The sequence below is a fragment of the Zoogloea sp. genome, assembly GCF_023150065.1.
Classification (GTDB): domain Bacteria; phylum Pseudomonadota; class Gammaproteobacteria; order Burkholderiales; family Rhodocyclaceae; genus Zoogloea.
The window spans coordinates 431050-485509 of the sequence record NZ_JAKLLN010000001.1; the positions used below are offsets into that span (position 1 = coordinate 431050).

55 protein-coding genes (2 of these 55 running past the window's edge) are annotated in these 54460 nt (G+C 68.8%); 31 read left to right on the plus strand and 24 right to left on the minus strand.

The features are described 5' to 3' along the window. The 11 genes from L6Q67_RS02050 to L6Q67_RS02100 form a co-directional block, all read left to right on the plus strand. On the plus strand, positions 1-877 hold the 3' portion of the coding sequence (locus L6Q67_RS02050; protein ID WP_296564453.1) for a 2-hydroxymuconic semialdehyde dehydrogenase. Its footprint begins 584 nt before the window's first position; 877 of the gene's 1461 nt are visible here — the last part of the coding sequence; the start codon falls outside the window, past its left edge; the stop codon is at positions 875-877. Then, positions 877-1737, plus strand: a complete 861-nt coding sequence (locus tag L6Q67_RS02055) for an alpha/beta fold hydrolase (protein WP_296564456.1) — start codon at positions 877-879, stop codon at positions 1735-1737. Before L6Q67_RS02050 ends, L6Q67_RS02055 begins: the two co-directional genes overlap by 1 nt. Positions 1738-1746: 9 nt before the next feature. Continuing rightward, complete coding sequence (dmpE, locus tag L6Q67_RS02060) at positions 1747-2529, plus strand: 2-oxopent-4-enoate hydratase (RefSeq protein ID WP_296564459.1); 783 nt, start codon at positions 1747-1749, stop codon at positions 2527-2529. A 7-nt stretch (positions 2530-2536) separates the two neighbouring features. After that, on the plus strand, positions 2537-3331 hold the full coding sequence (locus L6Q67_RS02065; RefSeq protein WP_296564462.1) for an SDR family NAD(P)-dependent oxidoreductase: 795 nt from the start codon (positions 2537-2539) through the stop codon (positions 3329-3331). A 30-nt stretch (positions 3332-3361) separates the two neighbouring features. Further along, the gene (locus L6Q67_RS02070) at positions 3362-4276 is read left to right on the plus strand and encodes an acetaldehyde dehydrogenase (acetylating) (protein ID WP_296564466.1); all 915 of its coding nucleotides are present in this window, start codon (positions 3362-3364) and stop codon (positions 4274-4276) included. Positions 4277-4286: 10 nt separating this feature from the next. Next, positions 4287-5405: a 4-hydroxy-2-oxovalerate aldolase gene (dmpG, locus tag L6Q67_RS02075; protein ID WP_296564469.1), complete on the plus strand. Its 1119-nt coding sequence runs from the start codon at positions 4287-4289 to the stop codon at positions 5403-5405. A gap of 89 nt (positions 5406-5494) precedes the next feature. Continuing rightward, positions 5495-6526 carry a branched-chain amino acid ABC transporter permease gene (locus L6Q67_RS02080; protein WP_296564472.1) on the plus strand — a complete coding sequence of 344 codons (1032 nt, stop codon included), beginning with the start codon at positions 5495-5497 and terminating at the stop codon, positions 6524-6526. Next, on the plus strand, positions 6523-8355 hold the full coding sequence (locus L6Q67_RS02085; RefSeq protein WP_296564475.1) for a branched-chain amino acid ABC transporter ATP-binding protein/permease: 1833 nt from the start codon (positions 6523-6525) through the stop codon (positions 8353-8355). Before L6Q67_RS02080 ends, L6Q67_RS02085 begins: the two co-directional genes overlap by 4 nt. Before the next feature lies 1 nt (position 8356). Beyond that, positions 8357-9112 carry an ABC transporter ATP-binding protein gene (locus tag L6Q67_RS02090; RefSeq protein WP_296564478.1) on the plus strand — a complete coding sequence of 252 codons (756 nt, stop codon included), beginning with the start codon at positions 8357-8359 and terminating at the stop codon, positions 9110-9112. A gap of 19 nt (positions 9113-9131) precedes the next feature. Then, on the plus strand, positions 9132-9713 hold the full coding sequence (locus L6Q67_RS02095) for a hemerythrin domain-containing protein (RefSeq protein ID WP_296564481.1): 582 nt from the start codon (positions 9132-9134) through the stop codon (positions 9711-9713). A gap of 38 nt (positions 9714-9751) precedes the next feature. Next, entirely contained in the window at positions 9752-10615 is an 864-nt protein-coding gene (locus L6Q67_RS02100) for an alpha/beta fold hydrolase (RefSeq protein ID WP_296564484.1), read from the plus strand. Between the two features lie 68 nt (positions 10616-10683). Here the strand turns inward: L6Q67_RS02100 and L6Q67_RS02105 are convergent, their stop codons facing one another. Both L6Q67_RS02105 and L6Q67_RS02110 read right to left on the minus strand, forming a co-directional pair. Then, positions 10684-11190: a GNAT family N-acetyltransferase gene (locus L6Q67_RS02105; protein ID WP_296564487.1), complete on the minus strand. Its 507-nt coding sequence runs from the start codon at positions 11188-11190 to the stop codon at positions 10684-10686. Next, positions 11153-11488 (minus strand): DUF1778 domain-containing protein, encoded by a 336-nt coding sequence (locus L6Q67_RS02110; protein ID WP_296564490.1) that lies wholly within the window; start codon positions 11486-11488, stop codon positions 11153-11155. Before L6Q67_RS02110 ends, L6Q67_RS02105 begins: the two co-directional genes overlap by 38 nt. A gap of 306 nt (positions 11489-11794) precedes the next feature. Here L6Q67_RS02110 and L6Q67_RS02115 point away from each other — a divergent pair, with 306 nt between their 5' ends. The 4 genes from L6Q67_RS02115 to L6Q67_RS02130 all read left to right on the plus strand — a co-directional run bounded on the left by L6Q67_RS02115 (position 11795) and on the right by L6Q67_RS02130 (position 15089). After that, positions 11795-12691: a DMT family transporter gene (locus tag L6Q67_RS02115; protein ID WP_296564493.1), complete on the plus strand. Its 897-nt coding sequence runs from the start codon at positions 11795-11797 to the stop codon at positions 12689-12691. A gap of 77 nt (positions 12692-12768) precedes the next feature. Further along, positions 12769-13542 carry a methylmalonyl-CoA decarboxylase gene (scpB, locus tag L6Q67_RS02120; RefSeq protein WP_296564496.1) on the plus strand — a complete coding sequence of 258 codons (774 nt, stop codon included), beginning with the start codon at positions 12769-12771 and terminating at the stop codon, positions 13540-13542. A gap of 30 nt (positions 13543-13572) precedes the next feature. Then, positions 13573-14220, plus strand: a complete 648-nt coding sequence (locus L6Q67_RS02125) for an MOSC domain-containing protein (protein ID WP_296564499.1) — start codon at positions 13573-13575, stop codon at positions 14218-14220. Beyond that, positions 14217-15089 (plus strand): AraC family transcriptional regulator, encoded by an 873-nt coding sequence (locus tag L6Q67_RS02130; RefSeq protein ID WP_296564501.1) that lies wholly within the window; start codon positions 14217-14219, stop codon positions 15087-15089. Before L6Q67_RS02125 ends, L6Q67_RS02130 begins: the two co-directional genes overlap by 4 nt. On the opposite strand, the gene L6Q67_RS02135 is transcribed toward L6Q67_RS02130, so the two are convergent. From L6Q67_RS02135 to L6Q67_RS02165, 7 genes are all read right to left on the minus strand, one after another. Continuing rightward, on the minus strand, positions 15021-15614 hold the full coding sequence (locus L6Q67_RS02135) for a LysE family translocator (protein ID WP_296564503.1): 594 nt from the start codon (positions 15612-15614) through the stop codon (positions 15021-15023). The two genes, L6Q67_RS02130 and L6Q67_RS02135, sit on opposite strands and share 69 nt — an antisense overlap. Positions 15615-15717: 103 nt before the next feature. Further along, positions 15718-16329, minus strand: coding sequence for a class I SAM-dependent methyltransferase (locus L6Q67_RS02140; RefSeq protein ID WP_296564506.1), 612 nt, complete (start codon positions 16327-16329; stop codon positions 15718-15720). A 323-nt stretch (positions 16330-16652) separates the two neighbouring features. Beyond that, entirely contained in the window at positions 16653-17753 is a 1101-nt protein-coding gene (locus tag L6Q67_RS02145; protein WP_296564509.1) for a hypothetical protein, read from the minus strand. Positions 17754-17761: 8 nt separating this feature from the next. Beyond that, a complete protein-coding gene (locus tag L6Q67_RS02150; protein ID WP_296564512.1) occupies positions 17762-19162 on the minus strand; it encodes an MmgE/PrpD family protein in 1401 nt (466 codons plus the stop codon). 19 nt (positions 19163-19181) lie between these two features. Then, complete coding sequence (locus tag L6Q67_RS02155; protein ID WP_296564516.1) at positions 19182-20297, minus strand: DegT/DnrJ/EryC1/StrS aminotransferase family protein; 1116 nt, start codon at positions 20295-20297, stop codon at positions 19182-19184. Beyond that, on the minus strand, positions 20294-22300 hold the full coding sequence (locus L6Q67_RS02160; protein WP_296564519.1) for a tetratricopeptide repeat protein: 2007 nt from the start codon (positions 22298-22300) through the stop codon (positions 20294-20296). Before L6Q67_RS02160 ends, L6Q67_RS02155 begins: the two co-directional genes overlap by 4 nt. Before the next feature lie 86 nt (positions 22301-22386). Continuing rightward, positions 22387-24084, minus strand: a complete 1698-nt coding sequence (locus L6Q67_RS02165; protein ID WP_296564522.1) for an ATP-binding protein — start codon at positions 24082-24084, stop codon at positions 22387-22389. A 218-nt stretch (positions 24085-24302) separates the two neighbouring features. Between L6Q67_RS02165 and L6Q67_RS02170 the strand changes: the two genes are divergently transcribed. Both L6Q67_RS02170 and L6Q67_RS02175 read left to right on the plus strand, forming a co-directional pair. Beyond that, a complete protein-coding gene (locus tag L6Q67_RS02170; RefSeq protein ID WP_296564525.1) occupies positions 24303-25211 on the plus strand; it encodes a LysR family transcriptional regulator in 909 nt (302 codons plus the stop codon). Between the two features lie 120 nt (positions 25212-25331). Further along, positions 25332-28064 carry an ABC transporter substrate-binding protein gene (locus L6Q67_RS02175; RefSeq protein WP_296565193.1) on the plus strand — a complete coding sequence of 911 codons (2733 nt, stop codon included), beginning with the start codon at positions 25332-25334 and terminating at the stop codon, positions 28062-28064. Positions 28065-28073: 9 nt separating this feature from the next. Here the strand turns inward: L6Q67_RS02175 and L6Q67_RS02180 are convergent, their stop codons facing one another. The 7 genes from L6Q67_RS02180 to L6Q67_RS02210 all read right to left on the minus strand — a co-directional run bounded on the left by L6Q67_RS02180 (position 28074) and on the right by L6Q67_RS02210 (position 32441). Then, entirely contained in the window at positions 28074-28463 is a 390-nt protein-coding gene (locus L6Q67_RS02180; protein WP_296564528.1) for an Hsp20/alpha crystallin family protein, read from the minus strand. A 12-nt stretch (positions 28464-28475) separates the two neighbouring features. Continuing rightward, a complete protein-coding gene (locus tag L6Q67_RS02185) occupies positions 28476-28919 on the minus strand; it encodes an Hsp20/alpha crystallin family protein (protein WP_296564531.1) in 444 nt (147 codons plus the stop codon). Between the two features lie 125 nt (positions 28920-29044). After that, positions 29045-30112, minus strand: a complete 1068-nt coding sequence (locus L6Q67_RS02190; protein ID WP_296564534.1) for an alkene reductase — start codon at positions 30110-30112, stop codon at positions 29045-29047. Between the two features lie 69 nt (positions 30113-30181). Further along, positions 30182-31003 (minus strand): pirin family protein, encoded by an 822-nt coding sequence (locus L6Q67_RS02195; RefSeq protein ID WP_296564536.1) that lies wholly within the window; start codon positions 31001-31003, stop codon positions 30182-30184. A gap of 74 nt (positions 31004-31077) precedes the next feature. Then, positions 31078-31485, minus strand: a complete 408-nt coding sequence (locus L6Q67_RS02200; RefSeq protein WP_296564547.1) for an OsmC family protein — start codon at positions 31483-31485, stop codon at positions 31078-31080. Between the two features lie 80 nt (positions 31486-31565). After that, positions 31566-32204, minus strand: a complete 639-nt coding sequence (locus L6Q67_RS02205; protein WP_296564567.1) for a TRIC cation channel family protein — start codon at positions 32202-32204, stop codon at positions 31566-31568. A gap of 21 nt (positions 32205-32225) precedes the next feature. Continuing rightward, positions 32226-32441, minus strand: coding sequence for a VF530 family protein (locus L6Q67_RS02210; RefSeq protein ID WP_296408937.1), 216 nt, complete (start codon positions 32439-32441; stop codon positions 32226-32228). A 102-nt stretch (positions 32442-32543) separates the two neighbouring features. Here L6Q67_RS02210 and L6Q67_RS02215 point away from each other — a divergent pair, with 102 nt between their 5' ends. From L6Q67_RS02215 to L6Q67_RS02260, 10 genes are all read left to right on the plus strand, one after another. After that, positions 32544-32924 (plus strand): DUF2946 family protein, encoded by a 381-nt coding sequence (locus L6Q67_RS02215; protein WP_296564569.1) that lies wholly within the window; start codon positions 32544-32546, stop codon positions 32922-32924. A gap of 100 nt (positions 32925-33024) precedes the next feature. Continuing rightward, positions 33025-34221, plus strand: a complete 1197-nt coding sequence (locus L6Q67_RS02220) for a TolC family protein (RefSeq protein WP_296564571.1) — start codon at positions 33025-33027, stop codon at positions 34219-34221. Next, positions 34218-34733: a hypothetical protein gene (locus L6Q67_RS02225; protein ID WP_296564575.1), complete on the plus strand. Its 516-nt coding sequence runs from the start codon at positions 34218-34220 to the stop codon at positions 34731-34733. Before L6Q67_RS02220 ends, L6Q67_RS02225 begins: the two co-directional genes overlap by 4 nt. Continuing rightward, positions 34730-35824, plus strand: a complete 1095-nt coding sequence (locus tag L6Q67_RS02230) for an HlyD family efflux transporter periplasmic adaptor subunit (RefSeq protein ID WP_296564578.1) — start codon at positions 34730-34732, stop codon at positions 35822-35824. The genes L6Q67_RS02225 and L6Q67_RS02230 overlap by 4 nt, the downstream gene beginning before the upstream one ends. Then, on the plus strand, positions 35821-38967 hold the full coding sequence (locus L6Q67_RS02235; RefSeq protein ID WP_296564583.1) for an efflux RND transporter permease subunit: 3147 nt from the start codon (positions 35821-35823) through the stop codon (positions 38965-38967). The genes L6Q67_RS02230 and L6Q67_RS02235 overlap by 4 nt, the downstream gene beginning before the upstream one ends. Continuing rightward, complete coding sequence (locus tag L6Q67_RS02240; protein WP_296564585.1) at positions 38964-39377, plus strand: hypothetical protein; 414 nt, start codon at positions 38964-38966, stop codon at positions 39375-39377. Before L6Q67_RS02235 ends, L6Q67_RS02240 begins: the two co-directional genes overlap by 4 nt. 86 nt (positions 39378-39463) lie before the next feature. Continuing rightward, entirely contained in the window at positions 39464-39904 is a 441-nt protein-coding gene (locus L6Q67_RS02245) for a GNAT family N-acetyltransferase (RefSeq protein WP_296564590.1), read from the plus strand. Between the two features lie 3 nt (positions 39905-39907). After that, a complete protein-coding gene (locus tag L6Q67_RS02250) occupies positions 39908-40327 on the plus strand; it encodes an MAPEG family protein (protein ID WP_296564592.1) in 420 nt (139 codons plus the stop codon). A 75-nt stretch (positions 40328-40402) separates the two neighbouring features. Continuing rightward, positions 40403-41104: an AzlC family ABC transporter permease gene (locus L6Q67_RS02255; protein WP_296564595.1), complete on the plus strand. Its 702-nt coding sequence runs from the start codon at positions 40403-40405 to the stop codon at positions 41102-41104. Then, complete coding sequence (locus tag L6Q67_RS02260; RefSeq protein ID WP_296564598.1) at positions 41101-41436, plus strand: AzlD domain-containing protein; 336 nt, start codon at positions 41101-41103, stop codon at positions 41434-41436. Before L6Q67_RS02255 ends, L6Q67_RS02260 begins: the two co-directional genes overlap by 4 nt. Before the next feature lie 139 nt (positions 41437-41575). Here the strand turns inward: L6Q67_RS02260 and lgt are convergent, their stop codons facing one another. From lgt to uvrA, 6 genes are all read right to left on the minus strand, one after another. Then, entirely contained in the window at positions 41576-42358 is a 783-nt protein-coding gene (gene lgt / locus L6Q67_RS02265; RefSeq protein ID WP_296564601.1) for a prolipoprotein diacylglyceryl transferase, read from the minus strand. Between the two features lie 8 nt (positions 42359-42366). Then, positions 42367-43053, minus strand: a complete 687-nt coding sequence (locus tag L6Q67_RS02270) for a YceH family protein (protein ID WP_296564604.1) — start codon at positions 43051-43053, stop codon at positions 42367-42369. Between the two features lie 79 nt (positions 43054-43132). After that, the gene (locus tag L6Q67_RS02275; RefSeq protein WP_296564607.1) at positions 43133-44041 is read right to left on the minus strand and encodes a DUF1186 domain-containing protein; all 909 of its coding nucleotides are present in this window, start codon (positions 44039-44041) and stop codon (positions 43133-43135) included. Positions 44042-44104: 63 nt separating this feature from the next. Then, entirely contained in the window at positions 44105-45865 is a 1761-nt protein-coding gene (locus tag L6Q67_RS02280; protein ID WP_296564610.1) for an EAL domain-containing protein, read from the minus strand. Between the two features lie 145 nt (positions 45866-46010). After that, positions 46011-46613 (minus strand): response regulator, encoded by a 603-nt coding sequence (locus L6Q67_RS02285; RefSeq protein ID WP_296564613.1) that lies wholly within the window; start codon positions 46611-46613, stop codon positions 46011-46013. Between the two features lie 460 nt (positions 46614-47073). Beyond that, complete coding sequence (gene uvrA, locus L6Q67_RS02290; RefSeq protein ID WP_296564615.1) at positions 47074-49941, minus strand: excinuclease ABC subunit UvrA; 2868 nt, start codon at positions 49939-49941, stop codon at positions 47074-47076. 66 nt (positions 49942-50007) lie between these two features. Between uvrA and L6Q67_RS02295 the strand changes: the two genes are divergently transcribed. From L6Q67_RS02295 to L6Q67_RS02310, 4 genes are all read left to right on the plus strand, one after another. After that, a complete protein-coding gene (locus L6Q67_RS02295) occupies positions 50008-51204 on the plus strand; it encodes an MFS transporter (protein ID WP_296564618.1) in 1197 nt (398 codons plus the stop codon). A gap of 31 nt (positions 51205-51235) precedes the next feature. After that, on the plus strand, positions 51236-51790 hold the full coding sequence (gene ssb / locus L6Q67_RS02300; RefSeq protein WP_296564620.1) for a single-stranded DNA-binding protein: 555 nt from the start codon (positions 51236-51238) through the stop codon (positions 51788-51790). A gap of 108 nt (positions 51791-51898) precedes the next feature. Next, positions 51899-52522 carry a response regulator gene (locus tag L6Q67_RS02305; RefSeq protein WP_296564622.1) on the plus strand — a complete coding sequence of 208 codons (624 nt, stop codon included), beginning with the start codon at positions 51899-51901 and terminating at the stop codon, positions 52520-52522. Between the two features lie 502 nt (positions 52523-53024). After that, positions 53025-53522 (plus strand): hypothetical protein, encoded by a 498-nt coding sequence (locus L6Q67_RS02310; RefSeq protein ID WP_296564624.1) that lies wholly within the window; start codon positions 53025-53027, stop codon positions 53520-53522. Between the two features lie 14 nt (positions 53523-53536). On the opposite strand, the gene L6Q67_RS02315 is transcribed toward L6Q67_RS02310, so the two are convergent. After that, entirely contained in the window at positions 53537-54028 is a 492-nt protein-coding gene (locus L6Q67_RS02315; RefSeq protein WP_296564625.1) for a hydrogenase maturation protease, read from the minus strand. A 4-nt stretch (positions 54029-54032) separates the two neighbouring features. Next, positions 54033-54460: the 3' portion of a Ni/Fe hydrogenase subunit alpha gene (locus L6Q67_RS02320; RefSeq protein WP_296564628.1), read on the minus strand. The gene runs 1039 nt beyond the window's last position; the window shows 428 of its 1467 coding nt (coding positions 1040-1467); the start codon falls outside the window, past its right edge — the gene reads right to left on this strand; it ends in the stop codon at positions 54033-54035.

Below are 54460 nucleotides of genomic sequence, written 5' to 3' on the forward strand. Positions count from 1 at the left end.
CGCCGTGGGCATCCCCAAGGGCGTGTACAACGTGGTGCACGGCTTCGGGCCGGATTCCGCCGGCGAGTTCCTGACCCGCCACCCGGGCGTCAACGCCATCACCTTCACCGGCGAGACCCGCACCGGCGCCGCCATCATGAAGGCCGCCGCCGATGGCGCCCGGCCGGTGTCCCTGGAGATGGGGGGCAAGAACCCGGCCATCGTCTTTGCTGACGCCGATCTGGACGCCGCCATCGAGGGCACCCTGCGTTCCTGCTTTGCCAACTGTGGCCAGGTGTGCCTGGGCACCGAGCGGGTGTATGTGGAACGGCCCCTGTTCGACGCCTTCGTGGCGCGCCTCAAGCAGGGCGCCGAGAACCTGGTCATCGGCACGCCCGACAAGGCCGACACCGGCCTGGGTCCGCTGATCTCCAAGGAGCACCAGGAGAAGGTGCTGGGCTACTACCGCAAGGCGGTGGAGGAGGGCGCCACCGTGGTGACCGGCGGCGGCGTGCCCGACATGCCCGCCGGCCTCAAGGACGGCGCCTGGGTGCAGCCCACCATCTGGACCGGTCTCGGTGACGACGCGGCGATTGCCCGGGAGGAGATCTTTGGCCCCTGCACCCTGGTGATGCCCTTCGACAGCGAGGAAGAGGTGGTGGCCCGTGCCAACAACACCACCTACGGCCTCGCCGCGTCGGTATGGACCAAGGACGTGACCCGCGCCCACCGCGTCGCCGGCCGCCTGGAAGTGGGCCTGGTGTGGGTGAACTCCTGGTTCCTGCGGGATCTGCGCACCCCCTTCGGTGGCGCCAAGCAGTCAGGTATCGGCCGCGAGGGTGGCGTGCATTCCCTCGAGTTCTACACCGAGCTCAAGAACATCTGCGTGAAGCTGTAATGGACGCCAGCGTCTCCACCCCGGAAATCGGCCGCAGCGTGCTGGCGGCCGGCCGGCACACCAATGTCCATGATCTGGGCAGCGGTGCGCCGGTGCTGCTGATCCACGGCTCCGGGCCGGGCGTCACCGCCTGGGCCAACTGGCGCCTGGTGATGCCCGCCCTGGCCGAATCGCGCCGGGTGATCGCACCGGACATGGCCGGCTTCGGCTACACCGAGCGCCTGCCCGGTGACGACTACACGATGGACAACTGGGTGGCCCACGCCATCGGTGTGCTCGACGCCCTGGGCATCGAGCGGACCGACCTTGTGGGCAACTCCTTTGGCGGCGCGATTGCCCTGGCCCTGGCCATCCGCTACCCGGCGCGGGTGCGGCGCCTGGTGCTGATGGGCAGCGTGGGCGTGCCCTTCGCGATCACCCCGGCGCTGGACGCCGTGTGGGGCTATGAGCCCTCGCTGGAGGCCATGCGCGGCCTGCTCGACCTGTTTGCCTTTGACCGCAGCCTGGTCAATGACGAGCTGGCCCGCCTGCGCTACGAAGCCAGCATCCGCCCGGGTTTCCAGGAGTCTTTTGGCGCCATGTTCCCGGCCCCGCGTCAGCGCTGGGTGGACGCCATGGCCAGCGCCGAGGCCGATATCCGGGCGCTACCCAACCAGACCCTGGTGATCCACGGCCGGGAGGACAAGGTGATCCCCCTGCAGACCTCCCTGACCCTGGCGAGCTGGATTCCCCGTTCCCAGCTGCACGTTTTCGGGCAGTGCGGCCACTGGACGCAGATCGAACACGCCAGCCGCTTTGCCCGCCTGGTGGGCGACTTCCTGGCCGAAGCCGCCGCCGACGAACCCCAACCGCTTTCCTGAGAGACCACCATGGACAAGGCCCTGATCACCCAGCTCGGCGACGAGCTCTACGAAGCCCTCGTCAAACGTGAAACCGTGACGCCCCTGAGCGAGCGCCATCCAGAGATCACCATCGAGGACGCCTACCAGATCCAGCAGCAGATGATCGCCCGCCGGCTGGCCGCCGGAGAGCGGGTCGTCGGCAAGAAGATCGGCGTGACCTCGAAGGTGGTCATGAACATGCTCAATGTGCATCAGCCCGACTTCGGCTGGCTGCTCGACGGCATGGTGTACAACGAGGGTGAGGCCGTCCCCGCCAGTACCCTGATCCAGCCCCGGGCCGAAGGCGAGATCGCCTTTCTGATGAAGAAGGACCTGATGGGCCCCGGCCTCACCGCCGCCGACATTCTGGCCGCCACCGAAGGGGTGATGGCCTGCTTCGAGATCGTGGACAGCCGCATCAAGGACTGGAAGATCAAGATCCAGGACACCGTCGCCGACAACGCCTCGTGTGGCGTGCTGGTGCTGGGCGACCGCATCGTCGATCCGCGCAAGGTGGATCTGGCCACCTGCGGCATGGTGCTGGAAAAGAACGGCGAGATCGTCGGTACCGGCTCGGGGGCCGCCGCCCTGGGGCATCCGTGCAATGCCATGGCCTGGCTGGCCAACACCCTCGGGCGCCTGGGCATCGGCCTCAAGGCCGGCGACATCGTTCTGTCCGGTTCCCTTGCGGCCCTGATCCCCGTCACCGCCGGCGACAGCCTGCGGGTGAGCATCGGCGGCATCGGCGGCTGTTCCGTCCGCTTCAGCTGAGGTCGCCATGGATCTCCAGCTCACCGGCAAGCGCGCCCTCGTCACCGGCTCCACCTCGGGCATCGGCTTTGCCATCGCCTGCGCCCTCGCCGCCGAAGGCGCCCAGGTCACCCTCAACGGCCGCAGCCGCTCCGGCGTGTCGGCGGCAGTGGCCCGGCTGATCGAAGCCGTGCCCGGCGCCCGGGTCGATGGCGTGGCTGCCGACCTGTCTTCGGCTGCGGGCTGCGAGGCCCTCACCGCCACCTGCGCCGACGTGGACATCCTCGTGAACAACCTGGGCATCTTCGACCCCCGGCCTTTCGAGGAGATCCAGGATATCGAGTGGTTCAACTTCTTCGAGACCAACGTGATGAGCGGGGTGCGCCTGTCCCGCCATTACCTGCCGGCCATGAAGACGCGGGACTGGGGGCGCATCGTCTTCATCTCCAGCGAGTCGGGTGTGTGTCCGCCGGCCGAGATGGTCCATTACGGCATGAGCAAGTCGGCCCAGCTGTCGGTGGCCCGGGGCATGGCCGAGACCTGCGTCGGCTCCGGCGTGACCGTCAATTCGGTGCTGCCCGGCCCGACCCGCACCGAGGGCGTCGGCACCTTCTTCGGGCGCCTGGCGGAAGAGCAGGGCGTCTCCCTCGAGCAGGCCGAGCAGGACTTTTTTGCCAACGCCCGGCCCACGTCCCTGATCAAGCGCTTCATCGAACCTGCCGAGGTGGCCAGCCTGGTCGCCTACGTGTGCAGCCCCCTCGCTTCTGCCACCCACGGCGCGGCCCTGCGGGTCGAAGGCGGTGTGGTGCGCAGCATGGTTTAACCCTTCGCGACCTTAAAAGGAACAACAGCGATGACCCAAAAAATCAAATGCGCCCTGATCGGCCCCGGCAACATCGGGACCGACCTCTTGGCCAAACTGCAGCGCAGCCCGGTGCTCGAGCCGGTGTGGATGGTCGGCATCGACCCCGAGTCCGACGGCCTCAAGCGCGCCCGCGAGATGGGCATCAAGACCACCGCCGAGGGCGTGGACGGCCTCCTGCCCCATGTGCTCGCCGACGGCGTGCAGATCGCCTTCGACGCCACCAGCGCCTACGTGCATGCCGAGAACAGCCGCAAGCTCAACGAGCTGGGCGTGCTGATGATCGACCTCACCCCGGCCGCCATCGGCCCCTACTGCGTGCCGCCGGTCAACCTGCTCGAGCACGTCGGTAAAGGGGAAATGAACGTGAACATGGTCACCTGCGGTGGCCAGGCCACCATCCCGATGGTCGCTGCGGTCTCCCGCGTCCAGAAGGTGGTGTATGGCGAGATCGTCGCCACCGTGTCGTCCAAGTCGGCCGGCCCCGGCACCCGCAAGAACATCGACGAATTCACCCGCACCACCGCGGGCGCTGTCGAGCGCGTGGGCGGCGCCGAAAAGGGCAAGGCCATCATCATCATCAACCCGGCCGAACCCCCGCTGATGATGCGCGACACCGTGCACTGCCTGGTCGAAGGCGAGCCCAAGCAGGACGAGATTCGCGAATCCATCGCCGCGATGATCAAGGAAGTCCAGAAGTACGTGCCGGGCTACCGGCTGGTCAATGGCCCGGTGTTCGACGGCAACCGCGTGTCCGTCTTCCTGGAAGTCGAAGGCCTGGGCGACTACCTGCCCAAGTACGCCGGCAACCTGGACATCATGACCGCCGCCGCCGCCCGCACCGCCGAGATGTTTGCCGAAGAGATGATCGCCGGCCGTCTGACCCTGAAACCCGTTGCCGCGTAAGGAGCCGGACATGGATCTCAAAGGCAAGAAGATCACCCACGCGGATGGCGCCCGGCCGTCCGAAGCCAGCCGCGATCCCCTCGGGGGATCGACCGCCACGCGTGGCGGTCGAGGGGCTGTCACATTGCACGACATGACCCTGCGCGACGGGATGCACCCCAAGCGCCACCTCATGTCCCTCGAGCAGATGAAGTCGATCGCCACCGGCCTCGACGAAGCGGGCATCCCGCTGATCGAAGTCACCCACGGCGACGGCCTGGGCGGCAGCTCGGTGAACTACGGTTTCCCGGCCCACACCGACGAGGAATACCTCTCCACCGTGATCCCGCTGATGAAGCAGGCCAAGGTCTCGGCGCTGCTCTTGCCGGGCATCGGCACCGTCGATCACCTGAAGATGGCCCGCGAGCTGGGCGTGAACACCATCCGCGTGGCCACCCACTGCACCGAGGCCGATGTGTCCGAACAGCACATCACCATGGCCCGCAAGCTCGAGATGGACACCGTCGGTTTCCTGATGATGAGCCACATGAACAGCCCCGAAGGGCTGGTCAAGCAGGCCAAGCTGATGGAAGGCTACGGCGCCAACTGCATCTACGTGACCGACTCCGCCGGCCACCTGCTGCCCGACGGCGTGAAGGCGCGCCTCTCCGCCGTGCGTGATGCGCTGAAGCCCGAAACCGAGCTGGGCTTCCACGGCCACCACAACCTGGCGATGGGCGTCGCCAACTCCATCGCCGCGATCGAAGTGGGCGCCACCCGCATCGACGCCGCCGCCGCAGGCCTGGGTGCCGGGGCCGGCAACACCCCGATGGAAGTCTTCATCGCCGTGGCCGACCTGATGGGCATCCACACCGGCGTGGACGTGGCCAGGATCACCGACGTGGCCGAAGACCTGGTGGTGCCGATCATGGACTTCCCGATCCGTATCGACCGGGACGCGCTGACCCTGGGCTACGCCGGGGTGTATGGCTCCTTCCTGCTGTTTGCCAAGCGCGCCAGCGCCAAGTACGGCGTGCCGGCCCGGGACATCCTGGTGGAGCTGGGCCGCCGCGGCATGGTGGGCGGCCAGGAGGACATGATCGAGGATACGGCCATCACCATGGCGCGGGCACGGGGCCTCATGGCCTGATCCCCGGCGGGGCCGCGCTCCGCCTTTCTAACGCAGAACTGACCGACGGCCCGTCCCTTTGCGGAGGGGCCGTCGCAGGAGTCCGCATCATGGATGCCGAAATCTTTGCCTTGCTCGGGCAGGACGGGGTCACCAACGGGGCGATCTACGCCCTCCTGGCCCTCGCCCTGGTCCTGGTGTTTGCGGTCACCCGCATCATCTTCATTCCCCAGGGGGAGTTCCTTGCCTGGGGTGCCCTGACCATGGCCGCCCTGGAGGCCGGCCATTACCCTGGTACCGTGTGGCTGCTGCTGGGGGCCGGGGCGCTGACCTTCGCTGCCGACCTGTTGGGGGGGGCGGCGGCGCGCCGCCAGCTGGGCAGGTCCGCCCTGTGGAACCTGCTGTATCCGGCCGTGCTGGCCGGCCTGCTGTGGGGGCTGCCCCTGCAGGCGCTGCCCCAGGTGGCGAAGGGCCTGCTGGCCCTGCTCATCGTGGTGCCGCTGGGGCCGATGATCTACCGGGTGGCCTTTCAGCCGGTGGCCGAGGCGCCGGTGCTGGTGCTGCTGATCGTGGCCGTGGCCCTGCACCTGCTGATGGTGGGCATCGGCCTGCTGATCTTCGGGCCGGAAGGCTCGCGCACCCTGCCGTTCAGCGAGGCCCAGTTCGAGATTGGCTCCCTGGTGGTGGGCGGACATACGCTGGTGGTGCTGGCCGCTTCGGTGCTGCTGATCGTGGCGCTCTACCTCTACTTTGACCGCAGCCTGGGCGGCAAGGCCCTGCGCGCCACCGCCATCAACCGCAACGGCGCCCGCCTGATGGGTATCTCGCCGGCCCTGGCGGGGCGGCAGACCTTCTTCTTCGCGGCCCTCATCGGCACCCTGTCCGGCCTGCTGGTGGCGCCCCTCACCACCGTGTACTACGACAGCGGTTTCCTGATCGGCCTCAAGGGCTTCGTGGCGGCCATCATCGGCGGCCTCGCCAGCTATCCGCTGGCGGCGGGCGGCGCGGTGCTGGTCGGCCTGCTCGAATCCTTCTCGTCCTTCTGGGCGAGCGCCTTCAAGGACGTGATCGTGTTCACCCTGATCATCCCCGTTCTGATGTGGCGTTCGCTCACGTCCCACCATGTGGAGGAAGAAGAATGAACTCCCGTTCCCTTGCCGTGGAGGCGGGCGCCACCGGGCTGCTGCGCTCACGCCACGTGCTCGCCGTGTTTCTGGTGATGCTGGCCCTGGCGCCCCTGGCGCTGCCCGAGTTCTACGTCACGCTGCTCAACTACGTGGGGCTGTCGGCCCTGGTGGCCCTGGGCCTGGTGCTGCTCACCGGCGTGGGCGGCCTGACCAGCTTCGGGCAGGCGGCCTTTGTGGGCCTCGGCGCCTACACCACCGCGTGGCTCACCACCACGCCGGAGCTGCCGGCCTGGCTGGGCTTCACCGGCGCATCCCCGTGGGCTGCCCTGGTGCTGGGCCTGCTGCTCACCGCCACGGTGGCGGTCATCCTGGGCTCGGTAACCCTGAAGCTGTCGGGCCACTACCTGCCCCTGGGCACCATGGCCTGGGGCATCAGCCTGTACTTCCTGTTTGGCAACATGGAGTTTCTGGGCGGCCACGCCGGCCTGTCCAACCTGCCGCCGATCACCCTGTTCGGTTTTGCCCTGCTCGACAACCGGCACTACTACTACCTGGTGTGGCTGTTCGTGCTGGTGGGTTTGTTCACCACCCGCAACCTGCTGGATTCCCGCGAGGGCCGGGCCATCCGCGCCCTCAAGGGCGGCATCGTGATGGCCGAGGCCATGGGGGTGGATACGTCCCGGGCGCGCATGGTGATCTTCGTGCTGGCGGCCCTGCAGGCCTGCGCGGCGGGCTGGCTGTATGCCCACCTGCAGCGCTTTGTTAACCCCACGCCCTTTGGTCTGCACATCGGCATCGAGTACCTCTTCATGGCGGTGGTGGGCGGGGCAGGGCAGGTGTGGGGGGCGCTGATCGGCGCCGGTGTCATCACCGTGCTCAAGCAGTGGCTGCAGGACATCCTGCCCAAACTCTTCGGTTCCGCCGGGCACTTCGAGGTGATCGTTTTCGGCCTGATGATGATCATCGTGCTGCACCGGGCGCGGGAAGGCCTGTGGCCGCTGCTGGCCCGGCTGGTGCCGGTGCGGGCCGAGCCCAAGCTCATCGACCCGAAGGCCGAACCCCTGCCGAAGAAGGCCCAGCCGCCCCACGGCGAGACCATCCTGGAAGCCCGCGAGGTGACCCGCCGGTTTGGCGGCTTGGTGGCCAACAACGCCATGAGCCTGCATGTGAAGGCGGGCGAGATCCTGGCCCTGATCGGCCCCAACGGCGCTGGCAAGAGCACCATGTTCAACCAGCTCTCCGGGGTGGATACGCCTACCTCCGGCGAGGTGCTGTTCCGCGGCCAGTCGGTGGCGGGGCGCAGCTCGCGGCAGATCGCTGCCCTGGGCATGAGCCGCACCTTCCAGCACGTGCGCCTGCTGCCGCGGATGAGCGTGCTCGAGAACGTGGCCATCGGTGCCCACATGCGCGGCAGCCGTGGTGTGCTGCCCGCTGCCTGGCGCCTCGACCGGGCCGACGAAGCCCGCCTGCTGCGCGAGGCCGCCATCCAGGTCGAGCGCGTTGGCCTGGGCGAGTTCATGCACACCGAGGCTGGCAGCCTGGCCCTGGGCCAGCAGCGCATCCTCGAGATCGCCCGCGCCCTGTGCTCCGACCCCTGCCTGCTGCTCCTTGACGAGCCCGCCGCCGGCCTGCGCCTGAAAGAGAAGCAGGCCCTCTCCGAGCTGCTGCGGCGCCTCAAGTCCGAAGGTATGGCGGTGCTCATCGTCGAGCACGACATGGACTTTGTGATGAACCTGGTGGATCGGGTGGTGGTGATGGAGTTTGGCGAGAAGATCGCCGAGGGCCTGCCGGAAGAAGTCCAGCAGGACCCGGCCGTGCTCGAAGCCTACCTGGGGGGTGTCTGAGATGAGCACAAACAAGAATGTACTGGAGGTGAAGGACCTGTCGGTGGCCTACGGCAAGGTCGAGGCGGTGAGCAAGCTCAGCCTCGCCGTGGGCGAAGGGCAGATCGTCACCGTGATCGGCCCCAACGGCGCCGGCAAGACCACCACCCTGTCGGCCATCATGGGCCTGCTGCCGTCCTCGGGCCAGGTGGCCTTTGACGGCAGCATCGAGCAGGTGCCCGAGGTGGAGCGCATGGTGGTGCGCGGCATGAACCTGGTGCCCGAGAAGCGTGAGCTGTTCGGCTCCATGAGCATCGAGGACAACCTGCTGCTGGGCGCCTTTCAGCGTAACCGCAGCGGCCACAAGGACCACCCGGAGACGATGGAGGAGGTGTTCGCCCTCTTTCCCCGCCTCAAGGAGCGCCGCGCCCAGGCCGCCGGCACCCTGTCGGGGGGCGAGCGGCAGATGCTGGCCGTGGGCCGCGCCCTGATGGCCAAGCCCAAGCTGCTGATGCTCGACGAGCCCAGCCTGGGGCTGGCCCCGCTGATCGTGCGGGAGATCTTCCGCATCATCGCCGAGCTGCGCCGCCGCGGCGTGTCCATCCTGCTGGTCGAGCAGAACGCCCGTGCCGCCCTGCAGGTGGCCGACTATGCCTATGTGCTCGAGAACGGCGGCATCAAGATGCAGGGCGAGGCCACCAGCCTGCGCAACGACCCCCGCGTCATCGAGAGCTACCTGGGCCTGGCCAGCAAGCACCAGGAAATGCTGGCCACCTGACCTAACCGGAGACACCCCCATGCGCGCACTGCAAGTCCTGGCGGACGAACACCAATCCCTGGCGGCCATCCTGCATGCCGTCCGCTTCATGCTTAAGGAGATCGGCGCCGGCCGCCTGGCCCCCGACATCAAGCTGCTGCGCGGCATGGTGGACTACCTGGAGGCCTACCCCGAGCAGCAGCACCACCCCAAGGAAGACCGCCTGCTCTTTGGCCGGCTGGCCGCCCGCACCGATGATGGCCGCGAGCTGCTCGATAAGCTCTTCCGCCAGCACGCCGGCACCGCCGAGCGCATCGCCCTGCTGGAGAAGGCCCTGGACGCCTTCGAGCAGAACCCGGCCGACGTGGCTGGCCTGTCGGCGGCCTTCGACACCTACGCCGAGTTCTACCGCAACCACATGATCCTGGAGGAGCGGGAGATCCTGCCCCTGCTGCGCAAGCACTTCACCCCCGACGACTGGGCCGAGATCGACGCCGAGCTGGCGGCCATGGGCAACAGCATGGGCAGCCTGCCGGGTGAGGACTTCGCCGCCATCTTCTCGAAACTGGTGGCCTCTGCGCCCCCGCCCATCGGCTTCGGCGCCGGCCCCTACCAGGGCTGAGCTTGCCCCCGACCCCCTGCATTGAAAGGATACCCCCCATGAGCACCCCCACCCTGACCGAAGCCGCCACCAGCCGCTTCATCCGCATCCAGGAAGGCGACCTGGACCTGCAGCTGCACTACAACGACATCGGCGAAGGTGCCGAGACCGTGGTCATGCTCCACGGCTCCGGCCCCGGCGCCAGCGGCTGGGCCAACTTCAACCGCAACATCGAGCCCCTGGTGACGGCCGGCTACCGGGTGATCCTGATGGACTGCCCGGGCTGGAGCAAGAGCGACCCCATCGTGTGCACCGGCTCCCGCTCCGACCTCAACGCCCGCGCCCTCAAGGGCCTGCTCGACGGCCTGGGCCTCGACAAGGTGCATATCATCGGCAACTCCATGGGCGGCCACAGCGCCGTGGCCTTTGCGCTCGCCAACCCCGCCCGGGTCGGCAAGCTGGTGCTGATGGGTGGTGGCACCGGCGGCCCCAGCCAATTTGTGCCCATGCCCACCGAAGGCATCAAGCTGCTCCAGGGCCTCTACCGCGAGCCCACCATCGACAACCTCAAGAAGATGATGGCCGTCTTCGTGTTCGACAGCAGCAGCCTTACCGAAGAACTCTTCCAGGCCCGCCTGGACAACATGCTGGCCCGCCGCGACCACCTGGAGAACTTCGTCAAGAGCCTGGCCGCCAACCCCAGGCAGTTCCCCGACTTCGGGCCGCGCCTGGGCGAAGTGACCGCCCCGGCCCTCGTCATCTGGGGCCGCGACGACCGCTTCGTGCCCATGGACGTGGGCTTGCGCCTGATCTGGGGCATGCCCAATGCCGAGCTGCACATCTTCAACCGCTGCGGCCACTGGGCCCAGTGGGAACACGCCGACAAGTTCAACCGCATGGTGCTGGACTTCCTGACGCACTGAGCGTCTTCCCTGCTGTCAAACTGCGGTTCGGCAGCAGGAGAAATTCTTACCCGGCCCGAGGAAGCGCTCTACGTAGCCACCACGAGCTCTCGGCAAACCGAGATGGGGAGGTACAGCATCAAGGGCGAGTCTGGCGAGGCCTTGAACCCATATTTCCGGTAGAACGATGCCGCCTTGTCATGTTTGGCATCGACAACGAGTGCGACCCCCGCACCCTGATTCGATATCTCCACGACGCGCTCAATTGCATTGAGCAGGAGGGTTTCCCCCAGGCGGAACCCCCTTCCTTGCAGATCTTCCCTGATCGCAAGGCGGCCCAATCTGATGACGGGTACTACAGTTGGCAGGCTGCGTTTGAATGGAACGGCCGCTCCATCGGCCTGCGAAATCGTCAGCGCATAGAATCCGAGCACAGCTGCCGGATTCGCCTCATCGACGAGGACGAATGTCCGGGATGTGTGTTTGCTTTGTTGCTGAAGCGCTTGAGTCTCAAGCCACTTGTCCAGATCTACTTCGCCACACCTGAAGTTGGCTCGGTCATGTACCGACGTCAAGAGTTGAACTTGAACCCGCATTTATTACCTTTCCTGCGTGATAGCGCTTGAATGCGTCCGCCAAGGCAGGTGCAGGTGGAGGCGGATTGTCGATCAGATCGAAGAACCATTCGGCAGACGCAGCCGACATTTTGATGACTCTCTCGTTCTCGATGATCTTCTCGGCCTTCTCCACTGCAGCTTGCGTGACGAACTGATTGAGCGTCGAGCCGACCATGGACGCGGCGGTCTCAAGCACCTCGATAACGTTTTGTGGAACACGGGCAGTAATACGCCCCCGGCTAACTGAAGCTGCTTCCAGCAACTTGGTGTTGGCCATCTGCAAACCCCCTAGATATGTAAGTGAAATAAAAATGCGGCGATCCGGGAACTGGCGTGTGATCTCCTTTCTTTGTCGCCTATGAGTAGTGATGGTGCCATATTGGCACCGAGCAATCAAATTTTGGTGTCAATATGGCACCATCTCTTGATCTTCCGCGTAGGGTGAGCATGCCGCTTGACTGAGGCCTGATGTGCTCTCTCGACCCTTCAGCATTCCTTAACCCCCTCCTCGGAACATACGCATTCCTTCGTCCCGCCGCGGCTGGCCTAATGGAGGCCCGTGTACTCCGTCAGCCCCCGCTTCATGAATCCCCCCGGTTACCACCTCGGTCTCCTCTTCGCCGTGCTCGGCGCGGTGGGCTTCTCCTTCAAGGCCATCCTCATCAAGCTGGCCTACCCCTATGGTGTCGACGCGGTCACCCTGCTGGCCTTGCGCATGGGTTTCTCGCTGCCTTTCTTCCTGGCCCTGGGCTGGCACGACCAGCGCACCCGCAAGCCCGACCCCCTGGGCCGGCGCGACATCGGGCTGATGCTGGGCCTGGGCCTCACCGGCTATTACCTGGCCAGCTACCTGGACTTCCTCGGCCTGCAGTACATCTCCGCCGCCCTGGAGCGCCTGATCCTGTTTGCCTACCCGACCCTGGTGGTGGTGCTGTCGGCGGTCTTCCTGGGCAAGCACATCAGCCGCCGGGCCATGGGCTCCATCGTGCTGTGCTATGCCGGCATCGCCCTGGCGGTGGCCCATGACCTGCACGAGGCCGGCGACATGCACGACGTGCTGGTGGGCGGCGGCCTGGTGTTTGCCAGCGCCGTGTCCTACGCGCTGTACCTCATGGGCAACGGCCAGGCCGTGGGCCGCCTGGGGGCTGCCCGGGTCACCGCCTGGGCCAGCACCGCGGCCTGCCTGCTGTGCCTGGCGCACTTTGCCCTCACCCGGCCCCTGGGCCTGCTCGTCCAGCCCGCCCCGGTGCTGCTGCTGGCCGGCGCCATGGCGCTGTTTTCCACCGTGCTGCCGGTGTGGATGGTGTCCGAAGCCATCCGCCGCATGGGCGCCGGGCCCGTGTCCCTCATCGGCACCCTCGGCCCGGTCGTCACGCTCTTCCTGGGCTGGTTGATCCTCGACGAGAGCATCGGTCTGTTCCAGATCCTGGGGGGCTGCCTGGTGGTGGCCGGGGTGCTGCTGGTCGGCAAGAAGGGCTGAGGCCGGGGTTTCCGTTGGGTCGAGTCCATTCGACCAACCCGGCCTAAAATGGCGCACTGCCTTTACCTTGCACCGCCATGCTCCAGATCGACATCACCGACCACATCGCCACGCTCACCCTCAACCGGGAGTCCCGCCGCAACGCCCTGTGTGAGGAGATGGTCCAGGCCTTTGCCACGGCCCTCGAGTCCTTCCGTGCCGTGGGTGTGCGCTGCGTGGTGCTGCGCGCCCCGGCCGGCTGCAAGGTCTGGTCGGCGGGCCACGACATCGACGAGCTGCCCGCCGCCGGTCTCGATCCCCTGGCCTGGCGCGACCCCCTGCGCAAGCTGGTGCGCGAGATCGAGACCTTTCCCGCCCCCATCATCGCCATGATCGAAGGCAGCGTGTGGGGTGGCGCCTGCGAAACCGTGTTTGCCTGCGACCTCATCGTGGCCGCCCGCAGCGCCACCTTTGCGGCCACCCCGGCCCGCCTCAACGTGCCCTACAACGTGGGCGGCCTGCTCACCTTTCTCAACGCCGCCAACCTGCGCCTGGCCAAGGAGATGCTCTTTACCGCCGACCCCATCTCCGCCGAGCGACTGTGCAGCCTGGGCATCATCAACCACGTCACCGATACTGCCGATCTGGAAGAGGCCACCTACGCCATGGCCCGCCGCATCGCCGCCAACGCCCCCCTGTCCATCTCGGTGATGAAGGAGCAGCTGCGCATCCTTGCCGGCGCCCACACCATGTCGCCGGAAGACTTCGAGCGCATCCAGGGCCTGCGCCGGGTGGTGTACAACAGCAAGGACTACGCCGAGGGCGTGCGAGCCTTCAAGGAAAAGCGCAAGCCGGTGTTCCGGGGCGAATAGGCATCCACCCAAGACATAGCAGGAAACCCAATGGCCAGCATCACCCTCTTCACTGGCGGCATCCGTCCGCTGCCCGAAACCGGGCGCCCCACCGGCATGTACAAGACCCGGGTGACGGTGCCCATCGCCCTGGGCCCCGAAGGCTTTGCCGGCGACCAGCAGGCCGACCTGCGCGTCCATGGCGGCCCCGACAAGGCCGTGCATCTCTACCCCGCCCGGCACTACGCACGCCTTGCCGAGCGCTTTCCGGAAGTGGCCGCCCAGCTCGTACCCGGCGCCCTCGGCGAGAACCTCTCCACCCCCGACCTGGACGAAGCGGACGTGCGTATCGGCGAGCTGTGGCAGCTGGGCCGCGCCGTGCTGCAGGTGTGCCAGCCCCGCAACCCGTGCTGGAAGATCGACGAGCGTTTTGGTGCCGACGGCATGGCCGGCTTCATCGCCGAACACCTGCTCACCGGCTGGTACTGGCGCGTGGTGCAACCCGGCCACGTGAGCCCCGGCGACACCCTGGACCGGCTGCACCCCGCGCCGGAAGCCCCGACCCTGCGCGCAGCCCAGCTGCTCTGGCAGGCCCACCGCCCGCCCCTGGACGAACTGGAGCGCCTGGCCGACACCCCCGGGCTGGCCCGCGCCTGGCGGGACAAGATCGTGCAACGGCTTGGCTGGCTCAAGCAATGAGCCAGTCCGTCTTCTGGCGGGATCCGGCGCTGCCCTATGTGGAGCTGCGCCAGGTGGAGGACGGGCGCAGCCTCTGCTACGCCCCCCACAGCCACCTGGAGTGGTCCATGGGCGCCATCACCCGGGGCGAGAGCACCTTTGTGCTGACCGACCGGGAACACCAGGTCGAGGCGGGCGCGCTGGTCTTCATCAACCCCGACCGGATGCACGTCTGCAACCCCATCGAAGGGCGGCCCTGGGCCTATCTCATGCTGTACCTGGACGCGCGCTGGCTGGCCGGGCAGCGCTTCCGGCTGGGCCTGTCGGCATCGCCCGACTGGCAGGATCTGGCTCCCGACGTCCTGCGCGTGCCTGACGTCTTCAATGCCTTTGTCGGCCTTGCGGCAAGGCTGTTCGACCCGGGCCTGCCCGCCGCCGCCAAAGAGGACGCGCTGCTCGCCTTCCTGGCCCTGCTGCTGCCCCGGCTCAGCACCGCCGAGGCGCCAGATGTGCCCGCCAACCTGGAAGCCTTGGCCGACTACCTGGGTGGGGATCATGCCGCCGAAGACATGTCGCTGGAGGCGATGTCCCGCCGGGTCGGGGTGAGCCCCGGCCACCTCATCCGGCGTTTCAAGCAGCACTTCGGGATGACGCCCCACGCCTACGTGATCAACCGCCGGGTGCAGCGCGGCCAGCGGGCCCTGCGCCAGGGGCGGGCGATTGTGGATGCCGCCCTCGACAGCGGCTTTGCAGACCAGCCCCACTTTCAGCGCATGTTCAAGCGCCTCCTGGCCCTTACTCCCCGGCAATACCGCCGGAGCTCAGGGCAACAACAGGAAGACGCAGCTCCCGGCGAGCAGGGCCGCCAGGCCCCGGTTGAGTCGGCGTAAGACCCGCGGCGTGGTGCTCAGGCGCCGGAACGCCGCGCCGGCATACACCCAGCAACTGAGCGACAGCCAGCAGATCGGCGCATAGAGCGCGGCAAACACCGCCAGCTCCTCGGGCCGCGCCGCGTGGGTGTAGGCACCCACGCCCGACGCCGCCGCCAGCCAGGCCTTGGGGTTGAGCCACTGCATCAGCGCACCGGCCACAAAGCCTGGCGGGGCCTCCTGATCCCTGCCGGCCAGCTCACCCGAATCACGGGCCAGCTGCCAGCTCAGGTAAAGCAGAAAGGCCACCGCCGCCCAGCGCATCAGCGCCGCCAGCCCGGGCAGCCGCAGCAAAACCTCGGCCAGCCCCAGCCCCACCGCCACAAACAGGCCGATGAAACCCAGCGTGGCACCGCTCACAAAGCCCAGGCTCGCCCGCAGCCCATGCCGCGTCCCGCTGCCCAGGCACACCATGTTCACCGGCCCCGGCGACAGCGAAGCCGCCAGGGCAAAGGCGGACATCGGAAGAGTGAGGGAGAGATCCATGCGTGAAATCCGGAACGTCGGGGCAGGGCATGGTGGGGCTTGGGGGGAGGCGGGGTATTGAAGGAAATTGCGCTGGGGTTTGGTGGCGATGACCGCCGGGCGATCACCCCAGGCAACGCGCCAGCCAGATCGAATGAAAGCCGCAGGCCGGGTCCTCCGGCACGAAGTCGAGCACCTCGAAGCCCTGCGCGCCGAGCAGGCACCGGTATTCCTCCGGCGCCAGGCTGGCGTGGAATAGCGGCTCCCCCTCGAATGCGCCGATCGCCTCACCGTGGGACGGCCCGCTGGTGAACATCAGCATCGCCCCCGGCGCCGCGTGCGCCGCGAAGACCGGGAACATCGCCCGCTGATCTTCGTGGTTCAGATGAAAGAAACTGTCCCAGGCCAGCACGCCCGCAAACCTCCGCCCCAGGTCGAGCGTCCGCATGTCGCCCTGCACCCACTCCTGGGTGGGCTGCAGGGCACGGGCATGCGCCAGCATCGCCGCCGAGCTGTCCACGCCGGTGATCGCAAAGCCCCGCTGCGCCAGCCACCGCGCCATCGGCTGACCGGTGCCGCAGCCCAGATCCAGGACTTCGCACCCGTCGGGCAGGTCGGCTGCAAAGCGCATCAGCCAGGTTTCTTCGAGTGATGCATGAGGGGAGCGGCGCCGATGCCAGGTGTCGGCGTGGCGGTCGTAGAGCGGGATGATGGTGGTGGAGAGGGGAGGGGGCATTGGGGGGATGGGTACTGCGAATGCATAGTGGCTAAGTGCGCTGGCTCATAGCGTGCGAGGACAGATTCTGTCACCCGCCGACTGGATGTGCAGACCATGTCGCGCCCCTCGCGGGCGCGTGGATTGAAGCACCAGCAGTGGCTATCTGATCGTGGGGGGCTCGCGGTTGCTTCCTGCTCGTCGATGCTTCGCGAGGCTGAGTGTCGGACATGCACCAGGGGCATCCAGTAGGCCTGAACTGGTTGCGGGCAATCACGTCGGCGACGGTCAGGGGGCAGGGTCGAATGCGCTCGGTGCCATGGGGGCGTGGCGGGCCTCGGCCATTACCTCTGCCAGTGCCCCGTCTGCTCCAGCGTTTCCACCCAATCCACCTCCACCGCCCGGCTCACCGGCAGCCGTTGCACCGCATCCGGCCAGGCGTGCGGTGCCGGGCTCTCCGGCAGTTTGATGCCGCCGAAGTGTTCCAGCCCCATGCCCACTTCGTCGTAGCCCAGTAGCTGGCGGGCGCCGGTGGCGCCGGTGTAGCGGCCGTTGTATTCGTAGATGGCGTAGTCGCCTTCGGGGGTGCGCTGGCACTGGATGTTGAGGGGGCCGCGCCAGCCTTCGGTGGCAAAGGCCTGGGCGCAGCGCTGGCCGAGTGTGAGCAGGGCGGGGTCGGGGTTGCGGGCGACGTGTTCGCTGCGGCCTTGGCGCATGGTGTGGCGGGTGGCGAGCAGGCCCTTGAGGCTGCCGTCGGGGGCGATGAAGGCCTGGATCGAGTGCTTGTCGGCTTCGAAGCTGTGGAAGAGGGGGATGCCGTCGCGGGCGATGCCGTCCAGGTAGGCCTGCACCTCGGCGCGGTCGCCCAGGTAACGCTGCACGATGGTGTCGGGGCGGCCGGCCAGGCGGGTGAGCTGGGCTTCGTTCTGCACCAGGAAGACGCCGCGGGAGGCGAAGCCCTGGCGGGGTTTGGCGATGAGGGGGTAGCCGTGGCGGTCGGCAAAGTCGATGAGCCGAGCGGCGTCGGTGTCGGTGGCCAGGGTGGCGGCGTAGGGCAGGCCGTGGCGTGTCGACAGGGCGGCGCTGGCGGCCTTGTCGAGCATGGCCAGGGCGGGGCCGGGGGCGCCACACAAAAAGGGGAGGGCCGGGTTGGGGCGGGCCTGGGCGCGGGCGGCCAGCCAGGCCACGTCGTCGTCGCGGCAGGGGATGACGAGGCGGGGCTGGAGGCGGTGGACGATCTGGTCGAAGCGCTGACCGAAGGCGTCGGGGTCGTCCTTGAGCTTGCCAGTCAGGAAGGCTTCGTCAAAGTCGAACAGGGCGGGTTCGCTGGCGACGCTGTTGAGGGCGGCCAGGTGCAGGCCGGTGCGGCGGCCGGCCAGGGCGGAGAGGATGTTCTGGCCGACCAGGCTGGCGCCTGACAGGAAGAGGATGCAGGGGGCGGGCATGGTGGGGCTCAGGTGGCGGGGACGGCGAGGCTGCGGTACAGGCTCATCAGGGGGCGGATGTCGTCCAGGCCGGCGAAGGACCACAGGGTTTCGAGCCAGATCCGGCCTTGTTCGCGGGGCAGGGCGCGGTCGGCCATGCGCCAGAACTTGGCTTCCAGCTCGTGATCGTCCATGGGGTTGAGCGGGTGACCCTTGGGCGGACCGGAGGCGCGGCCCAGGCGGCGCCCGTCCTTGAGCACCAGCTCGACGCGGGAGGGCCAGCGGGGCAGCTCGCCGGCGTGTTCGGCGGTGAGTTCGGGGTCGTCGATGACGGTGATCTTCTGCATCAGGGGGCGCAGGGCGGGGTCGCTGATGCGCGCGTCGCTGAAGCTGTCCACGGTCACGTCGCCATCCGCCAGGGCCACGGCCACCAGGTAGGCCATGCTGTGGTCGGCCACTTCGCGGGTTTGCGGGTCCCACTTTTCGTCGTGGTCGCCGGCGCCGCCGCCGATGGCGTGCAGGCCGCCCCAGTGCACGGCCACGGTGATCCGGTCGATGTCGTCCAGGGCGGCTTCGCCGCGCAGGGCCTGGGCCAGGGCGATGGGGCCCTGGCCGTTGTAGTCGGCGGGGTAGTACTTGAGGCCGGTGCTCTGCAGGGCCGACAGCCCGTTGCGCGTCTCGCCCAGGGTGGACAGGTCGAGAGGCGGGATGCCCAGCATCTGGTAGAAGGCGGCGAGGCCTTCAAAGGGGCGGTCGGGGCCGGTGAGGCCTTGCTCGGCCAGGCGTGCGGCAAACACGGCGTTCATGGTGCCGTGGGCGGTGGCGCAGCCTTTCCAGTCGGAGATGAGGCCGGTGCGGGTGACGCGCATGGGGATGTTGGGGGTGAGGGCCAGGGCGATGGCGTGGCCCATGCGCTCCCGGTCCAGGCCCAGGATCACGCCGGCGCCCACCACGGCGCCCAGGGTGGCGTAGATCTGGTCCACGTGCTTGTTGCGCAGGAGGTTGCCGTAGAGGCCGCCGCGGCGGATGGCGGCGTAGGTTTCGTAGGCGGCGTGGAGGGCGAGGATGACTTCGGTGCCGCTGGCGCCGCGGGCTTCGCCCAGGGCCAGCACGCCGGACATCATGTCGCTGGGGTGGCCGCCGTTGCCGGTGTCGTTGTAGTCCAGGTAGCGGATCATCACGGTGTTGGCAAAGGTGGCGTACTCGGGCGTGGTGGGCTCGGCCAGGCCGAACACCGAGGCGCCGGCGCGGCTGCTGGCGGTGCTGGCGATGGTGCGCGCCACCCGGGCCGGGCGGGCGCCGAGGGCGCCAAAGGCACAGGCCACCGAGTCGATGAGGTGGCGGGTGACGGCGTCGGCCGATCCGGCGGGCAGGGGGGCGGTCTGCATGGCCACGGCATAGTCGGCGATGTGGCGGCTGGTGTTGTCCATGGGGGGCTCCAGGCGGATGTCAGGGGCGGGCGGCGGCGGTCACGGCGTCGATCACCCGGCTCACCTCGTCGTCGCCCAGGGCGGCGTAAAGGGGAAGGCACAGCACGCTGTCGGCCATGCGGCGGGCCACGGGCAGGTGGTCGGCACCGGGCGCGTCCCGGTACATGTCGAAGTCGCTGATCAGCGGGTAGAAGTAGCGACGGACGATGATGTCCTGGGCCCGCAGTTGCTCATACAGGGCGTCCCGGTTCAGTGCACAGCCGGGTTCCACAAAGATCGGGTAGTAGCCGTGGTTGTGGCGCGCCACGCCGGGCAGGGGGGCCAGCAGGCGCAGGCCGGGCAGGCCGGCAAAGGCGGCGTCGTAGCGGGCGGCCACCCGGGCGCGGGCGTCGATTTCGGCGTCGATGCCGCTCAGGGTGAGGCAGCCAAAGGCGGCCTGCAGCTCGTTCATCTTGGCGTTGATGCCGGTGGCCAGCACCCGCGTCTCACCCTTGAAGCCGAAGTTGCGCAGCAGGTCGATGCGCGCCTTGAGGGCTTCGTCCCGGCACACGATGGCGCCGCCTTCAAAGGTGTGGAAGACCTTGGTGGCGTGAAAGCTCAGGATGGCGGCGTCGCCCTGGGCCAGCAGGCTGCCCTGGTCGAGGTGTACGCCAAAGGCGTGGGCGGCGTCGTAGATGAGGCGCAGGCCATGATGATCGGCCACCGCCTGCAGGCCGGCGGTGTCACAGGGGCGGCCATACACGTGTACCGCCAGGATGGCCCGGGTGCGGGGGGTGATGGCCGCTTCCACGGCGGCGGGGTCGAGGTTGAGGCTGTCCGGGTCGATGTCGGCAAACACCGGCGTGCAGCCGCTCCACATGAGGGCGTGGGTGGTGGCCACGAAGGAGTAGGGCGTGGTGATGACCTCGCCTTCCACGTCCAGGGCCTTGAGGGCCAGCATCAGGGCCAGGGTGCCGTTGCCCAGCAGGCTCACCTGGGGCACGGCCAGGTAGCTGGCCAGGGCGGCTTCGAGCCGGTCGTGGTAAGGCCCGCCGTTGGTGAGCCGCCGGGACGCCCAGATGTCGCGCAGCAGCGGTTCGAAGTCCTCGAAGGCCGGCAGGGCGGGCTGGGTGACGTAAAGCGGTGGGCGGCTCATGGCTCGAGGCGGGGCAGGATGATGGGCTGGGGCGCGTCGCCGGCACACCAGCGCCGCCACATGATGCGAAACGCCAGGGCAACGCTGTCGGCCACCCGGGCGGTGCTCAGGTTGGGGGAGTGCATCAGGCGCTCGCGCAGGCTCTGACGCAGGGCGGCGAGCGTGTCCGGGTGCGCGGCGGCACGCCGGGCGATGGCCACAAATTCGTCCTCGCTTTCGGCCACCCAATCGCTCAGCCCCACCTTGCCCATGATGCCGGCCCCCAGGCGCTGGGCCAGGGTGCGGCCGGCCAGGGTGAGGGTGGGCACGCCCATCCACAGGGCGTGGTTGGAGGTGGTGCCGCCGGCATACGGAAAGGTGTCCAGCAGTACGTCGATCTCGTTGTGCAGGGCCAGGTAGTCGCGGGTGGGCAGGCGGGGGCGCAGGTCCAGGCGTTCGGGGCCGATGCCTTCCGCTGCAAACTGGTCGAGCAGGCGCCTGGCTGACGCGTCGCCGGACACAGCACCCACCAGCAGCCTGGCGTCGGGCAGGGCCTGCAGCACGCGTGACCACAGGGTGATGCATTCCGGGCTGATCTTGTTGAGTCGGTTGAGGCTGCCGAAGGTGAAGCGTCCGCTGGCCAGTGCAGGTGGAGGGCCGACTTCCGGGGCGTCCGGGTCGGTCTTGAAGCTCATGGCGTAGGGCAGATGCACCAGCTTCTCGGTGAATTGATCGTCCAGGCGCCCGGGCGGGGCGGTGAGGGTGTAGACGAAGCGGTAGTCCATGCTGCGCATGCCCGTGGTGCCGGAATAGCCCAGCCAGGTGACCTGAACCGGCGCCGGCCGCAGGGCAAACACCGGCAGGCGGTTGTCGGCGGTGTGACCGGAGAGGTCCACCAGGATGTCGATGCGATCGGCCTGGATTTGTGCGGCCAGGCGGGCGTCGCTCCAGCCCGCGACCTTGTGCCAGCCATGCACGAGCTGGCGCAGGCGGGTGCTCACGGCGTCTTCGTGGGCCCGGTTGGAATAGGCGGTCAGGTTCAGGCCATGTTGCCCCAGCGCGGCGAGCATGGGCTCCATGAAATAGGCGACGGCATGTTCGCGCAGGTCGCCCGACACGAAGCCGATGCGCAGCGGCCGTTCGGGGTCGCGCGTGTTGGCGTGCCTGGGCGGGCGAGCCGGTGCAGACCCTTCCAGGGTTTCTCCAAAGCGGCAGTGGGCGGCAAAGATGTCGTCGGCGCTGGCGCCGGCGTCGTGCATCAGCTGGTACAGGTAGCCGCTGTGGGCGGAGTGGGCCGCGGGGTTGAGGGCGACGGCGCGGGCAAAGTGGTCACGGGCGGCGGGCGAGATGCCGGACATCGAGCAGGCCCGGCCCAGGGCGCTGAGCACCCGCCAGTCCGGGGTTGCGGCGGTGGCCAGGGGCTCCAGTGTGGCAATCGCTTCGGCAAAGCGCCCGCGCAGGTCGTAAAGATTGCCCAGGTTGAGGCTCGCCTCGATCCAGCCGGGTGGGGCGCACAGCGTGGCCGTCCGGTAGCTCTCTTCCGCTTCGTCCCAGCGTCCGAGATCAAGCAGCGCGTTGCCCAGGTTGAGATGGGCGTCGGCCAGGCGGGGGTTGATGGCCAGAGCCTGGCGCGCACAGGCCTCGGCCTTGCCCGGGTCGCCGGCCTGTGCGGCGCACTGGGCCCAGTTCACCCAGGCCGAGACCATCTGCGGATCCAGGCGGGTCGCCTGGGCGAACTGGGCGTCGGCGCCCGCGGTGTCCCCCAGCCGGGTGTAGATCAGCCCCAGGTTGTCGCGGATGGTTGCGTCGTCCGGCGCCAGTCGGGCGGCCTGTTCCAGATGCGGACGGGCGGCCTCGACGCGCTGGCGGGCCAGGAAGGACACGCCGAGCATCTGCCAGCCCGCTGCTGCGGCGGGGTGGCGACGCGTACAGTCGCGCGCCGCCCGCTCCAGTTGGTCGAGCTGGTTGGCAGAGAACAGCGAACTCAGCTTGTTCAGCTTTTGTAAAGGTATTTGTGCACTCATTGCTTGTGAATTTGTAGGCACATGGGTGCAGGATACCGCTCGAAGGACGAAATGTTACAAATTTGCACCTTTCCCGAGTCGCGGCGTCACCCCCGCGGCCCCACCTCCAGCCCGCGAAACGTGGCGCAGCGCGTAAAGGCGGCCAGATCGGCGGGGCACTGCTTCTGCTTGCAGTACTTGGCCACCAGCTTGGCCAGACCCTTGATGTCGCGCCCGGTGGCCGTGGGGAAAAGCGCCACGAGCTGGTCGGTGATGTCCGCTTCCAGCGCCAGTCCGAACTGTTCGGCCATCACCTGCCAGATGCGCCGGCGCCCGGCGTCGTCGGGTGGCGAGTACTTGATGAGGGCGATGCAGCGGGACACGATGGCTTCGTCGATGTCGTCGATGCGGTTGGTGGTGAGGAAGAGCAGGCCGTTGAAGTACTCCAGCACGCGCAGGAAGACGCCCACCACGGCGTTCATGGTGATGTCGTCGTCGCGGCGCTTGATGTAGACGTCGGCCTCGTCGATGAGCATCACGGCGCCCCAGCGCTGGGCGCGGGTGAGCACGTCCTTGAGGATGGTCTCCATGTTGGACACGCTGAGGCCGAGCTGGCCGGAGTGCACCCGGTACAGGGGGCGGCGGATGATCTCGGAGTACACCTCGGCGGTGAGGGTCTTGCCCACGCCCGGTGGGCCGGCGCAGAGCACGGTGGTGCCGCCCGATTTGCCCTCGACGATGTCGTCCATCAGCAGGTCCATCTCGGCGGTGAGGATGTCGATGAGGTCGGTCTGCTCCTCGGGCAGCACCAGCTTGTGGCGCAGGGCGGGCGTGTATTCGTAGGGGCGGATGTCGGCCACGTGCACCCACAGGTAGTGGTGCAGGTCCAGGTGGAACATGAGGATGTGGAAGTGCACCGGCAGCCGGGTGAACAGGCCCTTGGGCAGGGCCTTGCGGGCATCCTCGGCGGCGTCCTCGTCGATGTAGCGGGAGCCCTTGGCGGCCTTGCGCAGGTAGGTGCCGAGGATCTCGCCGGGGGCGTCGAGGGTCAACACCCGTTCGGCCAGGATGCCTTCGTCGTTCACCAGGCGGGCGTCGCCGCCGCTGGAGGAGAGGATCACCACGTCCTTGCGTGACCAGTCGGTGTCCCGGTGGCTGGCGGTGGGGTTCTCGGCGTAGAGGCCGGTGCCCCGGCCGGAGAACTGCTCGCCGTAGCGGGCGCGCCAGTCGAAGTAGCGGGCCTCCATCTCGTCGTAGCTGGCGAGGAGGGCGGCGGTTTCGCGGACCAGGCCCTTCGCGGCGAGGGTCTCGCCCACCGTGCGACCGGCGATGTCGCCGGCCACGATGCGCACGGTGTGCGTGGCCACCTTGCCGCGGGTGTTGGCCTTCATCTCGATGAAGACCTTTCCCACCTCGTCGTTGGACGAGGGGGTGAAGTCCAGCCGGGTGACGACCCAGGCGGTGGGGCGGTCGGGGCTGGCGAGGGAGAACAGCCAACCGCGCTCGGCGTCCTCGGCCAGATAGTGGGCGATGGCGGGAACGAGGCTGTCCAGCTCGTCGGCGGTGAAGCGCGGGCCGCCAGCGCCCAGGGCCTGGCGCAGGGTGGCGATCTGGGCGGCGCGGGGGCGCAAGTGCGGGCCGGCATCGGCAAACAGGCTTTCCAGGCAATGCAGCTCGTCGTGCTGCAGCTGGGCAAAGTCCACTTCCGCCCGGTTGCCGAAGCGCATCTGCTCCTGCAGCCAGGCCAGGCGGGGGTGGGCACGCACCAGCGCGTCGACCAGCGGTCGCTCGATCTGCAGCTTCATCGGTATGGACTCCAGGGGATCTGTGTGTGCTGCGATGCAAGATCCATGCTGGTTGCTGCGGGGATGGCAGGGCCTTGTTATGCAAGGGGTTCTGCCTGCATGGAGGCGCGGCGCGGTGTGTCGGGAATGCGACGTGTCGCAGACTTTCCGGTCGGGGGGACGTGTAAGGGGCGACTTCATGCGACGCTATGGGGCTTGATCCATCGGGGCTGCCTTCCATGCACATCGATCTGCGCGATCTGCGCCTGTTCATCCACATCGCCGAGAGCAAGAGCCTGACCCGCGGGGCGGAGCGCAGCCACCTGTCCCTGCCGGCGGTCAGCGCCCGGGTGAAGGAGCTGGAGAGCCAGGCCGGGGTGCGCCTGCTGTACCGGGCGCCCCGGGGCGTGGCCCTGACCCCGGCGGGGCAGAGCCTGCTGCAGCACGCACGCATCATCCTGGGGCAGATCGAGCACATGAAGGGCGATCTGCAGCGCTTTGGCGAGGGGGTGCAGGGGCATATCCGGGTGTTTGCCAACACCACGGCGGTGACCGAGTTCATGCCCGAGGTGCTGGCCACCTTTCTGGCCGGCCACCCGCAGGTGGACGTGGACCTGCAGGAGCGCCTCACTGCCGAGATCGTGCGTGGTGTGCTCGATGGCACCACCGATCTGGGCATCGTGTCGGGGGCGGTGGATGCGGACGGGCTGGAGAAGCACCACTTCAGCACTGACCGGCTGATCCTCGCCGTGGCGCCGGGGCACCCGCTGGCGGCGAGGGCTTCGGTGTGCTTTGCCGACATGATGGATTACGACTACATCGGCCTCCACGATGGCAGCACCCTGCAGAACTTCGTGAACACCCTGATGCAGAAGGGCCGCCACCGCCTGCACATCCGCGTCCAGGTGAGCAACTTCGAGTCGGTATGCCGGATGGTGGAGGCCGGGGTGGGCATCGGCATCGTGCCTGAATCGGCAGCCCGCCGGCATAGCCGCACCATGAAGATCGTCACCAAGCCCCTCGACGAGAGCTGGGCCCTCCGTGACCGCTATGTGCTGACCCGACGTGGGGATTCGCTGCCCAGTTTCACCCGGGCGCTGATCGACACCATCATTGCCTACCCGGGCCACGCGGAGAGCCGGCGTTAGGCCGGGGACCTGCGCCGTGGCGCTCGCCACGTGCTGGCGTGAGCGCTAAGATCGCGCCCATATCCGGAGCGGAAACATCAAGGCCCGTGCCGCGCACGGGATGGGGAGAGTGGTTTGCCTGTGCATTGGGGACGCCTGTGGGTCTGGCTGTGTCTGGCGCTGTGCTGTGCGGGAGTGCCGGCAGGCGCCACCGAGCCGGTGGTGGTGCAGCTCAACTGGAAGCATCAATTCGAATTCGCAGCCTTTTACGCCGCCGAACGCCAGGGTTACTACCAGGCCCTCGGGCTGGATGTGCGGCTGGTCGAGGGCGGGCCCGGCGTGGATGTGGTGCAGGAGGTGGTCGAGGGGCGTGCCGATTTCGGGGTGGGCACCTCGGCGCTGGTGGTGGACCGGGCCCGGGGCCAGCCGGTGGTGGCCCTGGCCACGATGATGCAGCACTCGCCTCTGGCCCTGCTGGCATCCCGGGCAGCGGGGGTGAAGAGCGTGCTCGATCTGGCTGGCCGGCCGGTGTCGGTGACCCCTCACACCCGCGACGAGATCGAAGCCTTCCTGCGGGTATCGGGCCTGTCCCCGGAGCAGATCCAGCTGGTCGATCAGGCCGACTGGACCCTGGAGCCCCTGGAGGCGGGCAAGGTGGCGGCGGAGGCGGTGTATCTGTCCAACGAGCCCTTCCTGATCCGCGGGCGGGAGCACCAGTTTCTGCTGCTGACACCCCGTTCGGCGGGCATCGACCTGTTCGGCAACATGCTGTTCTCGTCCCGCGCGGCGGTGGCGGCGCGGCCGCAGGTGGCCGCCGCCTTCCGTGAGGCGACCCTGCGCGGCCTGGTGTATGCGCTGGCCAATCCGGAGGTGCTGACCGACCAGATCCTCGCCGACTACAACACCCAGGGCAAATCGCGGGAGCACCTGCTCTTCGAGGCGGCCCAGATCCGTGAGCTGACCCGGCCGGACATCGTCGAGGCGGGCTACATGAGCCCCGGCCGCTGGCGCCACGTGGTGGATGTGTATGTGCGCCAGGGCAAGCTGCCCAAGGACTTCGAGCTGGGGGATTTCCTGTTCGACGCGCAGCCCTCGACCCGGGTGCCGCCCTGGCTGGTGGGGGCCCTGGTGGCGTCGCTGGTAGCCCTGCTGGTGGCGCTGGGGGTGGTGGCCAAGGTGCGCGGGCTCAACCGGGCGCTGCGCGGGGAGATGGGCGAGCGGGAGGCGGCCGAAGAGGCCCTGCAGACCCGCGAGGCCCAGTACCGGGAGCTGGTGGAAAACGCCAACGCCCTGATCCTGCGCCTGTCGCCCGATGGGACGGTGACCTATTTCAACGAATGCGCCGAGCGTTTCTTTGGCTATCCCGCCGCCGAGATCGTCGGGCGCAGCGTGATCGGTACCATCCTGCCGGCGCAGGATGAGCGCAGCGGCCGTGATCTGGGCGTAATGCTGGCCGCCATCCTTTCCGATCCGACCAGCAGTAGCAGCGAACACAACGAAAACGAGAACATCACCCGGGATGGCCGGCGGGTGTTTGTGCGCTGGGCCAACCGGGCGATCCGGCGGCCCGACGGGAGCCTCGCCGGCCTGTTGTGCATTGGTCAGGACGTGACGGCCCGACGGGTGATGGAGCAGGAGCTCGCCGCCCACCGCAGCCTCCTCGAAGAGCAGGTGGCCCTGCGCACCATGGAGCTGGCCCACGCCAAGGAGGCGGCCGAGGCGGCCAGCCGGGCCAAGAGCGCCTTCCTGGCCAATACCAGCCACGAGATCCGCACCCCCCTCAATGCCATCACCGGCATGACGCACCTGCTGCGCCGCTCCGGGGTGAATGAGGACCAGGCACAGCGCCTGGACAAGATCGAGACGGCCGGGCAGCACCTGCTGGAAATCCTCAACGCGGTGCTCGATCTGTCCAAGATCGAGGCCGGCAAATTGAGCCTCGAGCGCACGGGCGTGGTGGTGGATGCGGTGGTACACAACGTGGTCGCCATGCTTCATGACCGGGCCATCGCCAAGGGCCTGGTGCTGGCCGTGGATCTGCAGACGGGGCTGCCGCCCCTGCTGGGCGACCCGACCCGCCTGCAGCAGGCCTTGCTCAACTATGGCAGCAACGCGGTCAAATTCACCGGCGAGGGCGGGCGCGTCCATTTCCGCTCCCGGCTGGTGGAGGAGAACGCCGCGGGCCTGCTGGTGCGCTTCGAGGTGGAGGACACGGGGATCGGCATTGCCCCGGACAAGCTCGGGCAGATCTTCTGGGCCTTCGAACAGGCCGACAGCTCAACCACCCGGGAATACGGCGGCACCGGCCTCGGTCTGGCCATCACCCGCAAGCTGGCGGCGCTGATGGGAGGCGCAGCGGGGGTGTCGAGCGAACCGGGGGTGGGCAGCACCTTCTGGTTCACCGCCCGCCTGGCCCGGGGCGTGTTCCAGCCCGTCACCGGCCTGCTGCCCGACCCGGACGAGGCGGAGGCGCTGCTCGGCGAGCGCTTTGCCGGACAGCGCATCCTGCTGGTGGAGGATGACGAGATCAACCGGGAGATCGCCGTGGAAATGCTGGCCGAGACCGGCCTGCTCATCGACACCGCGGAGGATGGCCTGATTGCGGTGGAGATGGCCGCTGCCACCGATTACGCGCTGATCCTGATGGACATGCAGATGCCGCGCCTGGACGGCCTGCAGGCCACCCTGCAGATCCGTGCCCTGCCGGGGCGGGCCGGCACGCCCATCGTCGCCATGACGGCCAACGCCTTTGCCGAAGACCGGGCACGGTGTTTCCAGGTGGGCATGAACGACTTCATCCCCAAGCCGGTCGAGCCCGACCTGCTGCTGCAGGTCGTGCTCAAATGGCTGGAGCGGCACCTCAGCGGCGTGTAGGCGCGCGCCTCAGCCCACCTGCACGGCGATGCGCCGGGGCTGGGCGTGCTCCACCTTGGGGATGCGCAGGGTGAGCACACCCTGGGCGAACTCGGCGGCAACCCGCTCGGCGTCCAGCTCCTTGGACAGGGTGAACACCCGCCGGTAGCGAGCCAGCCCCACTTCCGAATGGATGGGCTCCAGCCCTTCCGGTGCCGGCAGTGCGATCTCGCCCTCGATGGTCAGGGTGTCGGCTTCCACGTGCAGGTGCAGCCTGTCCTTGGGTACGCCGGGCAGGTCCGCGTAAAGGGTGATGCCGGCGCTGTCCTCGACCACATCCACGGGGGGCTGGAGCGCCTCGGTGGCGCGGGGGGCGGTGTCGGCCTGGGCAGGGCGGCGCAGGGTGGCGTTGTCACTCATGGTCGGGTCTCCTTACTGGACGTGGATGCGGCGGGGCTGGCTGGCGGCCTTGCGTTGCACGCTGACGTGCACCACGCCGTCGGTGTAGAGGGCTTCAACGGCGTTCGGGTCCACGTCGTCGGGCAGGGTCACCACCCGGCGGAAGCGGCCCGAGAAGCGCTCGTCGATGTGCACCGTGGCCGGCGCGTCCTTGGGCGGGAGCACGCTGGCGCGCTCGCCGGCGATGGTCAGCACGCCCTTCTCGAGCTGCACGTCCAGGGTCGTCGGGTCGATGCCGGGCGCAAACGCGTAGATCTCCACCGAGCGCGCCGTGCTGCCCACGTTCATGGCCGGGTAGCCGCCCCGGGCACTGCCGCGGATGCTCGGCGACAGGTCGCCACCCCCCTGCTGCAGACCGCGCTGGATCCGGTCCAGCTCGGCAAACACATCACGGGGAAACAGGGAACGATAGAACATGCGGATTCCTCCTCGTCTGACGCGGGCAGCACACCACGGCCGCCCCTGTCTCCGATATGGGAACCGCCCCTGCAGGTTTCAAGAGCCCGCATGAAGCTGGCTGGAGGGACCGTGGGGCCTGACGCCTACTGCATGAAGGGGTAGTCGGTGTAGCCCTCGGGGCCGGGGGAGTAGAAGGTGGCGGGGTTGGGCTTGTTGAGGCTGGCGCCGGCCTTGATGCGGGCGGGGAGGTCGGGGTTGGCGAGGAAGGCGGTGCCGAAGGCCACGGCGTCGAGCTGGCCGCTCTCGATGGCACTGGCGGCCTCCTGGGGCGTGTAGCCCATGTTGCCGATCAGCACGCCCTTGTAGTGGGCCCGGGCCGGAGTCAGCACGTCGCCCTTCTGCTGGCCGAAGAAGTCGCCGCGCATCACGTGCAGGTAGGCCAGCGGAACGTCGTTGAGGCGCTGGGCCATCCATGTGATCAGCCCCACCGGGTCGCTGTCGCGCATGTCGTTGTAGCTGTTGAGGGGCGACAGGCGCAGGCCGACGCGGCCAGGGCCCCACACCGCCACGCAGGCGTCGAGCACTTCGAGCATCAGGCGGGCGCGGTTCTCGATGGGGCCGCCGTAGGGGCCGCTGCGGGTGTTGCTGCCGTCGCGCAGGAACTCGTCCAGCAGGTAGCCGTTGGCACCATGCACCTCGATGCCGTCGAAGCCGGCGGCCAGGGCGTTTTCGGCGGCGTGGCGGAAGCCGGCGACGATGCCGGGCAGCTCGTCATCGGCGAGGGCGCGGGGGGTGACGTAGGGCTTCTTGCCCTCGGGGGTGTGCACTTCGTCGTTGCGGATGGGCAGGGCGCTGGGGGCGACGGGCTGGGCACCGTCGTTGAGCAGCGGGTGGCAGGCCCGGCCGCCGTGCCATACCTGCAGGAAGATGCGCCCGCCGGCCTTGTGCACCGCGTCGGTCACGTGCTTCCAGCCGGCCACCTGGGCGGCCGAGTGGATGCCGGGCTCGTGCCAGAAGGCGGAGTTGCCCTCGATGGCCATGGTGGCCTCGGCGATGAGCAGGCCGGCGCTGGCGCGCTGGGCGTAGTGGGTGGCGATCAGGTCACCGGGCACGTGGCCCTCCTCGGCCCGGCAGCGGGTCAGGGGGGCCATCAGGATGCGGTTGGGCAGGCTTACGGCGCCGGCCTGCAGGGGCTGGAAGAGGGCGGACATGGGGGCTCCGGAGAAGGGGTCGAAAAGGCTTGGTGTGTGACGGGTGATGATTGTTCCGCAGCGGGGGCGTCAGACGCCGGCCCAGGGCAAGGGTGGTGCGGTGAGGCGGCGGGTGCTGCCCGGCACGGGGCCGAAGCGTGGATCACCGGCTTCCCAGGCGCGCTGGGCGGTGGCGATGGCTTCCCGGCTGTGGCCGACGAAGTTCCAGGCCATCTGGATGGGCGTGGCGAAGGGCTCGCCACCGATCAGCAGCAGGCGGGTGTCGGGAGCGAGGGTCAGGTCGATGCTGTCACGGCCCGGGTCGAGGCAGGCAAAGGCGCTGCCATCGAAGTCCTCGCCGGCCAGGGTCGCGCGGCCCTCCAGGGGCAGGATGCCGTACTCGAAGGCCGGGTCCAGCGGCAGCGTCAGGCGGCTGGCGTCGGTGCTGTGGATGTCCAGCCCGATCAGGGGCGAGTACAGCCGGGCGGGCGACTGGTGCGGGCCGTGCCGGCCGGCCAGCAGGGTGAAGGTGCAGGCGCCCTCGGTCCAGCGCGGCAGGTCGGGGTGGTGGGCAAAGGCGGGGGCGCAGTCGGCGGCCTCGGCCGGCAGGGCGATCCACAGCTGGGCGGCGTGCAGGCGCCCGGCGCCGGGCGGGGAGTCTTCGGTGTGCACGATGCCGTGGCCGGCGGTCATCAGGTTGACCTGCCCGGGGCGGATCAGTTGATCGCTCCCGAGGCTGTCCCGGTGCAGGATTTCGCCCTCGATGAGCCAGGTGAAGGTCTGCAGGGCAATGTGGGGGTGGGCGCCCACGTGCATGCCGTCGCGGCCGGAAAAATCGACCGGGCCGATGTGGTCGAGAAAGCACCAGGCGCCGATCATGCGGCGCTCGCGGGTGGGCAGGGCGCGGCGCACGTGGAGGCCTTCGCCCAGGTCGGCTTCGCGGGGCAGGATGCGTTCGATGGGGGGGGCTCATGGTCATGCTCCCTTCAGCCCAGGTCGGTGTGGATACGGATTTCCCCGGTGAGCAGCTTGTGCATGGGGCAGGCGTTGGCGATCTTGAGAAGCTGGGTGCGTTGTTCTTCGCTCAGTCCGCCTTCCAGGAAGACCCGGCGGACGATGTCGTTGCCACTTTCGGGTTTGCCATCGGGGTTGAGCTGCAGTTCGACGCGGATTCCGGCAAGGGGCCAGTTGCGGCGGGCCGCCACCATTTTCACGGTGATCGCGGTGCAGGTACCGAGGCTGCCGAGGATCAGCCGTTCTGGTGAGGGCCCGACATTGCCGCCCCCGACTTCAAGGGGCTCATCGGCCAGCCAGGTGTGGCCGAGGTCGTCGGAAATCTGCACGAGATAGGGGGTTTCCTGCAGGACGGCGGTGACGGCGGGCGTTCCGGACATGGGGTGTCTCCCTCGAGTTGGGGGCGTGGTGGGGTGTAAAGGCTCCGACCGGGCCGGGGGCAGCAAGTTCGGCCCGGCCTTCAGCCGTCGCGCAGCAGGGGGCGGGTCTGCCAGTTGTAGCGCATGGTGAGCATGCGCACCACGAAGAACAGGGTGATGGTGGCCCAGGCGGCGGGCACGGTGGCCACCCCGAAGGCCAGGGTCAGGGCCAGGAAGACCAGGCTGGCCAGAACCACCACCACGGCAAAGAACTGACCGGGCTGGAGGATGAAGGGAACGTCGCGGACGATCACGTCGCGCAGCACGCCGCCGCCCACCCCGCTCACTGCGCCCACCAGTATCACCCCGGGCAGGGGGATGCCGGCCCCCAGGGCCAGCTGCATGCCCACCACCGCAAAGGCCGGGGTGCCGATGGCGTCGATGGTGCTGACGAGCTTGTCCACCACCGGCAGATCGGCAATGCGCTGGTGGAGCAGGGCGATGAGCAGGGTGGCCAGGGTGATCAGCGGCAGGTAGACCGGATCGGTGAGTACCGGCGGGGTGCGCTGCAGGAACAGCCCGTCGCGCAGGATGCTGCCGCCCACCGAGGTAAGCAGGGCCAGCACGAACAGGCCGACGATATCGCAGCGCTTGCGCAGGGCCACGATGGCCCCCGACAGGGCCCAGCTGAAGGTGGCCAGGTAATCGAAATAGATCGGAACGTGAAACTCGGTGGCCATGGGCGGCGGCTCTGCGCTGGCCTAGCGCCGTTGTCTCAGGTACAGGGCCTCGACTTCGGCGCGGGCCCAGGGGGTTCGGCGCAGAAACTTGAGGCTGGACTTGATGCTCGGCTCGAACTGGAAGCAGCGGATGTTCACCTGGTTGCCCAGGCTGTCCCAGCCGTAGCGCTCCACCAGTTCGGTGAGCATGCTTTCGAGGGTGATGCCGTGGAGGGGATTGTTGGGCTGGTCGGTCATGGGTCACACATTCAGGGTCGGGCGGCGGGAACTTTGATCCTGTTTGCCCACTCTGCCAAGAGCCCGGCTACAATCCGGCCGTCAATCGCGTGAGCCACCCCCTTGCTGCGTCGTGTCCTCGTCCTGCTGCTGATGTTCCTGCTGCCCCTTCAGGCCATGGCGGGCAGCTTTGCGCCTTTGTGCCGGCACACGGCCGACGCGCAGGCGGCTGCAGTGCAGATGGAGGAGGGTGAGCACGCGCACTGCCTTGAGGCCACGGCTGCTGCGGAGGCATCGCCCGAGCAGCCTGACGCTGCGGCCGCAGCAGACGCCCGCTGTGACGATTGCAGCGTGTGCCACCATGTGGCCTTCTCCCTGTTCTCCCTGCCGCTGCTCACCCCCGCAGTGGCCTTCAGCCCGGTGCGCGTGGCACGGGATCTGTTCCCCGGTGCCACCCGCGTTCCGCCCCAGCCCGACCGCCCCCCCAGAGCTTCCGCCGCCTGACGCGGACGGCAGCCTTTCCCGCTTTCCCTGTTGATGCGTGGCCCCCGGGCCGCGCCACCTGCCGTCCGCATGTTCTCCATCGTTTGTCTGCGAGGATTTCATGCGACGCCTGTTCGCCCTTTTTGTAGTGCTGTGCTGCGCCCTGGCGGCGACGGCCCGGCCCGCCGCTGCCAGCCTGAGCGAGCTGCTCGACGCCGCCTGGCAGCGCGACCCCGCGGCCCGGGCCCTGGATGCCCGCCGGGATGAGCTCTCCGCCCTGACCGAGCTGGCCGCCGGCTGGACGCCCGGTCCCGGTGCGGTGGGCATTGCCAACCGCAACGACCGCCCCTTCGACAACCGTGGCCGCCAGGAGTGGGAGCTGGAGTATGCCCAGCCCGTGTGGCTGCCTGGCCAGGCAGCTGCCCGCCGAAACGAGGCCGCCGTCGCCCTGCGTGCCCTGGAGGCCGAACGCCAGGCCCTGCGCCTGGAGCTGGCACGCCGCCTAGTGGACACCCGCCTGGCCTGGCTGCTGGCCCGGGGTCAGGCCAGCCTGGCCGAGCGCCGCGTGACGGTGGCACGCCAGCTTGCCGACGACCTGGCCCGGCAGGTCAAGGCCGGCGAGGCTGCGCGCTTCGATCTGAATCTGGCCGAATCCGAGCGGCTGGCCGCCGAGGCTGCCATGGCCGAGCAGGCCCTGGCCGCGGGTGAGCTGGCTCGCCGCTTCCAGGTGCTCACCGGCAGCCCGCCGCCCCTTACCCTGGCCCCCGCTGCCGCCGAGACCCCGATCACCCCCCACCCCGGGCTGGTGGCCGCCCGGGAGGCCGCCGCCCTGGCCCAGGCACGTCTCGCCACCACCCGGCAGAGCCTGCGCGACAACCCGGAGGTTGGCCTGCGCCTGCGCCGGGAGCGGGACGCCAGCGGCGCCGAGTATGGCGATTCGATCAGCCTGCGTCTGGTCATTCCGCTGGCCTCGGCCCCGCGCACGGCAGCTCGGGAGGCCGCGGCCATTGCCGCCGTGACCGAGCGCGCCGTGGCCGCCGAGCAGCTGCGCAGCCAGCTTGAGCAGGACCGGGCCCAGGCGGCCGACCAGCTCGCCACCGCGGCCCGGCTGGAAGACGCCGCCCGGACCCGGCAGGGCCTGGCCGCCGACAACCTGCGCCTCGCCGACACCGCCTGGCGCCTCGGCGAGCGCCCCCTCGAGGTCCTGCTGCGGGCCCGCGCCGCCGCTTTCGACGCCGATACCGCGGCCCTCCGCGCCCACTACACCCGCGAACAGGCCGAGGCCTGGCGCGACTACCTGAAGGGAAGTGCCGAATGAGCCCCCGCACCCTGATCGCCGCCCTGGCGATGCTGTTCTCCACGCTGCCGACCTGGGCCCATGAGGGCCATGACCACGGCGCCCCCCCGGCGGCCACCGAGGCCGGCTGGTCGCCCCGTGCCACCGCCCGCAGCGATGAATTCGATCTGGTTGCCGCCATGGACGGCGGACAGATGGTGTTATGGCTGGACCGGGGTAGCAACAACGCCCCGGTCGCCGACGCGCAGATCGAGGTGGAAGCCGGCCCCTGGAAGGGCGTGGCCCGGCCGGCCGGCGACGGCAGCTACCGGGTGGACGCCGCGGGCCTGACCCGGCCCGGAAGCCACCCGCTCGTCTTCACCGTGCAGGCCGGCACCGCCCTGGATCTGCTGCCGGCCACCCTGGTGCTGCCGGCGGAGGCCCCGGCCGCCGCACCGGCCCCGGGCAGCGGGGTGTTGCCGATGGCCGCCGCTGCTGTCGCGCTCATCGCCGCCGGGGGTGTGTGGCTGGGTCGCCGGAGGGCCGCAGCATGAAGCGCACCGTGCTGATCCTGGCCCTGCTGTGGCCCCTGACCGGTCTTCCCCACGAAGGCCATCAACACGCCGAAGCGGAGCCGCCCGCCACCGCGCCGGTGGATGCGCCGCGACGCCTGGCCGATGGCCGGTTGCAGGTGGCCAAGGCCTCCCAGCGCCTGTGGCAGCTGCGCACCCAGGTGGCCCGGGAGAGTGAAGTCTCGGCCAGCGTGGAGTTGAGCGGCCGGGTGGTGGCCGACCCCTCCGCCGGCGGGCGCGTGCAGGCGCCTTTTGATGGCATCGTCGAGGCGGACCCGCGGGGCCTGCCCCTGCCCGGGCAGGCGGTGAAGGCCGGTGAGGTGCTGGCCTGGCTGCGCCCCAGCCTGCCGCCCCTGGAGCGCTCGGCACGCCTGGCTGCGCGGGCCGAGGTGGAGGCGCGCCTGGGCATCGCCCGTCAGCGTGCGACGCGGCTGGCTCAGCTGGAAGGCAGCGTGGCCCAGAAGGACATCGACGCGGCCCGGACCGAGGCCGACGGCCTGGCGCGCCAGTTTGCCGCCCTGGGCGCGGCCCTGGATGGGCGCGAGGCCCTGCGTGCGCCGGTGGCGGGCGTCGTCGCGGTGGCGCGGGCCAGCACCGGGCAGCGCGTCGAGGCTGGGGCCGAGTTGTTTGAGGTGCTGCGCCCCGACCGCCTGATGGTCGAGGCCCTGGCCTACGACCCGGCCCTGGTGGCCGGGGTGGAGAGCGCCCGGGGTGAGGCGGGCGGCACCGCCCTGACGCTGAGCTTTGCCGGCGGCGGGCGTAGCCTGCGGGAAGGCACGCTGCCCCTGCTGTTCCGCGTGGAGGCGGCCCCGGCCCTGGCGGTGGGCCAGCCGGTGAAGGTGTTTGCCAAGCTCAAGGGGCCGGCCGGCAAGGCCCTGGTGCTGCCCCGCGAGGCCCTCGGCGGCAGCGGTGAGGAGGTGAGCGTGTGGGTGCACGAGGCGCCGGAGCGCTTCGCCCTGCGGCGGGTCCGGGTGGCGCCGCTGGATGCCGGCCGGGTGCGGGTGGTGAGCGGGCTGGACGCCGGTGAGCGGGTGGTGGTGCAGGGCGCCCACCTGCTGGGGAGCGTGCGGTGAGCACCCCGGCCAACCTCTTCGACCGCCTGGTGGGCTGGAGCCTGGCCAACCGGGTGCTGGTGCTGGCCGGGGCCCTGGCCCTGGTGGTGGCCGGAGTGCTGGGCCTGCGCAGCCTGCCGGTGGATGTCTTCCCCGATCTGGACAAGCCGACCGTGACCCTGATGACCGAGGCTGGCGGGATGGCCCCGGAGGAGGTGGAGCAGCTGGTCAGCTTTCCGCTCGAAACGGCCATGAACGGCATGCCCGGAGTGACCCGGGTGCGCTCGGTGTCGGGCATCGGCCTGTCCATCGTTTATGTGGAGTTCGACTGGGGCAGCAACATCTGGCGTAACCGCCAGAGCGTGGCCGAACGCCTGGCCGCGGTGCGCGAACGCCTGCCCGCCGGCGTGGCGCCACAGATGGGGCCCATCGCCTCGATCATGGGCGAGGTGCTGCTGATCGCCCTGCCCATCGACCCGGCCACCACCAATCCGATGGCGGTGCGCGAGTACGCCGACTGGGTGTTGCGCCCGCGGCTGCTGTCGGTGCCCGGGGTGGCCCAGGTGATCCCGATTGGTGGCGGCGTGAAACAGTGGCGGGTGATGCCCGACCCGGCGCAGATGCGCGCCCTGGGCATCAGCCTGGAGCAGCTGGAGACGGCCGTGGCAGGCTTTGCCGCCAACAGTGCGGGGGGCTTCCTGGAGCGCCAGGGGCAGGAGTGGCTGGTGCGCGGGGTAGGCCGCAGCCGGCGCATCGAAGACCTGGCCAGCCTGCCGGTGGGCAGCCCGCGGGGGGTGGCGGTGCGTCTCTCCCAGGTGGCCGAGGTGGGCTTTGCCCCGGCGGTGGCCCGGGGCAGCGCAGGCTTCGACGGCCAGCCGGCGGTGATCGTGTCGGTGCAGAAGCAGCCCGGCACCGACAGCATCGCCCTGACCCGGGCGGTGGAGGGCGCCCTCGACGAGGTGGCCGCCAACCTGCCGCCGGGCATCGCCAAGCCGCGCTTCCTGTTCCGCCAGGCGGATTTCATCGAGGCGGCCTTGGGCAATGTGGAGGAGGCCCTGCGCGACGGCGCCATCCTGGTGGCCATCGTGCTCTTCGCCTTCCTGATGAACACCCGCAGCACGCTGATCTCCCTGGTGGCGATTCCCCTGTCGCTGCTGGCCTCGGTGCTGGTGTTCCGGGCCCTGGGCCTGTCCATCAACACCATGACCCTGGGGGGGCTGGCGATTGCCATCGGCGAGCTGGTGGATGATGCGGTGGTGGACGTGGAGAACGTGCTGCGCCGGCTCAAGGAGAACCGCCAGCGCCCCGATCCGCAGCCGGTGCTGGGGGTGATTGCCCGGGCCTGCAGCGAGGTGCGCTCCGGGGTAGTGCTGGCGACGCTGACGGTGGTGCTGGTGTTCGTGCCCTTGTTTGCCCTGCCGGGCATGGAGGGGCGCCTGTTCGTGCCCCTGGGGCTGGCCTACATCGTGTCCATCCTGGCCAGCCTGGCGGTGGCGGTGACGGTGACGCCGGTGCTGTGCTTCTTCCTGCTGCCGGGCATGCCCCAGCTCGGGCATGGGGACGGCGCCCTGGTGCGGCGCCTGAAGGACGCCCAGGCACGCCTGCTGGGCTGGGCGATGCCGCGGAGCGGCCGGGTGCTGGTGGCGGCCGTGGCCCTGGTGGTGGCGGTGGGGGCCAGCGTGCCCTTCTTTCCGCGCACCTTCCTGCCGCCCTTCAACGAGGGCACCCTGACCATCAACGTGCTGCTCCAGCCCGGCGTGTCCCTGGCTGAATCGACCCGCATCGGGCAACTGGCCGAAACCCTGGTGCGCGGGGTGCCCGAGGTGCTGCAGGTGGGCCGGCGCACCGGCCGGGCCGAGCTGGACGAGCATGCCGAGGGCGTGCACAGCTCCGAGCTGGAGGTGGATCTGCGCGCCGACGGGCGGCCGCGGGCCGAGGTCATCGCCGACATCCGGGGGCGGCTGGCGCGCCTGCCGGCCAGCGTGTCGGTGGGGCAGCCGATCGCCCACCGCCTCGACCACCTGCTGTCGGGGGTGCGGGCGCAGATTGCGGTGAAGGTGCAGGGCGACGACCTGGACCAGATCCGTGGCCTGGCCGAAGACCTGCGCGGGCGCTTTGCCGCCATCCCGGGCATTGCCGACCTGCAGATCGAGAAGCAGGTGCGCATCCCCCAGCTGCGGGTGGTGCTGGACTACCCGGCCCTGGCGGCCCACGGGGTGGCGCCGGCCGAGGTGCTCGGCGTGGTGGCGCGCCTGGTGGGCGGCGAGCGGGTGGGCGAGGTGGTGGACGGGGCGCGGCGCTTCGACCTGGTGGTCCGCCTGCCCGACGGCGAGCGCGACCCTGCACGGCTGGCGACCATGCCGGTGGCGGTGCCCGGCGGCAGCGTGCCCCTCGGCCAGCTGGCCCGCATCGAAGAGGGCGACGGCCCCAACCAGATCGCCCGTGATAATGGCCGGCGCCGCATCGTGGTGTCGGCCAATGTGGCCGGCAGCCTCTCCGGGGCGGTGGCGCAGATGCGGGCGCTGGTGGCCGACATGCCGCTGCCCGCGGGCGTGTCGGTGCGCATCGAAGGCCAGTTCCAGGCCCAGGAGGACGCCCAGGCGCGGATCGCCTGGCTGGCGGCCCTGTCCCTGGCCCTGGTCTTCCTGGTGCTCTACGGGCGTTACCGTTCGGTGCGCCTGGTGGCCATGGTGATGGTCGGCATCCCCGCCGCCCTGGTGGGGGCGGTGCTGGCCCTGTGGCTGTCCGGCCAGCCCCTGTCGGTGGCGGCCCTGGTGGGTTTTGTCACCCTCACGGGCATCGCCACCCGCAACGGCATCCTCAAGATCAGTCACTACCTGCACCTGTACCACGAGGAGGGCGAGCCTTTCGGCGATGCCCTGATTCTGCGTGGTGCCCGGGAGCGCCTGACCCCGGTGCTGATGACCGCCCTTACCGCGGCCCTGGCCCTGGTGCCCCTGCTGCTGGCGGCCGAGGCGCCGGGCAAGGAGATCCTGCACCCGGTGGCGGTGGTGATCTTCGGCGGGCTGGTCAGCTCGACCCTGCTCGACACCCTGCTCACGCCCCTGCTGTTCCGCCGCTACGGCGCGCCGGCCCTGCTTGCCAACCCTGGGGTGGCCGACGCCGCCCCGTCCCCGAGTTCTATCAAAGGAGTCTTGTCATGAAACGTTTTGCCCTCATCCTCGCCGCCCTGTGCGCGGCCACCCCGGCCCTGGCCCACGACGACGCCACCCTGGACGCCATGCAGGCGCCCCACGGCGGGCAGCTGCGCATGGCCGGTGCCTATCACTTCGAGCTGGTGCTGGCCCGGGATGCCCGTGGCGGCAAGCCGGCGCCGGTCAAGGTGTATCTCTCCGACCACGGTGGCGGCAAGATCGCCCCGGCGGGGGCCAGCGGCAGCGTGGTGCTGCTGGCCCCCGCCGGCAAGGTCACGGTGCCGCTGGCGGCGGCCGGCGACCGGTTGGAAGGCACTGCCGCCTACACCGCCGATCCGGCCACCAAGGCTGTGGTCAGTCTGCGCTTTGCCGACGGCAGGACCGAGACCGCCCGCTTCGAGCCCTTCAAGCCGCGCTGAACGGTGGCGCCTGCGTTGCCAGGGCGGCGCGATGGCTTTACCGTGACGCGCTGGCCGGAGCATCCGGCATCGGAAAGGGAAGAAGGATGGAAGTGCGTGTGGCGTCCACGGACGCAGAGATCGCTGCCTGTTTTGCGGTGATGCAGGCCCTGCGTCCGGATCTGCAGGAGGCGGGTTTTGTTGCCCGGGTGCGTAGCCTGGCCCTGACCGGCTATGGGCTGGCCTACGGGCTTGAGGGTGAGCGTGTGGCGGTGGTGGCGGGTTTTCGCCTGGGTGACAGCCTGGCGCGGGGGCCTTTCCTTTACGTCGATGATCTCGTCACGGCACCGGAGCTGCGCTCGCGCGGCCACGGGGCGGCCATGCTGGCGTGGCTGCGCCGGTTTGCCCGGGACAGGGGTTGCGCCCGGCTGCACCTGGATTCCGGCCTGCAGCGCACCGACGCTCACCGTTTCTATGAGCGCGAGGGCATGCGCAAGTCGGCCTTCCACTTCTTCGCGCTCCTGCCCCCTGCCGACGGGCAGGCTTGAGCCATGAAGACGTCCATCCTGTTTCCCCTGTTCGCCTTGTCCGGGTGGACCCTTCTGATTCTGGTGTTGATCGCCTACCGGCGCATTGGCGCCGGCCTGGCCGGGCGGGTGAAGCCCGCCGATTTCCGCTTCGGCGAATCGGCCTGCGTGCCCCCTGAGGTGTGCCTGCCCAACCGTAACTACATGAACCTCTTGGAGTTGCCGGTGCTGTTCTACTTGGTCGGCCTGATTGGCTTCGTGACCGGCCAGCACTCTGCCATGCAGCTGGGGCTGGCGTGGGCCTACGTGGGGCTGCGGGTGGTGCACAGCCTGATCCACCTGAGCTACAACAACGTCTATCACCGGCTGGCGGCCTTTGCCCTGAGCAACTTCGTGCTGCTGGCGTTGTGGGGGCTGACCTTTCAAGGCGTGGCGGTGGGTTGACCTTCACGTTAACCCGGACAGCCCCTCGCCCCCTTGCGTGCTAAGGTCGCCTGCTCGATTCTGAAAGGAGTGGGCATGTCCCCGAGTTTCCGGGACGGCTTCCGGGAGGGCTTTCGCGCCTTCCTGCCCCTGTCCGTTGGCCTCATCCCCTGGGCCCTGGTCACCGGCCTGACCATGTCTGGCGTCGGTTTCACGCCGCTGCAGGCCATGGGCATGAACGTGATCGTGTTTGCCGGCACGGCCCAGCTCGGCACCCTGCCGCTGATCGCCGCCGGCTCGCCGGTATGGCTGATCGTGATCACCGCTTTCGTGCTCAACCTGCGCTTCATCATCTTCAGCGCGGCCATTGCCCGGGGCTTTCGCGGCGTGCCCGCGGGCGCACGCTGGCTGTCTGGCCACCTGCTCACCGACGGGGCCTTCGCCACCTGCCTGGAGAGGATGCTGTCCCATCCCGACCCGCAGTGGCGCCTGGGCTATTACCTCGGGCCGTCCATCTGGTCGTGGCTGCTGTGGCAGGTGTTTGCCTTCTGTGGGGTGATGGCCGCCGGCTCCATTCCCCGGGGCTGGTCCCTGGAGTTCATGGCCACCATCGCTCTGATCGTGCTGCTGGTGCCCATGGCCCGGGTGCGGCCCATGCTGGTGGCGGCCCTGGTGGGGGGCGGTCTGGCCGTGGCCCTGCGCGGCATGCCCCTGCGGCTGGGGGTGATCGTGGCCATCGTCGCCGGCATTGCGGCGGGCTTTGCCGCTGAAAGCTGGCGTGGAAAGGATCTGCCATGAATTACGACTGGACCCTGTGGGGCCTTTTCATCCTGCTTGGCCTGGCGACGACCCTGCCGCGGGCCAGCTTCATCGTGCTGGGCGAGCGGGCGGCCCTGCCCGAATCCCTGCAGAAGGCGCTGCGCTACGCCCCGGCCGCGGCGCTGGCGGCCATCGTGGCGCCGGACGTCTTTGTGACGGGCGGTGAGCTCACCGTGCTCAGCCCCCGGTTGGCGGCCGCCGTGGCTGCGGTGCTGGCGGCGCTGCTGTTCCGCAATCCCTGGCTGCCTTTCATTGCGGGCATGGGGGTGTTGTGGGGGGTGGAGAGGCTGCTTTTGGCTTGGATGGGGTGAGCCTCTGCTGGTCGGCTTTCCCGCGTTGGACCTAACGTTGGCCGGGTCTCGGCCCGGCGGGCGAACTCCCGGCCAACGATACGTAAATCACCATGACTCGGCCTTGGAAAGCCCAGGCTGAGCTGCAAAGGCCAGGGCGCTAGTCCTGCCGTTTCACCGCCCAGGCCGCCATGGCGACGCCGGCGAGGATCATCGGCAGGGACAGCCATTGGCCCATGGACATGCCGAAGGTGAGCAGGCCGAGGAAGTCGTCGGGTTCGCGGCCGAATTCGGCGATGAAGCGGAAGCAGCCGTAACCGATCAGGAAGGCGGCCGAGATCAGGCCGCGGGGGCGGGGCTTCGCCGAGAACCACCACAGGATCAGGAACAGGCTGACCCCTTCCAGGGCGAACTGGTAGAGCTGCGAGGGGTGGCGGGGCAGGGCATCCACCTGGGGGAAGACCATCGCCCAGGGGCCGTCGGTGACGCGGCCGACGAGTTCGCCGTTGATGAAGTTGCCCAGGCGCCCGGCGGCCAGGCCCAGGGGCACCAGGGGGGCGATGAAGTCGGTGACGGCCAGCCAGGGGCGATGGGTCTTGCGCCCGAACAGCCACATGGCCACCAGCACGCCCAGGAAGCCGCCATGGAAGGCCATGCCGCCCTGCCACACGGCCAGGATCTCGGCTGGGTGGGACAGGTAGTAGGCAGGCTTGTAGAAGAGCACATAGCCCAGCCGTCCGCCCAGGATCACCCCGAGCACGCCGTAGAAGAGCAGGTCGTCGATCTGCTGGGCGTCCCAGCCCAGTTCGGGGCGACGCCGGGCATGCACGCGCCCGAGGACCACGAACAGGACGAAGGCGACCAGGTACATGAGGCCGTACCAGCGCACGGCCAGGGGGCCGAGGGAGATCGCGATGGGGTCAAACTGGGGATGAACGAGCATGCCTGGACTCACTGGAACTGTTTGCGGAATTCCTCGAACTCGTTGGTCAGCCATTCGAGCTGCTGACGCAGGCGGCGGACTTCCTCTTCGAGCTCACCGACGCGGCTGCCGCGGGGGGCGCCGCTTTCACCGCTTTCGAAGGTTTGCTGGGCGGCGGCCTCGCCGCTCATCAGGTGGGTGTAGCGGGCCTCCTTGGTGCCGGGGGCCTTGGGCAGCTGCAGGGCCATGCCCTTGTCGTCGAGGCGCTCCAGCACGCTCTCCACGTCGGCGGTGGTACTGAAGTTGTGCATGCGCTCGCAGCGGGCGCGGATCTCGCCGACGGTCTGGGCGCCGCGCAGCATCAGGATGGTGAGCACGGCCTGCATCGGCGGGGTGAGGGAGTGGCGCAGGCGGATCTGGTGCTCCCACTTGGCGACGCGGGCACCTGCCTGGTGGCGCTGGGTGACCAGGCCACGCTCGACGAGGCGGTCGAGGGTGGCCAGCACGGTGGCTTCGGACAGGCTCATCACCGGCTCGCGCCCGGTGAGCTGGTTGCAGCCGGTGACCAGGGCGTTGACCGACAGGGGGTAGGTGTCGGGGGTGACGAAGGACTTTTCGATGAGGACCGCGAGGACGCGCACCTCGAAGTCGTCCAGGTCGAAACCGGAGCGGGTCTCAGGTGCGGCGGCGGGGACGTCGGGGGTGCTGTCGGTCATGGCGGGCTTCCGGTGTGGTGCGAGGGCGCCATGATAGCCGACGCAGTGCGTCGGCCTGATGGCAGGAGCGGACGCGGGCTCAATTGGCGCCGTGGCATTTCTTGTATTTGCGGCCGCTGCCGCAGGGGCAGGGGTCGTTGCGGCCGACCTTGGCTTCTTCGCGGACGATGGGTTCGCGCAGGGTGCCGAGGGGGATGGGGGGCAGCTCGACCGGCGGCATGTGGTGGATGTGGGGCCACAGGGCGATCTCGGGCATCAGGTCGTCGATCAGGCCGTGGCCGGCTTCGCGCACGCTGGCGAGGGCGGCGGCGGGGCTGCGCTGGATGTCTTCTTCGAGCTGGGTGGCGTCCACGTAGCTGTCGTCGATGAGGCCGGCGGCAAACCACTCGCGGATCAGGGGCAGGTGCTCGGTGGCGCCGAGGTCGGCCAGGTGGGTGGCGACGGGGTCGATCAGGGGAAAGTCGCTGTTGCGCTCGGGGTCGTCCTTGAGGGCCTGGGCCTCGCGGCTGCCGAAGTCGGCGAGGAAGTCCACCACCGGGCTGCGGCTGCAGCGCCCTTCGAGGGCGGCGAGGGTCATGGCCTCGAGGGCGGCGGCGCGGGCCCAGGCGCTGGCGCTGTCGTCGTCGGCGAGGCTGCTCAGGGGGGCCAGGTCGCCGTCGCAGGTGGAGGCGAGGGCGCGGCCGTAGCTGTCATGGACGAGCTGGCCGAAGACGGTGTCCACCCGGCTCTCGTCCAGGTGCCCGAGCTCGGCCAGCGGGCGGTAGGCGCGGCTGTCGCGCCAGCGGGCGAGGAGCAGCATGGCGTACAGGTGCAGCACGTAGCCGTCGGCCTGGGCCGGGGTCGGGTCGATGGCGAGGGCCTCGAGTTCGGCGATCAGCGGGGGGGCGATCTCGGCCCGATGGCTGTCGGCCTGCAGCAGTTCGGCCAGGGGCAGGGGGTTCGTCAGGCGTTCCAGCCGGGGGCGGAGGGCGGACCAGAGTTCGGACATGGGCGTGGGTGAAGTGGGAACGGCGCCCAGTGTACTGGACGCCGCGCCACTGCTGTGCGCCGCTCAGGCGGGAAAGCTGCGGGCGAGTTCTGCGGCGGGGACGGGGCGGCTGAACAGGAAGCCCTGGATGTGGTGGCAGCCCAGCTCCTGCAGCAGGGCGAGCTGGGCGACGTTCTCGACGCCTTCGCCGACCACGTCGAGGCCGAGGCTGCGGGCCAGGGAGGTGATGGCCCGGACGATGGTGGCCGCTTCCCGGCTGCGCTCCATTTCATGGACGAAGCTGCGGTCGATCTTGAGGGTGCGCACCGGAAAGCGCATCAGGTAGGCGAGGGACGAATAGCCGGTGCCGAAGTCGTCCACCGCCACGCGGATGCCCCGGGCGCGCAGGGTTTCGAGCACCGCGGCGGAGGCCTCCGGGTTGTCCATGAGGGCGCTCTCGGTGAGCTCGAGTTCGAGCAGGCGGGGGTCGAAGTCGGTTTCGTCGAGGGCGGCGGTGACATCCTGGAGCAGGCCCACGTCGCGGAACTGGCGGCTCGACAGGTTGAAGGCGAGGCGCAGGCCGGGCTGGCCGGCGCGCTGCAGGCGGCGTGTCTGGCGCAGGGCTTCGCGCAGGGCCCAGCGGGACACCGGGACGATCAGGCCGTTCTCTTCGAGCAGGGGGATGAAGTGGTCCGGCGGCACCGTGCCGTGGATGGGGGAGTGCCAGCGCAGCAGGGCTTCGATGGCGACGGGGCGCTGGGTGTGGGTGTCGATGATGGGTTGGTAGGCGACGGCGAACTCCCCGTTTTCGAGGGCGCCGCGGATGGCGACTTCGAGGGTCAGGGTGCGCATGGCACTGGCGTCCATGGCGGCTTCGAAGAAACGGAAGCTGTTGCGGCCGGCCTCCTTGGCCCGGTACATGGCCAGGTCGGCGCGCATCAGGAGTTCGTCCGGGGTGAGGCCGTCCACGGGGTAGAGGGCCAGGCCGATGCTGACGCTGACGAAGAGGCCCTGGGGCGGCGCGACCAGGAAGCGTGGGGCGAAGGCCTCGAGGACCTTGCGGGCCACCTGCTCGACCATGTCGGGGTGGTCCACGTCTTCCTGGATCAGGATGAACTCGTCGCCCCCCAGGCGGGCCACGGTGTCGGTGGCGCGCAGGCACTGGCGCAGGCGGCTGGCGGCTTCGATGAGCACCCGGTCGCCGATGTTGTGGCCGAGGGTGTCGTTGATGAGCTTGAAGCGGTCCAGGTCCACAAACTGCACGGCCACCGCCTTGCTCTGGCGGTGGGCACGCTGGATGGCCTGGGTGAGGCGGTCGTGGAGCAGGCTGCGGTTGGGCAGGCCGGTGAGGGCGTCGTAGTTGGCCAGGTATTCGAGGCGGCGCTCGGCGGCGATGCGGGCGGTGACGTCCTTGCCGGTGGCGACGAAGTGGCTGATCGTTGCGTCGGAGCCGCGGATGGGGCTGATGGTCTTTTCTTCGTAGTACAGCTCGCCGCTGCTGCGCCGGTTGGTGAACACGCTGCGGAAGGACTCCCCCCGCCCGATGGTGTGCCACAGCTCGCTGTAGAAGGCCGGCGGGTGCATGCCGGAGGCGAGCACGGACGGGCTGCGGCCGACGATCTCGCCGGCGCGGTAGCCGGTGATGCGCTCGAAGCCCGGGTTGACGTATTCGATGATGCCGTCGGCGCGGGTGATCATGATGGCGTCGTCGGTCTGCTCGACGGCCCGGACCAGGATCTGGATGACGGGGTTGGCGTCGCGGTTGAGGTAGGTGGCCTCGGCAACGCTGATGGTCTCGCCGGGGGAAGGCTCGGTTTCCGGCCGGAGGTGGGAACTGGCAGTCATGGTGCCCCGCGTGGAATGTCGGACCGCCCGGGGCGATGGGCGCGGTGGGCGGTCGGCTGCAGTCAGTCTGGGGCGGGGGCGGGGCCCGTTGTACAGTCGCCGCGGCACGCGGCGGTGAAACATGCCTGGTTTACGGTGGCGATGCCTATGTCTTTAGCGCGACGCCCCGACTGGCGATCAGCTCGCGGGCCACTTCGCCGAGCTTGCGTCGGCTGGAGCGGGCCTGGCCACGCAGGAATTCGAAGGCCGCGGTCTGCTCCAGGTCGAGCAGGGCCATGACCATGCCGGTGGCGACGCTGATGTCGCGCTCCTGGTTCAGGGCGTTCTGGAGCTGGTCACGGGTGTCGCGCAGGGCTTCGATGTCGGACCCCCGCGCCAGTGCGGTGGCGATCATCGGCGGCACCTGCTGGGTGTCCACCGGCTTGATGGCGTAGGCCAGTGCGCCTTCGACGATGGCACGCTCGACGCAGGATTCGCGCTGGCAGCTGGTGAGCATGATGAAGGGTAGCCGGAACTGTTCGCGCAGCAGCGGAGCGAGCTCCAGCCGCGCGGAGCAGGGCAGCTTTTCGTCGAGGATGGCGAGCTGGAAGCTGAGCCGGTCGAGCAGGGCGAGGGCTTCTTCGGCGCGGCTGGCGGTGATGACCTCGTAGCCGGCGGCTTCGAGGCTGAGACCGAGGGAGGCGGCGAACTGCTGATCGTCCTCGATCAGAAGGATGCGGGCGCGATGGGCGGTGGTGTCAGGGCTCATGGCGGGGCTCTTGGAATGGCCGGGCCGGATGGGCTGCGGGGGCGTGCAGCGCCTGTCGGGTTCGGGGCGTCCGGCCGGATGAGCGGCTCGGTGGGGGGCAGGCAGACGTGGGGCTGAGTGCCGGTATGCCTGAGTCCGCGGCCCGCTCCTTGAGAGGGCGGCGCTGGGGCCGGATGACCGGGAGATTCAGGCGGGTACCCGCGCCGGTCGGCGGGGTGATGCTTTGCCCTGCGGGCGGGGAGAGTGCTGCCTGAGGAGGTGCCCCCGAACTACGTGATCCCATGTGTTGCCTGCGATGCGGTTTGACATCGTCGGCGCGGGGGCGAGGCGCCAGATGAAATGTTCCGGTATGTGTTTCTATCGGCATTCCCGGGCGGGCGCCCTGGGCCGGGATATCAATTTACTTAAAGTCATGATACCCCATAGTCCGGGCTCGCGGGCACCTGGGGGGAGATGTCCCTTAAGGATCGACGCCCGGACCATGGGAGGCGGTCAGGATATGTTCGTGGGGGGCCAGCAGCCTGGCCAGGTAGCGCCCGGTGTGGCTGGCGGAATTGACGGCCAGGTCTTCCGGAGAACCGGCGCCGACCACCGTGCCGCCGCCATCGCCGCCCTCGGGGCCCATGTCGATGAGCCAGTCGGCGGTCTTGATCACGTCGAGGTTGTGCTCGATGACGACGATGGTGTTGCCGTGGTCGCGCAGGCGGTGGAGCACCGACAGGAGCAGTTCGATGTCGGCGAAGTGCAGGCCGGTGGTGGGTTCGTCGAGGATGTAGAGGGTGCGGCCGGTGTCGCGCTTGGAGAGCTCCAGGGCCAGCTTGACGCGCTGGGCCTCGCCGCCCGACAGGGTGGTGGCGCTCTGGCCGAGGCGGATGTAGCCCAGGCCGACCTGCATCAGGGTCTCGAGCTTGCGGGCGACGATGGGCACGGCGCTGAAGAATTCCAGAGCCTGCTCGACAGTCATCTCGAGCACTTCGTAGATGGTCTTGCCCTTGTAGCGGATCTCCAGGGTTTCGCGGTTGTAGCGCTTGCCGTGGCAGACGTCGCAGGGCACGTACATGTCGGGCAGGAAGTGCATCTCCACCTTGATCATGCCGTCACCCTGGCAGGCCTCGCAGCGCCCGCCCTTGACGTTGAAGCTGAAGCGGCCGGGGCCGTAGCCGCGGGCCTTGGCTTCGGGCACACCGGAGAACAGGTCGCGGATGGGGGTGAGCAGGCCGGTGTAGGTGGCGGGGTTGGAGCGCGGGGTGCGGCCGATGGGGCTCTGGTCGACGTTGATGACCTTGTCGAAGTGGTCCAGCCCCTCGATGCCGGCGCAGGGGGCGGCTTCGATGCTGCTGCCGTTTACGTGGCGGGCCACGTGGGCATACAGGGTGTCGTTGATCAGGGTGCTCTTGCCCGAGCCGGAGACACCTGTCACACAGGTGAGCAGGCCGACGGGGATGTCGATGCTGGCGTCGCGCAGATTGTTGCCGGTGGCGCCGTTGATGCGCAGCACGCGCTCGGGGTCGGGGCGGTGCCGGGTGGCCGGCACTGCGATGCTGCGGGTGCCCGACAGATAAGCGCCGGTGAGGGAGTCGGGGTGGGCCGCCACGTCTTCCGGTTTGCCCTCGGCGATCACCTGGCCGCCGTGCTCGCCGGCACCGGGGCCCATGTCCACCACGTAGTCGGCCATGCGGATGGCGTCCTCGTCGTGCTCGACGACGATAACGGTGTTGCCCATGTCGCGCAGGCGGCGCAGGGTTTCCAGCAGCCGGTCGTTGTCGCGCTGATGCAGGCCGATGGAGGGCTCGTCGAGCACGTACATGACGCCGGTGAGGCCGGAGCCGATCTGGCTGGCCAGGCGGATGCGCTGGGCCTCGCCGCCGGACAGGGTGTCGGCGGAGCGGTCGAGGGAAAGGTAGTCCAGGCCCACATTGATCAGAAACTGCAGGCGCGCGGAGATCTCGGAGACGATCTTGTCGGCCACCTGGGCGCGCTGGCCAGTGAGGCTGAGCCCGTCGAAGAAGCCCTTGCACTGGCCCAGGGGCAGGCGGCTGACCTCGGAAAGGTTGCGCTCGCCGATCAGCACGAAGCGCGCCTCGGTGCGCAGGCGGGTGCCGTGGCAGGCGGGGCAGGGCTGGTTGGCCCGGTACTTGGCCAGCTCCTCGCGCACGGCGATGGAGTCGGTCTCCTTGAAGCGCCGCTCCAGGTTGGGAATGATGCCCTCGAAGGCGTGCTCCTTGAGCACCGCCTTGCCGCCGTCTGACAGGTAGCGGAAGGCGATCTTGTCCTTGCCGGAGCCGTGCAGCACCACTTCCCGGGTGCGCTCCGGCAATTCCTCCCAGGGGGTTTCGATATCGAAACCGTAGTGGCTGGCGAGGCTGGCGAGGAGCTGGAAGTAGAACTGGTTGCGCCGGTCCCAGCCGCGGATGGCGCCGGATGCCAGGGACAGCTCGGGGTGGGCGACGACCCGGGCGGGGTCGAAGAAGTCCACATGGCCGAGGCCGTCGCACTTGGGGCAGGCGCCCATGGGGTTGTTGAAGGAGAACAGGCGCGGTTCGAGTTCGGCCAGGGCGAAGCTGCACACCGGGCAGGCAAACTTGGCCGAGAAAAGGTGCTCGGTGCCGCTGTCCATCTCGACGGCGATGGCCCGCCCCTCGGCATGGGTGAGGGCGGTTTCGAAGGATTCGGCGATGCGGCCGCGCAGGTCCTGGCGTACTTTCAGGCGGTCCACCACCACCTCGATGGTGTGGCGCTTGGCCTTGTCGAGGGCTGGCAGGTTGTCGAGCTCATGGACGACCCCGTCCACCCGCACCCGCACGAAGCCCTGGGCGCGCAGTTCGACAAACAGGTCGGCCTGCTCGCCCTTGCGGCCGCTGACCACCGGCGCGACGATCATCAGCTTGGTCTCTTCGGGCAGGGCCAGCACCGCGTCCACCATCTGGGAGATGCTCTGGGCCTCCAGGGCGTGCTCCGGGTGGTCGGGGCAGTGGGGCGTGCCGGCGCGGGCGTAGAGCAGGCGCAGGTAGTCGTGGATCTCGGTGACGGTGCCCACCGTGGAGCGCGGGTTGTGGCTGGTGGCCTTCTGCTCGATGGAGATGGCCGGCGACAGACCCTCGATCAGATCCACGTCCGGCTTCTCCATCAGCTGCAGGAACTGCCGCGCGTAGGCCGACAGGCTTTCCACATAGCGGCGCTGGCCCTCGGCGTAGAGGGTGTCGAAGGCCAGCGAGCTCTTGCCAGAGCCGGACAGGCCGGTGATCACCGTGAGCTTGTTGCGCGGAATGTCGAGCGCGATGTTCTTCAGGTTGTGGGTGCGGGCACCGCGGATTCGGATGGCGTCCATGCTGCGTTCGGGGTGGGGGCAACCTGTTAATATACGCCTCTTGCCCCTCCCCACGCAGCACGTTTGATGGCTTCTCCCAACAACGACAAGATGAGCCCGGCCGAGCGTCGCGCCGGTATTTCGCTGGCCGCGATCTTTGCCCTGCGCATGCTCGGCTTGTTCCTCATCCTGCCCGTCTTCGCGGTGCACGCCCATGGCATGCCCGGCGGCGACAACGTGGCGATGGTCGGCATGGCCATCGGTGCCTACGGGCTCACCCAGGCTTTCCTGCAGATCCCCTTCGGTGCCGCCTCCGACCGCTTCGGGCGCAAGCCGGTGATCGTCTTCGGGCTGCTGCTGTTCATTATCGGCAGCGCCGTTGCAGCCCTTGCCCAGGACGTCCAAACGGTCATCATCGGCCGGGTGCTGCAGGGCGCCGGGGCCATCTCGGCGGCGGTCACGGCCCTGGCGGCCGACCTCACCCGCGACCAGCACCGCACCAAGGTGATGGCCATGATCGGCTCGTCCATCGGCCTGGTATTTGCGCTGTCGATGGTGGCCGCACCCCTGCTGTACGCCCTGATCGGCATGGACGGCCTGTTCTGGCTGACCGCCGCGCTGGCTGTCGGGGCCGTATTCACCGTGCTCTTCATCGTGCCTGCCGCGCCGCCGGTGCCCCGGGCCACCGGGCGCTTCGCCGAGGTGCTTGCCGATGGCCAGCTGATGCGCCTCAACTTCGGTGTGTTCGCCCTGCATCTCATGCAGACCGCCATGTGGGTGCTGGTGCCGGCCGGCCTGGTGGCCGCCGGCCTGCCGATGGCCGAGCACTGGAAGGTCTATCTGCCCGCCGTACTGCTGTCCTTTGTGGTGATGGTGCCGGCTATCATCATGGCCGAGAAGAAGGGGGCCATGAAGAAGGTCTTCAATTCGGCCATCGCCCTGCTGCTTGTGGTTCAGGCCGGGCTGTACCTGTCGGGTGGCACCGGCTTGTGGCCACTGGCCATCCTGCTGACCCTGTTCTTCATCGCCTTCAACGTGCTTGAGGCCACCCAGCCCTCGTGGATCTCGCGGATCGCGCCGCCCCACGCCAAGGGCACGGCCCTGGGCATCTACAACACATTGCAGTCCATCGGGCTGTTTCTGGGCGGAGCCCTGGGCGGCTGGCTGGCCCAGCATGTGGGCGCCGGCGCGGTGTCCCTGCTGGGCGTCGGTCTGGCCCTGGCGTGGCTGATCCTCGCCTCGGGCATGGTGCCGCCGCCCATGCGGCGTCCGGCTGCCGCCTGAACCGCCCCCACGAATTTTTCAGGAGAGACATATGGCTTCGGTCAACAAGGTGATTCTTATCGGCAACCTGGGCAAGGACCCGGAAACCCGCTACGCCCCCAGTGGTGACGCGATCTGCAACATCACCCTGGCCACTACCGACACCTGGCGCGACAAGGCCAGCGGCGAGAAGCGCGAGGCCACCGAGTGGCACCGGGTGGCGTTCTTCGGCAAGCTCGCCGAGATCGCCGGGCAATACCTCCGCAAGGGCAGTGCAGTGTATGTGGAAGGCTCCCTGCGCACCCGCAAGTGGCAGGACAAGGACGGTCAGGACCGCTACACCACCGAGATCCGCGCCGACGAGATGAAGATGCTCGGCAGCCGTCAGGGCATGGGCGGCTCCGATGCGCCGTCCCGTAACGAAGGTGGCTTCGGTGGCGGCGCTTCCGGTGGCTCCCGGGACAGCGGCGGGCGTGATGGCGGTGGCTACGGTGGCGGCCGTGATTCCGGCTACGGTGGTGGAGCCCCGGCGCCGGCCAGCGCTCCGGCCCCCAAAAAGCCGGCCTCTGGTGGTTTTGGTGATTTTGACGATGATATCCCTTTTTGATGTATTGTCAGGTTTCGTCGGGCATCGTCGGGGGCAAGTCTGCTCCCCGATATCCCTGGCTTAACTGGTAACATCGTCAAATACCGACGTTCTTTATGCCCTATCGAAATGGCCGCCACGCCCGAATCTCCTGAAAAGGAATATTGCAGTACCTCAGAAGCCGCCCAGCGCCTGGGCCTTTCCTTGGGGACCGTCCAGCAAATGGTCGAGAACGGCCAGTTGGAAGGCTGGAAAACTGCCGGGGGTCACAGGCGGATCCGCGTCAGCTCCATCGAGGAGTTCCGGGCCCGTTCCATGTCGGGCAGCGGGCAGAACACGGTGCGCCCTGCGGCTGGTGCCCTGCAGGTGCTGGTGGCCGAGGATGACCGCATCCTCCAGAAGCTCTATGAGCACACCTTCACCAGCTGGACCCTGCCCCTGCAGGTGCGGATGGTGTCCAGCGGCATTGACGGTCTTCTCGAGATCGGCCGTTTTCCCCCGGATCTGCTGATTACCGACCTGCGCATGCCTGGTATCGACGGTTTCGAGGTCATCCGCCGTCTGCGGGCCGACCCGCAGCTGCAGGATCTGGACATCGTGGTGGTGAGCGGGCTGACTGAAGACGAGATTGTCGAGAACGGCGGCTTGCCGAACGATGTGATCTTCTACAGCAAGCCGGTGCCGTTCCGCGAACTCAAGGGTTACGTCCAGGCCAAGATCATGGCCATGCAGCGTCGCGGCCGGGCTGTCTGAGCCTGCCTCGGCAGGCCGCTGATCCGGCTCTCCGCCGGACTTCCGTTCCCGTCTTCCCCCTCTCCTCCCTGTTCCCGGAGCGATTCCTCACGCCTGTCGCCTTGTCGGAGGGGCGTTCGCGAAGGGGCGCGTTTCTGCTCTCCTCACACCTTTTTCCTCCTATGCCGCGCTTCACCGATCTGGATTCCACGGATTTACATAAATTTTCGTGAATTCCCTGGGCATTTTTTCGCAGGTTTGCAGTGGGGATATGAGCTAAATTCAGTAAAAATATCGATTCAGCAATATGTCATGCGGAATCTGAATTTGTTATAGAATTTATCAATAACTGTCAATTTGTGTATTTTGCAGCAGCTGCCTATGTGCGTTGCCGGCAAAGTGCGCCCGCCACTGCGTCTGCGTTGTAGTACGCCCGAGGGCCAGAGTCATGTTGTGTAAGCTCGAGCAGGAATCCCTTTCGAGGGTGGGACGGCAATTTGGTCAGCCCCTTGGAGATGATTACGTGGGAGATCCCGTTTCTGAAGCCGCCATCACGGGAGCGGCCCTGGTTCGGCATCTGGATGATGTCCGTTTTGCCACCCTGAGGGCCTTGCGCCAGTTGCTGCGCGCCCTGGATGCGGAGCGGATTGCCATCGGCCAGCTCAGTCCGGACGGGGAGCACATCCACGAGGAGCTGGTCTGGGTCAGTGGGTTTGGCCGGTGCGGGGAGTCGGAGCGGGTTGTGCCCTGCGCCTCGTTCAGTGATGAGCTGCGCATCTGGCTGGCCTCCCGGGAGGATGCGGTGAGCATCGGTATCGATGCCCGCTCACCGGCCTGGCACGATCTACCCTGTGACCAGCTGCTGTTGGTGCGCAGCAGGGTCGCGGAGAGGGGGCAGCCCTCCCAGGTCCTGGTGGCCCAATTGCGTGGCGGGGTTCGCCTGCCGGAGTCGGCGAGTCATGCCATCTCCATCCTGGTCAAGGAGTACGCCGCCCGGCGGGCTTCCGCGCCGGAAAAATAAGTCGCAGGCTGCGCTCAGGGCGGCGTCCGGTGCACACCGGCGTGGGTTTGCCACTGACGCCAGCGTGTTGCCTCAGGCGTGGCCAGACAGGCCGCCACCTGCCGGCGGGCAGCGGTGAGATGCCCCTGCGCTTCCTCGCTGAGCGCCTCACCCAGTTCGAAACGCTCACCGCGGATGCACAGCACGAAGGCCGGCGGCGTGGTCTGCCGGAGCTTTGCGCAGACTTGCAATACTGCTGCGGGGCTCAGGGCGTGGCTGGAGATCGACGTGTCGGCGGCGGGGGCCGTTTCGTAGAAGGCAAAGGGGGCGGGCGTGCCGGTGCCGGCGTCGATGAACAGGGCCAGCTCATGGCCGCCCAGATCCAGGGCGTGTTCGATCTGCAACTGGAAGTCGGTCACCAGTGTGACGCCGGGCCAGTCCTGTCTTTCCAGCTCCGCCATCAGCAGCGGGCCCAGGGCGTCGTCGCCCCGTGACGGGTTGCCAAGGGCGAAGATCACCACAGACACGGCTTCAGCTTCCCGTCACCGCTCGGTCTGCCAGGCTGCCATCGGCGGCCAGCAACTCCACGGCCAGGGGCATCTTGCCCAGGGCGTGGGTGGCGCAGGAGAGGCAGGGGTCGAAGGCCCGGATGGCCACTTCGATATGGTTGAGCAGCCCCTCGGTGAGCTGGCGACCGTCGAGGTAGCGACGCGCCACCTGGCGCACGGCCTCGTTCATGGCCTGGTTGTTGTGGGTGGTGGACACGATGAGGTTGCAGTAGCTCACCAGGTCGTCCTCGCCCACCCGGTAGTGGTGGATCAGGGTGCCCCGGGGGGCTTCGATGATGCCCACCCCTTCGCGGCCCCGGGTGCCCTCGCTCATCCGCTGGTCCGAGAGCAGGTCCGGGTCGTCGAGCAGGCTGCGGATCACCTCGGCGGCGTGGAGCATCTCGATCATGC

Excerpts from the sequence above, each read along its gene's own strand:
- L6Q67_RS02055 (WP_296564456.1), top strand. The coding sequence starts at position 877 with ATGGACGCCAGCGTCTCCACCCCGGAAATCGGCCGCAGCGTGCTGGCG.
- dmpE (WP_296564459.1), top strand. The coding sequence starts at position 1,747 with ATGGACAAGGCCCTGATCACCCAGCTCGGCGACGAGCTCTACGAAGCC.
- L6Q67_RS02065 (WP_296564462.1), top strand. The coding sequence starts at position 2,537 with ATGGATCTCCAGCTCACCGGCAAGCGCGCCCTCGTCACCGGCTCCACC.
- L6Q67_RS02070 (WP_296564466.1), top strand. The coding sequence starts at position 3,362 with ATGACCCAAAAAATCAAATGCGCCCTGATCGGCCCCGGCAACATCGGG.
- dmpG (WP_296564469.1), top strand. The coding sequence starts at position 4,287 with ATGGATCTCAAAGGCAAGAAGATCACCCACGCGGATGGCGCCCGGCCG.
- L6Q67_RS02080 (WP_296564472.1), top strand. The coding sequence starts at position 5,495 with ATGGATGCCGAAATCTTTGCCTTGCTCGGGCAGGACGGGGTCACCAAC.
- L6Q67_RS02085 (WP_296564475.1), top strand. The coding sequence starts at position 6,523 with ATGAACTCCCGTTCCCTTGCCGTGGAGGCGGGCGCCACCGGGCTGCTG.
- L6Q67_RS02090 (WP_296564478.1), top strand. The coding sequence starts at position 8,357 with ATGAGCACAAACAAGAATGTACTGGAGGTGAAGGACCTGTCGGTGGCC.
- L6Q67_RS02095 (WP_296564481.1), top strand. The coding sequence starts at position 9,132 with ATGCGCGCACTGCAAGTCCTGGCGGACGAACACCAATCCCTGGCGGCC.
- L6Q67_RS02100 (WP_296564484.1), top strand. The coding sequence starts at position 9,752 with ATGAGCACCCCCACCCTGACCGAAGCCGCCACCAGCCGCTTCATCCGC.
- L6Q67_RS02105 (WP_296564487.1), bottom strand. The coding sequence starts at position 11,190 with ATGCGGGTTCAAGTTCAACTCTTGACGTCGGTACATGACCGAGCCAAC.
- L6Q67_RS02110 (WP_296564490.1), bottom strand. The coding sequence starts at position 11,488 with ATGGCCAACACCAAGTTGCTGGAAGCAGCTTCAGTTAGCCGGGGGCGT.
- L6Q67_RS02115 (WP_296564493.1), top strand. The coding sequence starts at position 11,795 with ATGAATCCCCCCGGTTACCACCTCGGTCTCCTCTTCGCCGTGCTCGGC.
- scpB (WP_296564496.1), top strand. The coding sequence starts at position 12,769 with ATGCTCCAGATCGACATCACCGACCACATCGCCACGCTCACCCTCAAC.
- L6Q67_RS02125 (WP_296564499.1), top strand. The coding sequence starts at position 13,573 with ATGGCCAGCATCACCCTCTTCACTGGCGGCATCCGTCCGCTGCCCGAA.
- L6Q67_RS02130 (WP_296564501.1), top strand. The coding sequence starts at position 14,217 with ATGAGCCAGTCCGTCTTCTGGCGGGATCCGGCGCTGCCCTATGTGGAG.
- L6Q67_RS02135 (WP_296564503.1), bottom strand. The coding sequence starts at position 15,614 with ATGGATCTCTCCCTCACTCTTCCGATGTCCGCCTTTGCCCTGGCGGCT.
- L6Q67_RS02140 (WP_296564506.1), bottom strand. The coding sequence starts at position 16,329 with ATGCCCCCTCCCCTCTCCACCACCATCATCCCGCTCTACGACCGCCAC.
- L6Q67_RS02145 (WP_296564509.1), bottom strand. The coding sequence starts at position 17,753 with ATGCCCGCCCCCTGCATCCTCTTCCTGTCAGGCGCCAGCCTGGTCGGC.
- L6Q67_RS02150 (WP_296564512.1), bottom strand. The coding sequence starts at position 19,162 with ATGGACAACACCAGCCGCCACATCGCCGACTATGCCGTGGCCATGCAG.
- L6Q67_RS02155 (WP_296564516.1), bottom strand. The coding sequence starts at position 20,297 with ATGAGCCGCCCACCGCTTTACGTCACCCAGCCCGCCCTGCCGGCCTTC.
- L6Q67_RS02160 (WP_296564519.1), bottom strand. The coding sequence starts at position 22,300 with ATGAGTGCACAAATACCTTTACAAAAGCTGAACAAGCTGAGTTCGCTG.
- L6Q67_RS02165 (WP_296564522.1), bottom strand. The coding sequence starts at position 24,084 with ATGAAGCTGCAGATCGAGCGACCGCTGGTCGACGCGCTGGTGCGTGCC.
- L6Q67_RS02170 (WP_296564525.1), top strand. The coding sequence starts at position 24,303 with ATGCACATCGATCTGCGCGATCTGCGCCTGTTCATCCACATCGCCGAG.
- L6Q67_RS02180 (WP_296564528.1), bottom strand. The coding sequence starts at position 28,463 with ATGAGTGACAACGCCACCCTGCGCCGCCCTGCCCAGGCCGACACCGCC.
- L6Q67_RS02185 (WP_296564531.1), bottom strand. The coding sequence starts at position 28,919 with ATGTTCTATCGTTCCCTGTTTCCCCGTGATGTGTTTGCCGAGCTGGAC.
- L6Q67_RS02190 (WP_296564534.1), bottom strand. The coding sequence starts at position 30,112 with ATGTCCGCCCTCTTCCAGCCCCTGCAGGCCGGCGCCGTAAGCCTGCCC.
- L6Q67_RS02200 (WP_296564547.1), bottom strand. The coding sequence starts at position 31,485 with ATGTCCGGAACGCCCGCCGTCACCGCCGTCCTGCAGGAAACCCCCTAT.
- L6Q67_RS02205 (WP_296564567.1), bottom strand. The coding sequence starts at position 32,204 with ATGGCCACCGAGTTTCACGTTCCGATCTATTTCGATTACCTGGCCACC.
- L6Q67_RS02210 (WP_296408937.1), bottom strand. The coding sequence starts at position 32,441 with ATGACCGACCAGCCCAACAATCCCCTCCACGGCATCACCCTCGAAAGC.
- L6Q67_RS02220 (WP_296564571.1), top strand. The coding sequence starts at position 33,025 with ATGCGACGCCTGTTCGCCCTTTTTGTAGTGCTGTGCTGCGCCCTGGCG.
- L6Q67_RS02225 (WP_296564575.1), top strand. The coding sequence starts at position 34,218 with ATGAGCCCCCGCACCCTGATCGCCGCCCTGGCGATGCTGTTCTCCACG.
- L6Q67_RS02230 (WP_296564578.1), top strand. The coding sequence starts at position 34,730 with ATGAAGCGCACCGTGCTGATCCTGGCCCTGCTGTGGCCCCTGACCGGT.
- L6Q67_RS02240 (WP_296564585.1), top strand. The coding sequence starts at position 38,964 with ATGAAACGTTTTGCCCTCATCCTCGCCGCCCTGTGCGCGGCCACCCCG.
- L6Q67_RS02245 (WP_296564590.1), top strand. The coding sequence starts at position 39,464 with ATGGAAGTGCGTGTGGCGTCCACGGACGCAGAGATCGCTGCCTGTTTT.
- L6Q67_RS02250 (WP_296564592.1), top strand. The coding sequence starts at position 39,908 with ATGAAGACGTCCATCCTGTTTCCCCTGTTCGCCTTGTCCGGGTGGACC.
- L6Q67_RS02255 (WP_296564595.1), top strand. The coding sequence starts at position 40,403 with ATGTCCCCGAGTTTCCGGGACGGCTTCCGGGAGGGCTTTCGCGCCTTC.
- L6Q67_RS02260 (WP_296564598.1), top strand. The coding sequence starts at position 41,101 with ATGAATTACGACTGGACCCTGTGGGGCCTTTTCATCCTGCTTGGCCTG.
- lgt (WP_296564601.1), bottom strand. The coding sequence starts at position 42,358 with ATGCTCGTTCATCCCCAGTTTGACCCCATCGCGATCTCCCTCGGCCCC.
- L6Q67_RS02270 (WP_296564604.1), bottom strand. The coding sequence starts at position 43,053 with ATGACCGACAGCACCCCCGACGTCCCCGCCGCCGCACCTGAGACCCGC.
- L6Q67_RS02275 (WP_296564607.1), bottom strand. The coding sequence starts at position 44,041 with ATGTCCGAACTCTGGTCCGCCCTCCGCCCCCGGCTGGAACGCCTGACG.
- L6Q67_RS02280 (WP_296564610.1), bottom strand. The coding sequence starts at position 45,865 with ATGACTGCCAGTTCCCACCTCCGGCCGGAAACCGAGCCTTCCCCCGGC.
- L6Q67_RS02285 (WP_296564613.1), bottom strand. The coding sequence starts at position 46,613 with ATGAGCCCTGACACCACCGCCCATCGCGCCCGCATCCTTCTGATCGAG.
- uvrA (WP_296564615.1), bottom strand. The coding sequence starts at position 49,941 with ATGGACGCCATCCGAATCCGCGGTGCCCGCACCCACAACCTGAAGAAC.
- L6Q67_RS02295 (WP_296564618.1), top strand. The coding sequence starts at position 50,008 with ATGGCTTCTCCCAACAACGACAAGATGAGCCCGGCCGAGCGTCGCGCC.
- ssb (WP_296564620.1), top strand. The coding sequence starts at position 51,236 with ATGGCTTCGGTCAACAAGGTGATTCTTATCGGCAACCTGGGCAAGGAC.
- L6Q67_RS02305 (WP_296564622.1), top strand. The coding sequence starts at position 51,899 with ATGGCCGCCACGCCCGAATCTCCTGAAAAGGAATATTGCAGTACCTCA.